The sequence below is a fragment of the Modestobacter sp. Leaf380 genome, assembly GCF_001424485.1.
GTDB lineage: Bacteria > Actinomycetota > Actinomycetes > Mycobacteriales > Geodermatophilaceae > Klenkia.
Genome location: NZ_LMQC01000012.1, coordinates 736,382 through 794,052, shown reverse-complemented (window position 1 = coordinate 794,052; position 57,671 = coordinate 736,382). Strand labels below are relative to the sequence as shown.

General features: G+C 73.9%; 51 protein-coding genes (2 of these 51 running past the window's edge). 34 read left to right on the top strand and 17 right to left on the bottom strand.

Annotated elements, in window-relative coordinates:
- A protein-coding gene (locus tag ASG41_RS11830; protein WP_157519304.1) for a hypothetical protein crosses the window boundary here: on the top strand, positions 1–640 show its 3' portion. 107 nt of this gene lie to the left of the window's left edge; 640 of the gene's 747 nt are visible here — the last part of the coding sequence; the start codon falls outside the window, past its left edge; its stop codon occupies positions 638–640.
- Positions 641–714: 74 nt separating this feature from the next.
- Here ASG41_RS11830 and ASG41_RS11825 read toward each other — a convergent pair whose 3' ends face one another.
- Genes ASG41_RS11825 through ASG41_RS11815 form a run of 3 tightly spaced genes read right to left on the bottom strand, consistent with a single transcriptional unit; the run spans position 715 to position 4,572 of the window.
- The gene (locus ASG41_RS11825; RefSeq protein WP_082556812.1) at positions 715–1,980 is read right to left on the bottom strand and encodes a polysaccharide pyruvyl transferase family protein; all 1,266 of its coding nucleotides are present in this window, start codon (positions 1,978–1,980) and stop codon (positions 715–717) included.
- Between the two features lies 1 nt (position 1,981).
- Complete coding sequence (locus ASG41_RS11820) at positions 1,982–3,172, bottom strand: glycosyltransferase (RefSeq protein WP_157519302.1); 1,191 nt, start codon at positions 3,170–3,172, stop codon at positions 1,982–1,984.
- Positions 3,169–4,572: a lipopolysaccharide biosynthesis protein gene (locus tag ASG41_RS11815; protein WP_056294340.1), complete on the bottom strand. Its 1,404-nt coding sequence runs from the start codon at positions 4,570–4,572 to the stop codon at positions 3,169–3,171. The genes ASG41_RS11820 and ASG41_RS11815 overlap by 4 nt, the downstream gene beginning before the upstream one ends.
- Before the next feature lie 487 nt (positions 4,573–5,059).
- On the opposite strand from ASG41_RS11815, the gene ASG41_RS11810 reads away from it, so the two are divergent.
- The 8 genes from ASG41_RS11810 (at position 5,060) to ASG41_RS11775 (ending at position 12,915) form a co-directional block, all read left to right on the top strand.
- Positions 5,060–5,950, top strand: coding sequence for a hypothetical protein (locus ASG41_RS11810; protein WP_056294330.1), 891 nt, complete (start codon positions 5,060–5,062; stop codon positions 5,948–5,950).
- Between the two features lie 211 nt (positions 5,951–6,161).
- Positions 6,162–7,664, top strand: coding sequence for a sugar transferase (locus ASG41_RS11805; protein ID WP_056294327.1), 1,503 nt, complete (start codon positions 6,162–6,164; stop codon positions 7,662–7,664).
- A 56-nt stretch (positions 7,665–7,720) separates the two neighbouring features.
- Complete coding sequence (locus ASG41_RS11800) at positions 7,721–9,040, top strand: UDP-glucose/GDP-mannose dehydrogenase family protein (RefSeq protein WP_056294324.1); 1,320 nt, start codon at positions 7,721–7,723, stop codon at positions 9,038–9,040.
- 109 nt (positions 9,041–9,149) lie between these two features.
- Positions 9,150–10,244: a nucleotidyltransferase family protein gene (locus ASG41_RS11795; protein WP_162245554.1), complete on the top strand. Its 1,095-nt coding sequence runs from the start codon at positions 9,150–9,152 to the stop codon at positions 10,242–10,244.
- On the top strand, positions 10,241–11,044 hold the full coding sequence (locus ASG41_RS11790; RefSeq protein ID WP_056294318.1) for a hypothetical protein: 804 nt from the start codon (positions 10,241–10,243) through the stop codon (positions 11,042–11,044). Before ASG41_RS11795 ends, ASG41_RS11790 begins: the two co-directional genes overlap by 4 nt.
- Before the next feature lies 1 nt (position 11,045).
- Positions 11,046–11,327, top strand: coding sequence for a PqqD family protein (locus ASG41_RS11785; RefSeq protein ID WP_056294316.1), 282 nt, complete (start codon positions 11,046–11,048; stop codon positions 11,325–11,327).
- Positions 11,324–11,749 carry a lasso peptide biosynthesis B2 protein gene (locus ASG41_RS11780; RefSeq protein WP_056294314.1) on the top strand — a complete coding sequence of 142 codons (426 nt, stop codon included), beginning with the start codon at positions 11,324–11,326 and terminating at the stop codon, positions 11,747–11,749. The genes ASG41_RS11785 and ASG41_RS11780 overlap by 4 nt, the downstream gene beginning before the upstream one ends.
- Complete coding sequence (locus ASG41_RS11775) at positions 11,746–12,915, top strand: asparagine synthase-related protein (RefSeq protein WP_056294310.1); 1,170 nt, start codon at positions 11,746–11,748, stop codon at positions 12,913–12,915. Before ASG41_RS11780 ends, ASG41_RS11775 begins: the two co-directional genes overlap by 4 nt.
- Here ASG41_RS11775 and ASG41_RS11770 read toward each other — a convergent pair.
- Entirely contained in the window at positions 12,908–13,735 is an 828-nt protein-coding gene (locus tag ASG41_RS11770) for a hypothetical protein (protein ID WP_056294305.1), read from the bottom strand. The two genes, ASG41_RS11775 and ASG41_RS11770, sit on opposite strands and share 8 nt — an antisense overlap.
- Positions 13,736–13,844: 109 nt before the next feature.
- On the opposite strand from ASG41_RS11770, the gene ASG41_RS23600 reads away from it, so the two are divergent.
- Positions 13,845–14,015, top strand: coding sequence for a hypothetical protein (locus ASG41_RS23600; RefSeq protein WP_157519298.1), 171 nt, complete (start codon positions 13,845–13,847; stop codon positions 14,013–14,015).
- Positions 14,016–14,059: 44 nt separating this feature from the next.
- Here ASG41_RS23600 and ASG41_RS11765 read toward each other — a convergent pair whose 3' ends face one another.
- Entirely contained in the window at positions 14,060–14,698 is a 639-nt protein-coding gene (locus ASG41_RS11765; protein WP_056294304.1) for a response regulator transcription factor, read from the bottom strand.
- A complete protein-coding gene (locus ASG41_RS11760; RefSeq protein WP_200938833.1) occupies positions 14,695–15,183 on the bottom strand; it encodes a helix-turn-helix transcriptional regulator in 489 nt (162 codons plus the stop codon). The genes ASG41_RS11765 and ASG41_RS11760 overlap by 4 nt, the downstream gene beginning before the upstream one ends.
- 108 nt (positions 15,184–15,291) lie before the next feature.
- Between ASG41_RS11760 and ASG41_RS11755 the strand changes: the two genes are divergently transcribed.
- The gene (locus ASG41_RS11755) at positions 15,292–17,070 is read left to right on the top strand and encodes an ABC transporter ATP-binding protein (protein WP_056294297.1); all 1,779 of its coding nucleotides are present in this window, start codon (positions 15,292–15,294) and stop codon (positions 17,068–17,070) included.
- Between the two features lie 3 nt (positions 17,071–17,073).
- Here the strand turns inward: ASG41_RS11755 and ASG41_RS11750 are convergent, their stop codons facing one another.
- The 3 genes from ASG41_RS11750 to ASG41_RS11740 form a co-directional block, all read right to left on the bottom strand.
- Positions 17,074–18,957 (bottom strand): DUF4832 domain-containing protein, encoded by a 1,884-nt coding sequence (locus ASG41_RS11750; protein WP_056294295.1) that lies wholly within the window; start codon positions 18,955–18,957, stop codon positions 17,074–17,076.
- A 123-nt stretch (positions 18,958–19,080) separates the two neighbouring features.
- Complete coding sequence (locus tag ASG41_RS24260; RefSeq protein WP_056294293.1) at positions 19,081–19,680, bottom strand: hypothetical protein; 600 nt, start codon at positions 19,678–19,680, stop codon at positions 19,081–19,083.
- A 34-nt stretch (positions 19,681–19,714) separates the two neighbouring features.
- Positions 19,715–21,097: a polysaccharide biosynthesis tyrosine autokinase gene (locus ASG41_RS11740; protein WP_082556808.1), complete on the bottom strand. Its 1,383-nt coding sequence runs from the start codon at positions 21,095–21,097 to the stop codon at positions 19,715–19,717.
- Positions 21,098–21,339: 242 nt separating this feature from the next.
- On the opposite strand from ASG41_RS11740, the gene ASG41_RS11735 reads away from it, so the two are divergent.
- Genes ASG41_RS11735 through ASG41_RS11725 form a run of 3 tightly spaced genes read left to right on the top strand, consistent with a single transcriptional unit; the run spans position 21,340 to position 24,648 of the window.
- Positions 21,340–22,329: a glycosyltransferase gene (locus ASG41_RS11735; RefSeq protein WP_157519294.1), complete on the top strand. Its 990-nt coding sequence runs from the start codon at positions 21,340–21,342 to the stop codon at positions 22,327–22,329.
- A 29-nt stretch (positions 22,330–22,358) separates the two neighbouring features.
- On the top strand, positions 22,359–23,411 hold the full coding sequence (locus tag ASG41_RS23985; protein WP_056294282.1) for a glycosyltransferase: 1,053 nt from the start codon (positions 22,359–22,361) through the stop codon (positions 23,409–23,411).
- A complete protein-coding gene (locus tag ASG41_RS11725; protein WP_056294276.1) occupies positions 23,398–24,648 on the top strand; it encodes a glycosyltransferase family 4 protein in 1,251 nt (416 codons plus the stop codon). Before ASG41_RS23985 ends, ASG41_RS11725 begins: the two co-directional genes overlap by 14 nt.
- On the opposite strand, the gene ASG41_RS23590 is transcribed toward ASG41_RS11725, so the two are convergent.
- Complete coding sequence (locus ASG41_RS23590; protein ID WP_056294274.1) at positions 24,602–25,891, bottom strand: O-antigen ligase; 1,290 nt, start codon at positions 25,889–25,891, stop codon at positions 24,602–24,604. The two genes, ASG41_RS11725 and ASG41_RS23590, sit on opposite strands and share 47 nt — an antisense overlap.
- Positions 25,888–27,177, bottom strand: a complete 1,290-nt coding sequence (locus tag ASG41_RS23585) for a hypothetical protein (RefSeq protein ID WP_157519292.1) — start codon at positions 27,175–27,177, stop codon at positions 25,888–25,890. Before ASG41_RS23585 ends, ASG41_RS23590 begins: the two co-directional genes overlap by 4 nt.
- A 201-nt stretch (positions 27,178–27,378) precedes the next feature.
- Between ASG41_RS23585 and ASG41_RS11710 the strand changes: the two genes are divergently transcribed.
- The 8 genes from ASG41_RS11710 (at position 27,379) to ASG41_RS11675 (ending at position 36,107) form a co-directional block, all read left to right on the top strand.
- Positions 27,379–27,552, top strand: coding sequence for a hypothetical protein (locus tag ASG41_RS11710; RefSeq protein ID WP_157519290.1), 174 nt, complete (start codon positions 27,379–27,381; stop codon positions 27,550–27,552).
- A gap of 94 nt (positions 27,553–27,646) precedes the next feature.
- Complete coding sequence (locus ASG41_RS11705; protein WP_056294265.1) at positions 27,647–29,275, top strand: hypothetical protein; 1,629 nt, start codon at positions 27,647–27,649, stop codon at positions 29,273–29,275.
- A gap of 396 nt (positions 29,276–29,671) precedes the next feature.
- Entirely contained in the window at positions 29,672–31,057 is a 1,386-nt protein-coding gene (locus tag ASG41_RS11700; RefSeq protein WP_235564739.1) for a sugar transferase, read from the top strand.
- A gap of 88 nt (positions 31,058–31,145) precedes the next feature.
- Entirely contained in the window at positions 31,146–32,201 is a 1,056-nt protein-coding gene (locus tag ASG41_RS11695; protein WP_056294261.1) for an alpha-hydroxy acid oxidase, read from the top strand.
- Between the two features lie 134 nt (positions 32,202–32,335).
- Positions 32,336–33,154: a sugar phosphate nucleotidyltransferase gene (locus tag ASG41_RS11690; protein WP_200938832.1), complete on the top strand. Its 819-nt coding sequence runs from the start codon at positions 32,336–32,338 to the stop codon at positions 33,152–33,154.
- 48 nt (positions 33,155–33,202) lie between these two features.
- A complete protein-coding gene (locus tag ASG41_RS11685; protein ID WP_056294252.1) occupies positions 33,203–34,228 on the top strand; it encodes an NAD(P)-dependent oxidoreductase in 1,026 nt (341 codons plus the stop codon).
- The gene (locus ASG41_RS11680) at positions 34,225–34,794 is read left to right on the top strand and encodes a dTDP-4-dehydrorhamnose 3,5-epimerase family protein (RefSeq protein WP_056294249.1); all 570 of its coding nucleotides are present in this window, start codon (positions 34,225–34,227) and stop codon (positions 34,792–34,794) included. The genes ASG41_RS11685 and ASG41_RS11680 overlap by 4 nt, the downstream gene beginning before the upstream one ends.
- The gene (locus tag ASG41_RS11675) at positions 34,791–36,107 is read left to right on the top strand and encodes an NAD(P)H-dependent oxidoreductase (RefSeq protein WP_157519288.1); all 1,317 of its coding nucleotides are present in this window, start codon (positions 34,791–34,793) and stop codon (positions 36,105–36,107) included. Before ASG41_RS11680 ends, ASG41_RS11675 begins: the two co-directional genes overlap by 4 nt.
- A gap of 42 nt (positions 36,108–36,149) precedes the next feature.
- On the opposite strand, the gene ASG41_RS11670 is transcribed toward ASG41_RS11675, so the two are convergent.
- The 4 genes from ASG41_RS11670 to ASG41_RS11655 all read right to left on the bottom strand — a co-directional run bounded on the left by ASG41_RS11670 (position 36,150) and on the right by ASG41_RS11655 (position 40,777).
- On the bottom strand, positions 36,150–37,304 hold the full coding sequence (locus ASG41_RS11670) for a glycosyltransferase (RefSeq protein WP_056294248.1): 1,155 nt from the start codon (positions 37,302–37,304) through the stop codon (positions 36,150–36,152).
- 44 nt (positions 37,305–37,348) lie between these two features.
- The gene (locus ASG41_RS11665) at positions 37,349–38,470 is read right to left on the bottom strand and encodes an acyltransferase (protein WP_056294246.1); all 1,122 of its coding nucleotides are present in this window, start codon (positions 38,468–38,470) and stop codon (positions 37,349–37,351) included.
- Positions 38,471–38,558: 88 nt separating this feature from the next.
- A complete protein-coding gene (locus ASG41_RS23580; protein ID WP_056294242.1) occupies positions 38,559–39,833 on the bottom strand; it encodes a hypothetical protein in 1,275 nt (424 codons plus the stop codon).
- Positions 39,833–40,777: a hypothetical protein gene (locus tag ASG41_RS11655; protein WP_157519286.1), complete on the bottom strand. Its 945-nt coding sequence runs from the start codon at positions 40,775–40,777 to the stop codon at positions 39,833–39,835. The genes ASG41_RS23580 and ASG41_RS11655 overlap by 1 nt, the downstream gene beginning before the upstream one ends.
- 847 nt (positions 40,778–41,624) lie before the next feature.
- Here ASG41_RS11655 and ASG41_RS11650 point away from each other — a divergent pair.
- Positions 41,625–42,704, top strand: coding sequence for a glycosyl hydrolase (locus tag ASG41_RS11650; RefSeq protein WP_056294235.1), 1,080 nt, complete (start codon positions 41,625–41,627; stop codon positions 42,702–42,704).
- A gap of 51 nt (positions 42,705–42,755) precedes the next feature.
- On the opposite strand, the gene ASG41_RS11645 is transcribed toward ASG41_RS11650, so the two are convergent.
- Complete coding sequence (locus ASG41_RS11645) at positions 42,756–43,658, bottom strand: hypothetical protein (protein ID WP_056294231.1); 903 nt, start codon at positions 43,656–43,658, stop codon at positions 42,756–42,758.
- A gap of 250 nt (positions 43,659–43,908) precedes the next feature.
- On the opposite strand from ASG41_RS11645, the gene ASG41_RS11640 reads away from it, so the two are divergent.
- The 4 genes from ASG41_RS11640 (at position 43,909) to ASG41_RS11625 (ending at position 48,976) form a co-directional block, all read left to right on the top strand.
- Positions 43,909–45,204: a hypothetical protein gene (locus ASG41_RS11640; protein WP_056294228.1), complete on the top strand. Its 1,296-nt coding sequence runs from the start codon at positions 43,909–43,911 to the stop codon at positions 45,202–45,204.
- Positions 45,205–45,272: 68 nt separating this feature from the next.
- A complete protein-coding gene (locus ASG41_RS11635) occupies positions 45,273–46,295 on the top strand; it encodes a glycosyltransferase family 2 protein (RefSeq protein WP_056294225.1) in 1,023 nt (340 codons plus the stop codon).
- Between the two features lie 63 nt (positions 46,296–46,358).
- A complete protein-coding gene (locus ASG41_RS11630; protein WP_056294221.1) occupies positions 46,359–47,237 on the top strand; it encodes a hypothetical protein in 879 nt (292 codons plus the stop codon).
- Between the two features lie 212 nt (positions 47,238–47,449).
- Positions 47,450–48,976, top strand: coding sequence for a sugar transferase (locus ASG41_RS11625; protein ID WP_056294218.1), 1,527 nt, complete (start codon positions 47,450–47,452; stop codon positions 48,974–48,976).
- A gap of 21 nt (positions 48,977–48,997) precedes the next feature.
- Here ASG41_RS11625 and ASG41_RS11620 read toward each other — a convergent pair whose 3' ends face one another.
- Positions 48,998–50,071 (bottom strand): LCP family protein, encoded by a 1,074-nt coding sequence (locus ASG41_RS11620; protein WP_056294215.1) that lies wholly within the window; start codon positions 50,069–50,071, stop codon positions 48,998–49,000.
- Between the two features lie 234 nt (positions 50,072–50,305).
- Here ASG41_RS11620 and ASG41_RS11615 point away from each other — a divergent pair, with 234 nt between their 5' ends.
- The 7 genes from ASG41_RS11615 to ASG41_RS11585 all read left to right on the top strand — a co-directional run.
- Positions 50,306–51,088: a hypothetical protein gene (locus tag ASG41_RS11615; RefSeq protein ID WP_056294212.1), complete on the top strand. Its 783-nt coding sequence runs from the start codon at positions 50,306–50,308 to the stop codon at positions 51,086–51,088.
- A gap of 119 nt (positions 51,089–51,207) precedes the next feature.
- The gene (locus ASG41_RS11610) at positions 51,208–51,633 is read left to right on the top strand and encodes a hypothetical protein (RefSeq protein ID WP_056294209.1); all 426 of its coding nucleotides are present in this window, start codon (positions 51,208–51,210) and stop codon (positions 51,631–51,633) included.
- A gap of 446 nt (positions 51,634–52,079) precedes the next feature.
- Positions 52,080–53,621, top strand: a complete 1,542-nt coding sequence (locus ASG41_RS11605; RefSeq protein WP_235564738.1) for a sugar transferase — start codon at positions 52,080–52,082, stop codon at positions 53,619–53,621.
- 174 nt (positions 53,622–53,795) lie between these two features.
- Positions 53,796–55,010, top strand: a complete 1,215-nt coding sequence (locus ASG41_RS11600; protein ID WP_200938831.1) for a DUF1972 domain-containing protein — start codon at positions 53,796–53,798, stop codon at positions 55,008–55,010.
- Positions 55,007–55,792, top strand: a complete 786-nt coding sequence (locus ASG41_RS11595; RefSeq protein ID WP_082556801.1) for a CDP-alcohol phosphatidyltransferase family protein — start codon at positions 55,007–55,009, stop codon at positions 55,790–55,792. The genes ASG41_RS11600 and ASG41_RS11595 overlap by 4 nt, the downstream gene beginning before the upstream one ends.
- Positions 55,789–56,427, top strand: a complete 639-nt coding sequence (locus ASG41_RS11590; RefSeq protein WP_056294202.1) for a DUF5067 domain-containing protein — start codon at positions 55,789–55,791, stop codon at positions 56,425–56,427. The genes ASG41_RS11595 and ASG41_RS11590 overlap by 4 nt, the downstream gene beginning before the upstream one ends.
- A gap of 242 nt (positions 56,428–56,669) precedes the next feature.
- On the top strand, positions 56,670–57,671 hold the 5' portion of the coding sequence (locus ASG41_RS11585) for a PKD domain-containing protein (protein WP_056294199.1). The gene runs 4,716 nt beyond the window's last position; only the first 1,002 of its 5,718 coding nucleotides appear in the window; it begins with the start codon at positions 56,670–56,672; its stop codon lies off the right edge, out of view.

Sequence of the window (57,671 nt, the reverse complement as noted above, 5' to 3'; positions counted from 1 at the left end):
GCCGATCTACTCGGTCTCGTCCAGCATCGTGGTGCTGCCCTCCCCGTCCCTGCTGAACGCCCGGCTTCCGACCTCGGGCACGGGAGGCTTCTCCACCAACCCCTTCGGGGCACAGTCCGGCGGGGCCACACTGGCCGCCCTGCTGGCAGACTCGCTGAACACGGCCATCGTCCAGACCCAGCTCATCCCAGGCCAGCGCGTCGCCCTGGCCGCCGTGTGGGACGAGCAGTCGTCGTTGGTGGTGCAGCTGTCGGTCACAGGGACGTCGGAGGTGGAGGCCGAGGCGGCCATGGCCACGGTCGTCGCGGGGTCTGCCGGCGTCGTCCAGCAGATCCAGGTTGCTGCGGGTGCGCCGGCTGACCAGGTGTTCACCACGGCCGTCGGTTCTCCGACGGACGTCCCGATCGAGGCCTACCCCGATCGGTTGCGGGTGGTCGTCGGACTGGCTCTCGCCGGCCTGGTCCTCGCCATGGTCGCAGCGGTGGCGGTCGACCGACTGGCACTCATGGTCGCCGGCGGTCGTGACAAGCGGCGGCGCCGGTCGCACCGTCGGGCACCCGCGCCAGAGCAGCCGGTCGACGAGGTCTCGGACGACGACTGGGCCGATCGCACGCAGTCCTGGGACCGTACGCCGGTGTGACAGACGAGCGGCGACCCACGATCCACGTGGAGTCGCCGCTCGCAACCCGGATCAGCCAGGTCCGACCTGGCTGGCTAGCTGTCTGCCCGTTTCCGCCGGGCTGAGACGACCAGGAGCCCGAGCTCGCGGGCCTCCCGGCGCCATGCGACGACCTTGCCTGCAACCACCTCGCGCACCGCGCCCTGATGGCTCAGGACGTGGTCCAGGCTCGCCGTGAGCCCCGCAGCCGACACCGTCTCGATGTCGTGCGACAGCTCCTCGAGACCGAGTCCGCGGAAGAGCTCGGTGGTCTTGAACTCGTAGGCCACGGCGACCACCGGTGTCCCCGCGTTGAGCGACAAGATCGCGGCGTGCATGCGGGTCGCCAGCACGACGTCGAACGAGGCGTACGCGTCCTGCAGTTCGGCTGGAGAACGGTGTCCTCGCTCGACAGTGACGCCCTGCCGGACGTCCTCGGGGAGGCCGGCAGCGATCATGGACGCGGTGTGGGAGTCGTCGATCCAGTACTCGTCGATGCCCTGACACGTCGAGAGGAACACGACCTCGGCCTGCCGTTCGCGGACGAGCCAGGTGACCGCCCCGCGCAAGGCGTCGACGTAAGAAGCCTGGCCGGCGGCGGCGGATGTTCCGGAGAAGTGGTTCCAGGCTCGAGCCGACACCGCTACACGAGGCCGTTGTGTCACCGGCCGTTGCGGCCGGGGATCCGCCAGGGCGAAGACGATGTCCGGCAGCACCTTGGCGCGCGACACGTCGGCACCGATCTGGCCGAGGTTGCCGAGAGATCGGTCGTCCCGGAGCAGCACCGCCGACGCCCGCGCAGTCACCCGCCTGACCTGCTCCTGGTGTGCTGGTCGCTGGAACGGTCCCAGGCTCTGGGTGCCCAGCACGAGCGGTCGGCGAGCGGTCAGCGCGACCTCGATGTGCGCGAACTTCTCCTCCAGGGGGTAGTGCTCGACGAGGCTCGTCCCGCCGGTGTAGAGAACGACGTCGGCGTCCTGGAACAAGTCGAGGACCTCGGCGCGCGGCATCCGCATCGTCAGTGGCCCCGCCGCGGGTGCTGTTGCGCGCGGACGACGCAGGCTCCTGCGTACCCGGCGGTAGGCCCGGGACGGAAGTGACCGGTCAGTGGGACGTCGGGGTGTGAGGGCGTCCGGGTCCTTCAGACCCACGACCCTGTCCAGGCCCGGGACGACGCGACGGGCAACCCCGGGGTTGCTGTCCACCACGTCCACAGTCAGCTCCTCTGAGCCCAGTGCCTCTCGAACGGTCTCGATCTCCGCATGCAGGATCGCGGCATCACCACCGTTGCCGGACACAGCTCCAATCACCAGCAGACGCACGTCAGTTCCTCTCGCCGACCATGTCGAAAACTCGCTTCATCCCCTCGGCGGTGTGCCGGAGGGTGTGGTGTTGGGAGACCCGCTCACGGGCTGCTGTGCCCCGTCGTGAGGCTTCCTGGGTGTCTTCGAGTGCTTCCAGGAGAGCGTCGGCGAGCGCAGGGACGTCCCCGCTCGGCACCACCCAGCCGACACCGTCCAGGGTCTCCGGGATCCCGGCCACGTCCGTGGAGACCACGGGCCGCCCGCGGGCCATGGCCTCTCGCAGGACCACGGGCAGGGCGTCGCTGCCGCCGTCGTCCTCCCAGGCGCAAGCGAGCGCGAAGACCGAGGCGCTCGACATGGTGTCGAGGACCTCCCCGTTCGGCCGTGATCCGCTCAGCGTGACGGCGTCCGTGAGGTGCAGTCGCTCGATGAGCTCCTCGACCTCGAGTCGGCCCGACCCGTCGCCGATGATCTCGAGGGTCGCGTCGGGCCGCTGTGCGACGACGACCGCCATCGCAGCAACCAGGTCCACGAACCCCTTCTTGGGGACCAGGCGACCGACGGAGAGCACCCGGGCACCGGTGACGGGGGCCAGAGGTTCGACCGGGACGGACACCCCGCAGGGCACGACGAAGACGTCGACGTCGTGTCCGCAGAGACCCCGGACCACGGCGACGTTGTAGTCGCAGACGGTGACCAGGCGGTCGAATCGGCGGAGCTTGCGGGGCAGGTCGTCAGTGGGCACGTAGATGTCGTTGGCGTGCAGGGTGACGGAGGACCGGGCGGCCAGGAGAAGGCCGGCGAACAGACACGGTGCGGAGGCACGCCAACCGAAGTGGGTGTGTACCGACCGGACCCCGATGTGCGGGCGGAGGACGCTGGGGAGAACTGTCAGGGCCAGGCGGGCATCGCGTCCCCGTAGCACGAGCAGCAGGTGGACGAGCTTCGACAACCGCACGGGGTGGTGGAGCGCCCACCAGACCAGCGACGAGACGACCACGCCGAGGGCGGGACGGCGAGCTACCTCGAAGGGGCCGGCCCAGCCCTCCGGCACGTCGCCGGTCGATCCCGCGCGCAGCGTCAGGACGTCGACCCGCACACCCGCCGTCCGGAGGGCCGCGATCTCGTTCCTGACGAAGGTCTCCGACAGCACCGGGTACTTGCTGAGCACGTAGAGCACCCGGTCGGGCGCACTTCCGGTCGCGCTCATCGCCGCCCCCTCAGCGTTCGCAGGTACGGGCGTTCACCGATGACTATGAGCCCGCAGAAGACGAGGGCGCCGAGAGTGACCTGGGTCAGCAGGACGGCCACCGGTGATGCGTCGCCCATGAACCACCGCGGTGACCACGCCGCGATCGCCATGAGGCCCGTCGACATGGCGGTGAAGGCGAGGGAACGACCCAAAGTGGACAGCCTCACACCGGCCAGCCGCAGAGCCGGCAGCAACGGGACCCAGACGAGCACCCAGCTCTTGACGGCGAGCGCGAAGGCGACTGCGACGATCCCGTGGGGCAGCGCCACGACGATGGCCAAGACCGTGAGGCTGCTTGTCACCAGTCCCAGTTTGAACTGCAGGCCGGTCCGACCGAGTGCCTGGAAGACGGGCCCGGTGTTGGATCCGAGCAGCTGAGCGGGAACGGAAGCGGACAAGAGCGCCAGAACGGGCGCCATGGGGAGCCAGCGCTCTCCATAGAGGACCTCGACGAGGGCTGGTGCGGTGACTGCGACCCCGACTCCGAGCGGGGCGCCGAGCAGCCATGACGCCTTCGTGCTGACGAGCCACCCCTGGCCGAACCGCTTCTGGTCACGCTGGAGCTTGCTCAGTGCTGGGAAGAGCACGGTGGACAGCACAGCACTCATCTGGGTGACCGGCATCATCATGAGGTTGTAGGCGCGGCCGTAGAAGCCCAGCGCGGTGACCCCCAGGAACTTGCCGACGAGAAGGTTGTCGGCGTTGCGCGACCAGTAGTTGACCGTGCTGAACCCCAGCAGGCCCCGGGAGAACCGCCAGAGATCTGTTGCGCTCTCCCGGCTGGGTCGACCCCGTGGCCGCCACGGCAGGTAGACCCACAGTTGGACGGTCGAGGCGATGGTCCCCGCCAGCGTGCCGAGCACCAGGGCCATGGGTCCGATCCCACTGGCAGCCGCGCTGATGGACACGAGCGCGGTGACAGCCGTGTTCACCACCGAGACGACTCCGAGGCGGCGGAAGTCGAGTTCTCGACGCAGCAGGCCCGTCTGCACGACGCCCAATGAGACGACGAAGACCAGGCTCGCGGTGGGGAGCAGGTAGGTCAGCTCAGGTGCTCCGTAGAAGACAGCGAGGAGCGGAGCCGTCAGGGTGATGGTCAGCGCCATCACCACCCCGAGCACCGCGTTCAGCCAGAAGGCGGTGGTGAGCAGCGCATCGTCGAGCTCTGGTCTCTGCACCACCGCAGCCCCCAGTCCGAGCTCGACGAAGATGCCCGCGAACCCGGTGGTCGCGATGACCAGCGCGACCAGACCGAAGTCCTCGGGCAGCAGGAGGCGGGCGAGGGCGATCGACGAGGCGAACTGAAGCCCCTGGGCGGCGAAACGGGTGGTGGCGGTCCACAGGACCCCCGTGCGCATCTTCCGTCCTAGGGAGGGGACCGCCGGGGGGACGTCGTCCCGAGGAGTCACCACGTCGGTCACCGGCCCGCCTGACTCGGGAGCAGGAAGTGTCGGGGAGGCGACGGTGGGGGGCGTCCGGGATCCGTCGCTCATGCTCATCGGAGCGTGCCTCGCCCTCGTCGTGGGTCGTCTTGCTCAGTCGGGTTGAGCTTTGTGCGGGAGTGGTGGTCGGTCGGTGCGCAGGACGACGTGGCACGGGCGGCACTGACTGCGCGCTGTCATCAGAGGACCACTGGCGGGTGACGATATCGGTCGTGCCATCGGTTGGGTGGGTCAGCGACGGACATCACTGCAGGTGCTCGGGCTCGGCGGTCATAGGGAGGGCCGCCGCTCCTGTGGGTCTGGGACAGTGTCCGGGTCCGCGGGCGGCGGGGTCGACGTCAGCGGGGCCGCCCCGCGTAACGCCACGACCGCTCTGACGGGTCGGGCACCGACAGGAGGACGCATGGCAACCACCACTGGACCTGTAGACCCCGGGCTGAGCTCCGAGGACGACGTCGTCACCTTCGTCACGACCTTGCGGCATCCCGACAACACGGACGACTACCCCCGTGTCATCGAACTCCTCGAGGCGACGCTCCGCTCTCTGGACAACCAGCAGGACCGGCGGTGCCGCGTGCTGGTGGTGGCGAACCGGGACTACACGCCGCCGCGCGACCTCTCCATCCCGGTGCACACGCTCACCGTGGACTTCCCGCCCCCTGCAGACCACCTCGAGGTGGGGGCCCGCAGGCAGGCCGGTGTCCGGTTGGACAGGGGCAGCAAGCACGCTGTCGCAATGGCGGTCATCCCCGCCGGGTACGTCGCGTACGTGGACGCTGACGACGCTTTGAGCAGCCGTTTCGTCGGGCACGTCCTCGGTAGTCCGGAGCGCGCAGGGTGGTTCGTGGACGAGGGCTACCGCTACGACGTCCGCACCGGTCTGGTGGCTGAGCAGCCGGACTTCAACACCAAGTGCGGGAGCTCCCTGGTGTTCCGCCGTGATCGGCTCGGGCGCCCTGACGTCCTGTTGGGCGCGACGCGCGAGGAGCTGCTCGAGGCATGGGGCGACGACGTGCTGCGCAACGAGCTGGGCTCTCACCGCAGTCTGCGGGAACGCCTCTCGTTGGAGGCCGTGCCCTTCCGCGCGGCCTTCTACTGCGTCAACAACGGTCAGAACGTGTCCAAGAAGGGGGCCGTGGGTGGTGGGCGTCCCCTTCCCCGATCCCTCGCAGCTGAGTTCGGGATCCAGCGGCTTCCCCTCCCGCACATGTTGAGCTGGAAGCTGCGAGTGGAGGCGGCGCGGGCCGGGAGAGTGCTCCGCCGCCGGCTCTCGACGGTCCGCGGTGGTCTTTGAAGCGGAACGTGACGGATCGACACGCCGGCGGGCCGGAACGAGGGACTGGTCTGCCAGGGCGTTTCGCTCTGTGACCAAGCGTTCACGCAAAGGTGATCGCGGAAGCCTCGGAAGAGTGACGCTTCCCGTTAGGGTCCTCAGTGCCGCACATCGAGGTCGGCGACGATGTGTGACCCGTCCGGGGTCGCTCCAGCAGTGATGAGGGAGAGCCGTGACCCAGGTCGAGTCGGATGTCGCCCGTGTCCAGGCCCCGCGGGTCTCCCGTTTCCGCTTCGCCGACCGACTGCGCGGCGAGGGCACCGTCGCCCGCCGCCGCTGGCGCAAGAACTACGTCATCCGGCTCGTCGGGTTCGACGTGCTGGCCGCCCTGCTGGGCGGTGTCGTGGGCTTCTTCGTCCGGTTCGGCCCGACGCAGCCCGGCGCCCTGCCCGAGGTGGGTGCGCCCGGTTGGACCGTGCTGGTCCTGCCCGCCGCGTGGGTCGCGGTGATGTCCCTGAACCGGGCCTACGAGCAGCGCTTCCTCTGGATCGGCGCCGAGGAGTTCCGCCGGGTCGCATCGGCCGCCATCTGCCTGCTGGCCGGCGTCGGCACCGTGTCCTGGGCGTTCCGGCTGGACCTGGCCCGCGGCTTCGTCGTCGTCGCCATCCCGCTGGCGACCCTGGTGACCTTGGTGACCCGCTACGCCCACCGGGCATGGCTGCACCGCCAGCGTGCACACGGCCGGTTCATGCAGACGACGATCGTCGTGGGTCACCGCAACGGCGTCGCTGCTCTCCACCAGCAGATCGACAGCGAGCCGTACCAGGGCTACGACGTCATCGGGTTCTGTGTCCCCGGCGGTGCCGAGGGCGGCTGGTTCGACGGGGTCCCCGTCCTGGGTGACCTCGACCAGGTGGCCGAGGTCGTCCGCCGGCACGAGGTGGACACCGTGGCCGTCCTCCCCAGCCCCGAGCTGGACGGCGCCAAGCTGCGTCGGCTCGGCTGGGAGCTGGAGAAGACCCGGGCCGAGCTCCTGCTGGCCCCGGCCGTCACCGAGGTCGTCGGCCCCCGGGTCAACATCCGCCCCGTCTGCGGGCTGCCGCTCATGCACGTGGAGCGCCCCGAGATGCGCGGCATCCGGCGCCTGACGAAGGCCGCCGTCGACAAGTGCGCCGCCGCCCTCGTCATCGTGCTGCTGCTCCCGGTCCTGGCCGCCACCGCCGCCGCCGTCAAGGCCACCAGCAGCGGCCCGGTCTTCTACCGGCAGCAGCGGGTCGGGCAGGACGGCCGCGTCTTCACCATGCTCAAGTTCCGCAGCATGGTCGTCGACGCCGAGGCCCGGCTGGCCGCCCTGCAGCCGGTGAACGAGGGCAACGGCGTCCTGTTCAAGATGAAGGGCGACCCGCGGGTCACCCGCGTGGGCCGGGTCCTGCGCCGCTACTCCCTCGACGAGCTGCCCCAGCTCCTCAACGTGCTCACCGGCCAGATGTCGCTCGTGGGCCCCCGCCCGCCGCTGCCCCGCGAGGTCGAGCGCTACGGCTTCGACATGCACCGGCGCTTCCTGGTCAAGCCCGGCATCACCGGGCTCTGGCAGATCAGCGGCCGGTCCGACCTGTCGTGGGACGACTCCGTGCGCATCGACGTGCGCTACGTGGAGAACTGGTCCCTGATGTTCGACTTCATGATCCTGTGGAAGACCGTGGGAGCCGTGTTCCGCGGCTCCGGCGCCTACTGACCCAGTCCGTACGCGGTCTGCGGACCGCGTCCCCTGCAACGACAAGGACCCACCCCGTGCGCATCTCCGTGATCGGTTGCGGCTACCTCGGTGCCGTCCACGCCGCCTCCATGGCCGAGCTCGGCCACGACGTCGTCGGCATCGAGGTCGACGTCCCCAAGGCCCAGCTGCTCTCCGCCGGCAAGGCGCCGTTCCACGAGCCCGGGTTCGAGGAACTGCTCGGCCGCTCGCTCGCCTCGGGCCGGCTGCGCTTCAGCCCCGACATGGCCGAGGCCGCCGGCAGCGCCGTCCACTTCGTCTGCGTCGGCACCCCGCAGAAGCGCGGTGAGTACGCCGCCGACCTGCGCTACGTCGAGGCGGCCACCGAGTCGCTGCTGCAGGTCCTGCAGCCCGGTGAGCTCGTCGTCGGCAAGTCCACCGTCCCGGTGGGGACGGCGGCCCGGCTCGCCGAGCTGGTCAGCGGCAAGGTCCCCGGCGCGATCCTCGCCTGGAACCCGGAGTTCCTCCGCGAGGGCTTCGCCGTCCAGGACACGCTGCACCCCGACCGGCTCGTCTACGGCATCCCCGCCGGCCCCGACGGCGACACCGCCCAGGCCACCCTCGACGAGGTCTACGCCTCCATCGTCGACGCCGGCACCCCGCAGGTGGTCACCGACTACGCGACCGCGGAGATGGTGAAGACCGCGGCCAACTCCTTCCTGGCAACCAAGATCTCCTTCATCAACGCCATGGCCGAGCTCTGCGAGGCCACCGGCGCGGACGTGAAGCAGCTGGCCGACGCCATCGGCCACGACGACCGGATCGGCCGCAAGTTCCTCAACGCCGGCCTCGGCTTCGGTGGCGGTTGCCTCCCCAAGGACATCCGCGCGTTCATGGCCCGGGCCGGCGAGCTCGGTGCCGACCAGGCGCTGACGTTCCTGCGCGAGGTCGACAACATCAACATGCGCCGCCGCATCCGGATGGTCGACCTGGCCCGCGAGGTCTGCGACGGGTCCCTGGTGGGCAAGCGCATCGCCGTCCTCGGCGCCGCCTTCAAGCCCGACTCCGACGACATCCGGGACTCCCCGGCGCTGAACGTGGCCGCCCAGCTGCAGCTGCAGGGCGCCAGCGTCCAGGTGACCGACCCGGCGGCCAACGAGAACATCAAGCGCTCGTGGCCGCAGCTGCTCGTCGTCGACTCCGCCGAGGAGGCCGCCGAGCGCGCCGACGCCGTCCTGCTGCTCACCGAGTGGAAGCAGTTCCGCGAGCTCGACCCGGTCGCCTTCGGGCAGATCGTGGCCAAGAAGCGCGTGCTCGACGGTCGGCAGGCGCTGGACCGGGACGCGTGGGAGGCGGCCGGCTGGTCCTACCGCGCACTGGGGCGCCGCGCAGGCTGACCTGGTGGTCCCACGCGTGGTGGGCGAGCATGTCCGGGTGTCGTCAACGGAGCCGTCCCCCCGGAGCACGACAGTCCCCTCTGACCTCGTCCTGTGGGCGGTGCGCCGGGTGGCCGGTCGACCGGGTGCCGCGCCGCACTGGGCGGGGGACACGGCCGAGCTGGAGGCTGCGCTCAGCCAGCACCGCGGCTGGCTGACGCTGGCCGCCCACGCCGAGGAGGTCCCCGGTCTGCCGGCCGCGGTGCGGGAGGCGGCCGAGAAGCGGCTGGGCCGGGCACGCAGGCGACAGGTGCAGGCCGATGCCGACCTGGCCGTCGCCGGAGCAGCCCTCGACGCCGCCCACATCCCGTGGGCCTGCTTCAAGGGCCCGGTGCTCAGCGCGGTGTACGCCCGGGTGGGCGTGGCCCGCAGTGCCATCGACCTCGACCTGCTGGTACCGCCGGACCGCCTGGGGGACGCGCTGCGCGCGCTCAGCGCCACCGGCGGCGGCCTGCTCAGCCGCAACTTCACGCTCCTGCGCCGGGAGGTGCCCGGCGAGGTCGCGGCCGTCGGCCGGCACGGCACCTCGATCGACCTGCACTGGACGATGATCAACCGGTCCCTGCGCCGGCAGCGGGCGACGATCTCCACCGCCGACCTGCTCCGGGACGTCGAGCGGGTGCCGCTCGGCTCGACCACCGCCCCGGTGCTGCAGCCCGACGTGGCCCTCGCGCACGTCTGCCTGCACGCCGCCCTCGCGGGGGCCTCCCGGGTCTCCTGGCTGTTGGACGTGGCCCTGTCCGTGCAGGACCGGGCCGTCGACTGGGACCAGCTGATCGCCACGGCCCGGGCGTGGGGTGTCCCGGTGCCCATCGGGCTCGTGCTCCAGCGCAGCGCCACGCTCGTGGGCACCCCGGTGCCCCCGGCGGTGCTCCGCTCGTTGCTGGGACGGGACTGGGCGCTGGCCGAGCGACTGGTGGGCCGGACCGCGGCTCGGGCGACCAGCGACACCGGCGGGTGGCCGGCCCGGCTGTCCACCGGTGCGCTGGAGGACCGGCGGGTCGTCGACCTGCTGCTGCGCCGTGCTCGCCGCCGCCTGCAGGGCCCGTCCGGTGCCGTCGCCTTCGTGCAGGGCCCCGAGCACCCGGGCTCCACGCTCTACCCCTCCGGCGACCCCACCGACCTGGCGGCCTACCTGACCGCGGTGTCGGCGGAGGCCGCGTGAGCGCCCGACCGGGGTGGCTGAGCGTCTACCTGCGGGGCGACCGGCTGCTGGAGTCGCTGGTCCAGCGGGTGCGGGGGGTGTGGGACGGGCTGTGGCTTGGGTTCCTGGACGAGGAGCAGCTGGCCCGGCTGGACCAGGCCTACTACGACGGTGAGGCCGTCTACCTGACCGAGGCGCACAACCGCCGTGGTCTCTTCCCCTGGGAGGAGCACGTGGTGCGCGAGCACCTCGCACCGGGCAGTCGCGTGCTCGTCACCGGCGCCGGTGGCGGACGGGAGGTCCTCGCCCTGCTGGCCGCGGGGTTCGACGTCCAGGGGTACGAGCCCAACGCCGCCCTCGCCTCCTTCGGGTCGACGCTGACCGAGGCCGACGGCTTCGGCGCCCGGGTGCACGTCTCCGACCGCTCGGTCGTCCCGGCCGGCGTCACCGCGGACGCCGTCGTCCTGGGGTGGGGCTCCTACATGCTGGTGCCCTCCCGCGCCCAGCGCGTCGAGCTGCTGCGGACGGCGGCTGCAGCCACCGGCGGACGGGGCGTCGTCGTCCTCTCCTACTTCCCGATGCCGGCGGACCGCCGGCAGTTCACCGCGGCCCACCGGGTGGCCCGGGTGCTGCGCCGCTGGCGTCACCGGGAGGCACCGGTCCTCGGTGACGCCCTCTCACCCAACTTCGCCCACCACTTCACCCGCGCCCAGATCCGCGACGAGGTGGCCGCGGCGGGTCTCACCCTCGTCGCCAGCGGGACCGGTGACTACGGTTGGGCCGTCGGGCAGGCAGCGGGCGGGCCCGGGGACGGGCGGTGACGTGACCACTCCTGGATCGGACACGGAGATCAGGCTGCGCCCCGGCGCGGTCTCCTGGCGCGAGGCCGACGGCGAGGTCATCGCGTTGGACCTGGCCACCTCGGACTACCTCGGGGTCAACGCCGCCGGGCGGGTCCTGTGGACCCGGATCGCCGACGGCACGACCGAGCCGGCGCTGGTCGATGCACTGCAGCAGGAGTTCGGGATCGACCGTGAGCGCGCGGCGACCGACGTCGCCGCCTTCCTGGCGGACGCGCGCACCCGGGGGCTGCTCGAGGGGTGACCGGCTACCCCTCCCGGCTGCACGGGCCCGACCAGTGGCGCGCCTACCGCCGGGCTCCGTTGGTCGGGCGGTGGAGTCTGGCCAGCGCCCGTGGCGCCTGGTGGGCGCACCGCAGCCTGCGGTCGGCGCGCGCCGCACTGGCCCGGGACGGGGTGCAGGCGACCGTCCCGCCCCCGGCCCCGGCACTCACCGCCGGGGCGCGCCGCGGCGTGGAGTTCGTGCTGCGCCGGACCGAGCCGACCTGCCTGGAGCGCAGCCTCGTGCTGCAGACCTGGCTGGCGGCCCACGACGTGCCCTGCGAGGTGGTCATCGGCGTTGCGAAGACCGGCGGTGAGGTCAAGGCCCACGCCTGGCTGGACATCGAGGCCGGCGACGCCGTGGCCCAGACGTACACCGAGCTGCACCGGTTGCCCCCGCGGTGACCGCAGCCGCTCGCGGTGCCTGGCAGATGTCGCCGCTGGAGCTGGCGGCGGGCTTCGTGCTGGGCCTGGACCCCGCCGCCTCGCTCCCACCGGCGCTCCCCGGCACCCCGACCGCCCGGGTCGCCTTCGAGCAGGTCGTCCGCGAGGCCCTGCGACACGGGCCGTGCGTCGTCTCCTTCTCCGGCGGCCGGGACTCCTCCGCTGTGCTGGCGGTCGCGGCGCGCATCGCCCGCCGGGAGGGGCTGGCCCCTCCCGTCGCGGTGAGCCTGCGCTTCACCGGCGTCCCCGCAGCCGAGGAGACCGCCTGGCAGGAGAAGGTCGTCGCCGAGGTCGGGGGCGTCGAGTGGCACCGCGTGGAGGTCGACACCGAGCTGGACCTGCTGGGCCCCGTGGCGACCCGGGAGATCGAGCGGCACGGCGTCCTCTGGCCGGCCAACACCGCCTTCCACGCCCCGATCGCCCCCTTTGCGCGCGGCGGGACGCTGCTCACGGGTTTCGGCGGTGACGAGATCATGTCGCCGGGTTGGGCGTGGGACCGGCTCAACCGGGTGCTCACCCGCCGCGCCCGCCCGGCACCCTCCGACCTCGTCGAGCTGCTCGCCAGCCGGGCGCCGCACGCCGTCCGCCGGCGGGTCCTGGACCGTCGTCCCGAGCCCAGTGCCCCCAGCCCCTGGCTGCGCCCCGAGGTCGATGCGCAGGTGCAGGAGGAGTGGAAGCGGCTGCGCGACCTCGAGCCGGTGCGGCACGACCAGGCGGTCCTGCGGCACTGGTGGTCCTCCCGCTACGTCCAGGTCACCCGGCAGAGCCTGGGGCTGCTGGCCGCCGGGCACGGCGCGGCCGTCGCGCACCCCTTCAACGACCCCCGCTTCCTGCAGGCCGTGGCCCGGGAGCGGGGGCGCGCCGGACCCCTGCACCGCTCGCGGGAGACCATCCGCCTGTTCGCCGACGTCCTCCCGCGGGAGACGCTCGTCCGGGTCGGCAAGGCCACCTTCAACGGTGCGTTCTGGGGGCCTGAGACCCGGGCGTTCGTGGCCCGGTGGGACGGCTCAGGGGTCGACCACGAGCTCGTCGACGTCGAGCGCCTGGCCGCCACCTGGGCGGGGGAGGACCCCGACGCCCGCACCTGGCCGCTGCTGCAGTCGGTGTGGGCCGCGCACGTCAGCTGACCCGGCGCAGGTGCTCCAGCAGGACGTCGGTCGCCTCGGCCATCCGGGTCCAGTCGCGGGGCCGTCGCCACACCACGATCGGGAGCGCGGCCAGGTCGAAGAACTGCGCCGGGTCCGGGGGAGGGCCCGGGAGCGCCCGGTTGACCATCAGCACCGGCAGCCGTGAGGTCAGCGGCACCGGCGTCACCGACACGTCGTCGTCCCACAGTGGCAACACCCAGCCGGCCAGCGGGGCGGCGGAGGCCGGGGGCAGGGTCACCCGCCAACGATCGCGTCGGCCGACCCTGCCCAGTGCCTCCCCGATGCCGAAGTGCTCGGCCGCCCCCTCGCGCAGGTCGATCGACGCCGGGCCGGGCAGCACCTCGCCGTCGGCGATCACCACGACGTCGTCGGTGAGCACCGGCAGGCCGAGCACGTGGGCCTGGGTGAGCAGCGAGCTCTTGCCGGAGTCCCGGGTGCCGAGGACCCCCCAGGCCCGGCCGTCGAGGTCGATGGCCCCCGCGTGCAGGGCGTCGCGGTCCAGCCATGCCGCCGCGGACGCCATCACACGGGCCAGGTACGGGTGCACCAGGTGCTCGTGGGGGATCTCGCGGTCGGTGACGTAGTGCGCGGCCATCCCGCCGCGGTCCAGCCGCACGTGCCCTCCGCCGCCGCTGAAGGGGATCGACCCGGGGTCGTCCGGCTCGGCGTCCAGCGACTGGCCCGCCGACGGCCGGCTCTGCGTCACCCGCAGGGCGGGCGCCTCCGGCGCCACCGACCGGAGCAGGTGCGCGGCCTCCGTCAGGTCCGGCAGCGCGAATCCGTAGCAGCCCAGCCTCATGTGTCACTCACTCCCCGTGCGTCCCGAGTCACCTAGGTGATGCTGCTCGGTGCCTCCCGGCCGGTCGGGACCATACGGTCTCCCTACACCTGACGAACGGGAGAACACCTTGCTCGAGAACACCTACGCTGCGCCCGCCATCACCACGATCGGCTCGCTGCACGACATGACCCTGCAGTTCAAGTCCTTCGGCGCTGCCGACGGCGTCATCCTGGTCATCCCGGGTGTCGGCAACATCGCCATCGGCGAGTCGGACGAGAACGGCAACGTCTCCAACTGACGGGCTGCTGGCGGGTGCGTGAGCACCCGCCGGCGCACCGCTGCTCACGCGAGCAGCCCCAGGTCCAGCGCTCGCTGGACCGCCTGGGCGTGGCTCTTCACGCCCAGCTTCACGTAGATCCGCGACCGGTGGGCGTCCACGGTCCGCGCCGACAACCCCAGCTCGCGGGCGATCGACTTCACCGGGTCGCCGCTGAGCATGGCCTGCAGCACCTCGGTCTCCTTCGCGGTCAGCTCCGGCCGGCTCTCCGCCCGCGCCTCCCGCCACTGCTCCAGGATCAGCGTGGCGATGCCGGGGTGCAGGGTCGCCCCGCCCGCGGCCGCGTCCTGCACCGCCGTCCACAGCTCCTGCGCCCGGCACTCCTCGAGCACCAGGTAGCCCGACGCGCCGCGCAGCAGCAGCTCGGGGACCAGTCCGGCCGAGGCACGGTTGCAGACCACGAGGACGCGCGCGGACGACGCCAGGGCCAGGGGCATCACCTCGGCCAGTGGCACCCCGGCGATCGTCGTGCCGGCCACCACGACCTGCGCACCCGCCGCGCACCGGGCCACGACCTCCTCGGGGTCCTCGGCCACCTCGACGGCGGCCAGCCCGGCGGCGGACTCCAGCAGGCTGGACCGGAGGACCGACCTGACGAGCCGGGACCCGCCCGCGACGACGACCGACAGCGGTGCCCCGCTCACCGCAGTCGCCCGCCGGTGAGGTCCACCCCGGCCGCCCGCAGCGCGTGCGCCCGGGACACCGCCTCGACCTGGGTGGTGACGTCGAGCTTCTCCATCGCCCGGCGCCGGGCGTTCTCCACGGCCTTCGTGCTGATCCCCAGGTCCTCCGCGATCTCGGTGGCGCTGCGGCCCCGGGCGATCCCCTCCAGCACGACGGCCTCCCGCGGGGAGAGCGGCCGGTGGGTGAGGTCCACGTCGTCGGCGTCCGCGGGGTCCGGCGCGGTGGCGACGCCGGGGGAGTGCAGCTGGGCGAGGACGCCGCCCGGGTCGTCGACGCCGACGTCCTCGAGGCTGACCTGCCGCGCGGAGACCAGTCGGTTGTGGGTGGGCCCCACCCACACCACGTCCTCGTCCACTGGCGCGGGCACGTCCGACCAGGCCGCGTAGACCGCCTGCACGTGCACCCCGTCCAGACCGTCGATGACGGAATGCAGTCGATCCCTCACCAAGGGTCGCGGGTCCACGACAGCGACCACCAGCGGGGCGTCCGCCCCCGACGGGTCGCCGTCCGACATGCGCCGAAGGCTAGACGAAGCCGCCTAGGATCGGCCGTCGTGCGGCTCCCCCGAACGGTCACAGCCGTCGCAGGACTCCCGTTGGCCGGTGCGGTCCGCACGGTGTGGCGGGCGGACCGGCGCGGCACCCTCACCGCCGGGTCGCTCCAGGTGGTCGGTGCGCTCAGCGGCCTCGGCCTGGTCTTCGCCAGCCACCTGGCGCTCTCCGCGATCCTCGAGGACGGCGCCGGCGCGTCGGGTCTGGTGCTGCCGCTCGTGCTGCTCGCGGTGACGACGTCGGTCTCGGCGTCGGTCGGCGTGCTGCAGGGCCTGCAGCAGCGGCTGTTGGGCGAGCGCGTCTCCCAGCACGTGTGGCGCGAGCTGCTCACCTCGTGCGCGGCCGTGGACCTGCTGACCTACGAGTCCACCGCCTTCCTCAACCGGCTCGAACGCGTCCGCGGCAACGCGGTCAGCCGGCCGCTGTCGGTGGTGTCGGCGCTGTTCAGCGTCCTGGGCAGCCTCATCGGGGTGGTGGCCATGACCGCCTCGCTGGTCGCGGTGGCCCCCCTGCTGGTCCCGGTGCTGCTGCTGGGCGCCGTCCCGGCGGTGCTCGTCTCCCGCCGGGTGGCCAAGGCCGAGTTCCGCTTCACCCGGCGGGCCACCGCCTTCACCCAGAAGCGCGCCTACCTGAAGTCCCTGCTCAGCCACCGGGTCACCGCCGCAGAGCTGCGCGCCTTCGACGCCGCCCCCGAGCTCATCCGGCGACACGACGGTCACGACGCCGAGTACCTGGCCCTCCTCGAGAGACACGTCGCCGCACGGCGCAGGCAGGCACTGGCCGGGCTCGTGTTCTCCGCCGTCGCCCTGGCCGCGGCCCTCGCCGTCATCGTCTGGTTGGCCTCCAGCGGACGGATCAGCCTGCCCGACGCCGGTGCGGCGGCGATCGCCGCCCGCTTGCTCGGTGGGCAGCTGAGCACCGCGTTCCGGTCCTTCGGCCGGCTCGTCGAGTCCGCGCCCTTCCTCGCCGACCTCGCCGCGTTCCAAGCCGACCACCCGCCGCACCCGGTCGCCGGACGGCGCCACGAGCTGCGCGGTGCCCTCACCGTCTCCGGCGTCGACTTCACCTACCCGGGGCAGGACCGGGCGGCGCTGCAGGACGTCACCTTCAGCGTGCCGCGCGGGCAGGTGGTCGCCCTGGTCGGGGAGAACGGCTCGGGCAAGACCACGCTGGCCAAGATCGTGGCCGGGCTCTACACCCCGGGGGCGGGCTCGGTGGACTGGGACGGCCGGCCCCTCGGCGAGGACGACCTGCGGGCCAGCTGCAGCGTCCTGTTCCAGGACTTCCTGCGCTACATGATGAGCGTCAGCGACAACGTGGCCATCTCCGACACCTCCGTCCCCCGGGACGACGCCCGGGTCCGCCAGACGATCGACCGGGTCGGGGTGGGCGTGGCCGTCGACCGCCTGGACAAGGGGATGGACACCGTCCTGGGCGTCGAGCTGGAGGAGGGCGCGGACTTCTCCGGCGGCCAGTGGCAGCGCCTGGCGCTGGCCCGGGCGCTGTACCGGGACTCCTCCGTGGTGGTGCTCGACGAGCCCAGCGCGGCCCTGGACCCCCGCGCCGAGCACGAGCTCTTCCGCGACGTCCGCACGGTGCTGGACGGCCGGGCGGCCGTGCTGATCTCGCACCGCTACTCCAGCGTCCGGCTCGCCGACCTCATCTACGTCATGCACGAGGGGCGGATCGTCGAGAGCGGCACCCACGAGGAGCTGGTGGCCGCCGACGGCCGGTACGCCGAGCTGTACGCGCTGCAGGCCGAGGGGTACTCGGCCGCCTGACCCTCAGACCACCGACACCGAGGAGACCGGGTACCAGCCGTCGGTGCGCGAGGTGGTCAACGGCAGCTGGATGCGGTCGCCGTCGGAGGCCTGTCGGACCCCGACCATCAGCTGGTAGCTCCCGCGGGGCAGGTCGGGCAGCACCGTCGAGGTGGTCAGCTGGTGCTGCTCGCCGGGCAGCCACTCCGACACCGCCTCGCCCTGCGCCCAGGTGTGGACGACGGTGCCGTCCGCCCGGGCCAGTGCGTACGTGACGTCGAAGACCTGGCCGGTGCGTGGGTAGGCGCGCGCCGTCCCGGAGTTGGTCCAGTCGGTGCGGACCGTCAGCGGGGTCGCGGTCGTGACGACCACCGGCGCCTCGACGGTCCGGCAGACGTACCGGTAGCCCAGGGGACGGACCAGCTCGGTCAGCGCGGCCCGGTCGAAGACGACGGCGTTCTCGTGGAAGTAGGAGGCGCCCAGGCCGCGCATCGTGGCGGCGGCCTCGGCCATCGTCCCGGCCGGCGGCGGGCCGATCGCCTCGAAGAGCACCGGGGCGCGCTTCCAGAGGTCGGTGATGCCGTAGCCGATGCGGGACAGGAGCGACAGGGTCGCGTCGGGCCCGAAGAGCGCGTCGTTGCGGAAGCCCACCTGTGGGTGGTTGATCAGCACGTACCGGGTCGAGGACCACATGCCGCCGTAGGGCATCAGCAGCTGGGTCCGCTGGAACCCGCGGTGGGAGTACGCCAGGGTCGTCTCGGTGCGGCCGTCGGGGGCCAGGACCCGGGCGGTCCCGCTGCCACCGGTGAACACCTGCACCAGGTGCCGGCGGGTCGAGGAGTCGATGCTGTCGTTCTGCCCGACGGCGTCGGCCAGGTCGGTGTATGGGTTGGCCTGCCACTCGTTGAACAGCCCGTACCCGGAGATGTCGATGAAGGCGATCCGCGGGTCGCCGTCGTACCGCGCTGCCATGGCGTCGACGAAGCGTCCCCACTCGGCCTGGTACACCCCGGAGCGGTAGTCCGGCTCCAGGTCCGCGGTCGGCCGGATGATCGCCCCGGCGGCCTCGACCCAGGCCGGGACGCGGTTCACCCCGTAGGGCGCACCGCTCATCGTGTAGACGCGGAAGGAGGCCTGCCGGCCCGCGGCGGTGGCCTGGGACAGCAGCGTGTCGACCGGGCGCCAGTCGTAGACCCCGCGGGACGGGTTCAGCGACTCCCAGTCGAAGCCGCCCTGCTGGGGGTGCTCCCCGCGCCGGTAGTCGGTGGACTGGGGGAGTGCGCCGCTGGTCGCGGTCCAGCCCTGGTAGCCCATCCCGGGGTTGGCCAGCAGCGCCGAGGTCTCCGTCAGCTGGGTCACGTGGGTGACGACGTTGGGGCCGGGCTGCTCGTCGGTGGTGGGCACCACCGGGACGGCGACGCCGGGGGACTCCTCGGCGGCCGCGGTCGGGGCAGCGGGGTCGGCGGGGTCGCCTGTCACCGGTCCGGCGGGGTCCGCCGGGGCTGCGGGATCCCGGGCGCCGGCGTCGTTCGCGGAGGGGACGTCGTCGACCTGCGTGAGGGCCCCGGCGGCGGGCGCCGGGAGGGCTGTGGCACCGGGACCCGAGGGGTCACCTGCGGAGCCCGGTCGCCCGGCGGGCACGGGCACGCCCGGCGGTTCGGCCACGGGCAGGTCCGTCGCGGTCGTGGTGTCCGTGGCTCGGGCACCGACCGAGGCGCCGTCGGCCCCTGGCCAGGAAGCCACCTGGAGCACCAGGCACAGGGAGCAGACGACGAGGACGACGCGGGGGACGACGTGGGCCGCGCGGCGGGCCAGCAGGCCGGTGAGCGGGCGGGGCCAGAGGAGGGGGGCGCCCACGGCGACCACGGCCAGCGTCACGGCGGCCGAGAGGGCAGCGACAACGGGCATGCCCCTTCCTCGGCACATCGGGTGCGCCGGTTGAGGGCATGCTGCCCGATCTCCGCCTTCCGGGTGACGCGCCACGACCTGGCATCGCGGTGCGACCGGTCACGGCGGCACCGCCGGCCCGCTTCAGCCGCGAGCGGGCGCCAGTGCCTCGAGCACCGGCAGCAGCGAGTCGGCGATCACGTCACCCACCTCGACGTGCAGGTCCAGGGGGCCCTCCACGGGGTCGGGGACGTCCGACGGCGAGCGGACCGGGCGCACCTGCCGGGCGGCATCCAGGGCTTGCGCCAGGGCGCTGCCCGGACGGTCCGCCGGCGTCCGGGGAGACGACGTCGCGCCGGGCGTGTCGGCACCCAGCAGGGTGGCAGCCTCGCGGAGCAGGAACGACCGGGCCGCGGCGCCGGGGTCCAGGTTGACCACCCAGCGCCACTGTCCGGTGGTCATGGTCAGCACCAGGTCGGCCGCGGCCACCAGCGGAGCGGTCAGCTGGCGGGCGGCGAAGCCCGAGGGTGACCCGCCCAGCCCGGCCAGGACCTGCGCGCTGAGCGGGTGCACCCCCGCGCCGACGACCGCGTGCGTCCCGGCGCTGGCGACGACGAGGTCGCCGTCACCCCGCTCGTCCAACACGGCCCGGGCCAGTCGCTCGGCCACGGGGGACCGGCAGATGTTGCCCGTGCAGACGAAGAGGACCGTCGTCCGCGCCGCACGGCGGCGTCCGGTCAGCACCGGCGTGCCCCGGACCGGTCCCCGGGGACGCCGGTCACCCGGGTGCGAGCCGGTCGGCGTCCGCGGCGTACGCGGACCCCGGGCCGTAGCCCCGGGCGACGCTGGCGGCGGCCTTGGGGGGCACGACGTTGAGCACCACCCCGAGCACCCGTCCACCGACCCGGTCGACGGTCTCGCGGGCCTGGCGCACCTGCTCCTTGTGCGTCGCCCCGTGCCGGACCACCAGGACCACGCCGTCCACCGCCACCGCGAGCCCACTGGCGTCGGCGACGGGGAGCAGCGGGGGCGCGTCGATGACCACGTAGTCGTGGTCGGCGCGCAGGGCGTTGAGCACGTCGGTCATGTGCGAGGAGGCGAGCAGGTCGCTGGGGTTGGGGGGCATGGGGCCGGCGGCGATGAGGGACAGCGAGCCGCCCTCCAGCGGCTGGAGGACGTCGACGAGACCGGCCTGCCCGGCCAGCACGTCGGTCAGGCCCACCTCCCCCGGCACGCCGAGGTAGCGGGCGGCTCGGGGACGGCGGAGGTCGGCCTCGACCAGGGCCACTCGACGGCCGGCTGTCGTGAGGGTCAGCGCCAGGTTCACCGCGACGACGGACTTCCCCTCGCCGGCGACGGCGCTGGAGATCATGATGACCTGCGGCGGGCGGTCCACGTCCAGGAACTGCAGGTTGGTGCGCAGCTGACGGAAGCCCTCCGCCGTGCTGCCCTGGTCGTCGGCGGCCAGCGTCGGCCGGGTCTGCAGCGAGTTGTCGCGCAGCACGATGCCCACCAGCGGAGCCCCGGCGAGCTCGGCGGCCGAGCCGGGGTCGCGGACCGACCGGTCCAGCTGCTGCCGCAGGACCGCCGCGGCGCAGCCCAGCAGCAGCCCGGCGAGCAGGCAGCCGGCCACGTAGACCCACGGAGCCGGGGAACTGGGCTCGTCGGGCAGGTCGGCCGCGTCGGTCACGGTGACGCGCACGGGGGAGACCCCGTCGGCGCCCGGGGTCTCCAGCTCCTGGACCAGGGCGATGAACTCCGAACCGAGGGTCGCGGCGACCCGCTGGGCCAGCTCCGGGTCCCTGTCGGTGACGTCGACGTCGATGAGCACCGTGTCCACCACGGCCTCGGCGGTGACCTGCTCGGTCAGCTCCCGCGGCGTGCTGTCCAGGCCCAGGCGGTCCACGACCCGGCCGGCGAGCTCCTCACCGGTCAGCAGCCGCGCGTAGGAGGAGACCCGCTGCTGGGAGAACTGGCTGCCCTGGAAGACGTCCGAGGCGTTGGCGCTCTCGGTCGTGGAGACGAAGAACTGGGTGTGCGAGGTGTACTCGGGAGCACGCAGCAGACCACCGGCCAGACCCACCCCGCCCAGGAGCATCGCCCCCAGCAGCGGCAGCCACCACCGGGAGCGCACCGCCCGCAGGACGTCCCTCAGATCCACGTGTCCACCCGTCCGTCGTCCTCGCCGTCACCGGTCGTCGGCGGGCGTCCTGATTAACCCACAGCCCGGAGCCCGCCACGGGTGACCTCACCCCGTCTGGTGGCTCTGCGTGGCGGCGCACCACTCCTTGGGGGGTGACCTCTGCAGGATGGTCCCGAGCCGGGCCCGCGGGCGATTACCGTCCGGATCCGGGCCGCACGGCTCTGCGCGGGTGCATCGACGGACGGGGGGTGGGAGTGGACGTGGCTGCCAGCACGCACAGCGCTCCCCGGGTGCCCCCACGGCCCGCCGGCGGCCTGCACTTCGACGGCCGCCGGGTGGTGATGGTCGCGTCCTCCGGTGGCCACCTCTTCGAGCTGGACGTGCTCAGCCGCGCCATGGACGTGCACCCCGACTCGCTGTGGGTCACCTTCGACTCGCCCCAGACCCGCTCGCTGCTGGCCGGCCGGCGCGTCCTGACGCTGCCCTACGTCGCGCCGCGCGACCACGTCGGCGTCCTGCGGGCCACCCGGGCGCTCACCCGGGTGCTGCGCGAGGAACGCGCCGAGGCCGTCGTCAGCACGGGGGCGGCGGTCGCGGTCTCCGGCTTCCTCGCCGCCCGCCGCTCCGGCATCCCGGCGCACTACGTGGAGAGCGTCTCCCGCACCCACGGCCCGTCGCTCACCGGCCGCATCGTGTCCGGCCTGCACCTGGCCACCCTCTGGTCCCAGCACCCCGGGTGGGCCGGGGGCCGCTGGCACGAGCACCCCAGCGTGATGGCGGAGTACGCCGTCGTCCCGGCCGAGGGCGTCCCGCCCGCCCGGCCCCGGCTCTTCGTCACCGTCGGCACCATCCGGCCCTACCGGTTCGACGCCCTCGTCGACGCCGTGCTGGCCACCGGCCTGGCCGACGAGCACACCGTCTGGCAGCTGGGCTCCACCACCCGCGACGACCTCCCCGGCCGGGTCGTGCCCCTGCTGGACCCGGCCGAGCTCGAGGACTGCGTCCGGGCGGCCGACGTCGTGGTCACCCACGCCGGGGTCGGCTCCGTGCTGGGGGTCCTGGAGCAGGGCGTGGTCCCGGTCGTGGTGCCCCGGCGGGCCGCCCGCGACGAGCACGTCGACGACCACCAGCGCGAGATCGCCGCCCTGGTCGCCGACCTGGGCGTGGCCGTCGTCCGGGAGGCAGGGGAGCTGGACGCGGTTGCACTCCGCGCCTCGCTCGGCCGCCGCGTCCGCCGGACCGCGCCCTGACCGCGCCCACCCCCCGGTGGTCGGTCCTGGTGGTCACCGACAGCCTGGACACCGGTGGGCTCGAGCGGGTCGTCGTCGACGTCGCCTCGGAGCTCTCGGCGCGCGGCCACGACGTCACGCTGGCCGCCGCTGCCGGCGGAGCGCTCTGGGACGACGTCCCGGCCGCCGTCCACCGCCGGCACCCGCCCGCCGGTGGCGGTCTGCCGGGCCGGCTGCGGCGGGTGCTGTGGCTGGTCCGGCTCGTCCGCGCCGGGCGCCCGGACGTCGTACACGCCCACCAGCGCGGGGTGGCGCTGGTCGCCCGTGCGGCCCGCACCGGTCGACGCACCCGGGTGGTCGAGCACGTGCACAACGTCTTCCCGGCCCGGTGGTGGACCCGCCTCCCGTCCTTCCGCGGCGACCACCTGGTGGCCTGCAGCGCCGCGGTGGCCACCATGCTGGTCCGCGACTTCGGGCGACCGGCCGAGCGGGTGACCACGGTGCTCAACGCCGTGCCCGACGTGGGCGCGGCACGGCAGCGCGTGCTGCCGGTGCTCCGCGCTGAGACCGTGCCGACGGTCCTGGTGGTGGCCCGGGTCAGCGCCCAGAAGGACCCGCTGCGCTTCGTCGCGGCCGTGGGCCTGCTGAACGCCGAGGGGCCGCAGGTGCGGGCACTGTGGGCGGGTGAGGGCGACCTGCTGGACGAGGCGCGGTCCGCGGCGCAGGCGCTCGGGCCCGACGGACCGGTCTTCCTGGGTGCGCGGACCGACGTCGCCGACCTGATGGCCGGGGCCGACGTGGTCGCCCTGACGTCCCGCTGGGAGGGTCTCCCGCTCGTCCTGCTGGAGGCCGCGGCGCTGGGCCGGCCGCTGCTCGCCCCCCGGGTCGGGGGGTGTCCCGAGGTCGTGGTCGACGGCGTGAACGGCCGGACCTTCGACGTGGACGCCGACCCCGCCGTGGTGGCTGCGACGCTGTCGGAGATGCTGCGGCCCGACCTGCTGGCCGCCATGGGCGCGGCCAGCCGCACCCGGTACGAGGAGCACTTCACCACCGAGGGCCGGGTCCTCGCGATCGAGAGGGTCTTCGCCCGTGTCCTCCGCTGAGTCCCCGACCGCCGACCCGACCGGGACCGCCCCCCGGCCCCGGGTGCTGGCGGTCAGCACGTTCTTCCCCTGGCCCGTCGACCACGGCGACGCCGTCCGGAGGTCGATGGTCCTGCAGGCCCTGGCCGAGTCCGCCGAGCTGACCGCGGTCTGCGTGGACCGGCCCGGGACGACGGCCGCCGACGAGGTCGCACTGCGGGCCGCCCTGCCCGGGGCCACGGTGCACCGGCTGCCGCTGCGCCGGGCGCGGGTCACCAGCCTGCGGGCACGGGTGGCCCGCACGGCCCGCGGCCTGGCCACGCTGACCCCGCCGTGGGTCTACCGGCAGGAGGCGCCCGGCCTGGAGGAGCTGCTGGCGCAGGAGGCCGCCACCGGGCAGTACGACGTCGTCGTCCTGGTCGGGGAGCCGGCCGGCCCCGCGGCCCCCTGGGCCCGCCGCGTGGCCCCCCGGGTCGTCTGGGACAAGTCCAACGTCCTGACGGCCTCCGACCTCGACGCGCTGCGCACCGTGTCCTCCCTGCTCGGCCGGGTGCGGGCGCTGACCACGCTGCCGCTGTCCTGGGTGTTCGAGCGCCGGGTGCTGGCCGCGGTGGACGAGGTGTGGGTGACCTCCCGGGAGGAGGACGACCGGCTGCACCGGGTCTTCGGACGGCGGTCCCGGCTGGTGCTGCCGTCCACGGTGGCGCCGCGGTCTCCTGCCGCGGGGCTGGACCCCACCAGCCGCACGCTGCTGTGGGTCAGCACCTTCGGCTACACGCCCAACTGGGACGGCCTGCTCCGGTTCCTCGACGCGGCCGGGGGGGCCCTGGTCGCCGGCGGCTGGACCCTGCGGGTCGTCGGCGCCGGTGCCACCCCGGCGCAGGAGGCCCGACTGCGGGCCACCCCGGCCGTCGACTACCGCGGTTTCGTGGCTGACCTGGCCGAGGCCTGCTCCGGTGTGGCGGCCGGCGTCGTCCCGGTGTGGGCGGGGGCCGGGGTGAAGCTGAAGACGCTGACCCTGATGAGCCTGGGCGTCCCGCTGCTGGCCACGCCCGTCGCGCTGGAGGGCATCGGCCCCGAGGCCGCGGCAGCCGTCCCGGAGACCCCGGCCGACTTCGTCGGGGCCCTGGCCGCGCTGCGCCCCGAGGACCTCATCGCCGCGGCGACCCGGGCGGCGGCCGTGCTGGAGGACCGCTTCACCAGCGAGGCCTTCACCGCCGGGGTGCGGCGCGGTCTCTCCCCGCCCCCGCGGGACTGACCTCGGCGGCTGCGGTCGGCGTCCGCCGGCGCTCGGTCATCGTCGCGGCGGTGACCAGCAGCAGCAGGCCGTAGTAGGACACGAAGGACTGCTCGGCCACCCCGTAGAGCAGCAGCAGGGTGGTCACCGCGAAGGCCCACTGCGGAGCCGCGTCCAGGTCCGGTCGCGCGATGGCCCGGGTGGCGCGGGTGAGGGCGGCCAGTGCCACCAGCAGGACGAGCACCAGCCCCACGGCGCCGATCTGGGCCAGCAGGTCCAGGTAGGAGTTGTGCGCGTGCGGGAACTCGAAGTGCGCCCGGTCCCACATCCGCTCGGTGAGGGGGACCCCGGCGACCCACAGGGCGCCCCAGCCGTGCCCCGTCCACGGCCGCATCGCGATGGTCGGTTCGACGGCGGCCCAGATGACCGTCCGCCCGGTCAGCGTGTCGTCCCGGCCCAGTGAGCCGGTCACCAGCGTCAGCAGGGCCGCGGCGTTGAGCGCGGCGGCCACGGCCGTCAGACCGGCCAGCGCGATGACCGTGCGCTTCACCGCCGCCGACCGGCGCCGCAACACCAGCAGGGCGCCCAGCAGCCCGGCCGACGCCACCGTCACGACCAGACCGGTGCCGCTGCTGGTCAGCACCAGTGCGGCGAACACCGCCGCCAACCAGGCGAGCGCCCCGCGCCGGGCCCGGCCGGCCGGTGCGGTGGCCGCCACGACCATCAACGTCAGCACCCCGACGGCCAGCACGAACGCCGCGCTGTTGCGCTGCACGAACACGCCGCGGAAGGCGCCCTGCTGGTAGGCCACCTGCTCCCGGCCGATCGTCGGCACGGCCAGGTAGACCACCCAGCTCAGCGCCGTCAGCACCTTGGTCGTCAGCGCCAGGGCCCACAGCACGTCAGGGGCCCGCAGGGACCGCACGAGCGAGGTCACCGCCAGCACCGTCGCCCCGGTGACCAGCACCCCGCGCACGGTCAGCGGCAGGCTCACCGACCACCCGGCGCTCAGCACGCACCACCCCAGGAAGGCGGTGACCAGCCACGAGGGACGGGCCAGGCGCAGCTGCCACCACGTCACGGCGAACGCCCCGACCCCGACGGCGAAGACCACCGGACCGGAGGAGGGGAAGGGCTGCGCCGCCGTCACGGTGAAGACCAGGGCGAGCAGCTGCGCGGCCCGCCGACGCCGCGGCCGGGCGGCCGCCGTCCTGGCCGGGGCCACCCGGCCGGACCACGCGGGGACGGGTGCGGGGCCGCTCACCGGTCCACCTGCTGCGCGCGCGGCGGGCGGGCGAGGACGCCGACCCACACCAGCGCGGTGACGACGGAACCGCCGGCCAGCGCCCAGGTGCCCGCGTGCGGGCCGGACAGCACGGTCGCGACACCGGTGGCGACGAGCATCCCGGGGGCCAGCACCGCCCGCCAGGCCACCTGCCGGGCGACCAGGCCGGTCGCTCGCAGGGCGATGCCCAGGCAGCCGCCGGCGACGCCGCCCACGGCCAGCAGGGTCAGCGGCGCCACGTACTCCCGCGCCGTCTCCCAGCCCTCGCCGACCACCACCTCGGCCCAGCGGACCGGCAGCAGCTGCAGCACCACCCCGTAGACCACGAAGCAGAGCGACGCCCCGACGGCGACCACCGAGGCCAGCCGGACGGTGGACCGGTGTCCGCGGTCGGCGTGCCGGGCCACCAGGACCGGTTGCAGGGCCGACAGCAACCCGGTGGTGACGACGGTCGCCACGCCCAGCCAGATCTGGGCCTTGCGGATGTGCCCGATCTCGTCGGCGCCGGCGAGCACCGCCACGAGGAGGAGGGCGCCCTGGGCGGTGGCCTGGGTGAGCAGGAAGTCCAGGAAGAGCGGACGGGAGAGCCCGCGCACGTCACGGTGCCACCGGGAGCGGCCGTGCCGCATGCCCAGGCCGTCCCGCCCCCGCCGGCGCAGGGCGACCGCGGTGCCCGGCAGCGTGGCCAGGGCCCAGACCGCGGTCGCCGCGGCGGCGTCCAGCTCGAGGACCGCCGTGGTCACGGCCAGACCGACCAGGGCGGTGACGGTCCACGTGGCGTTGTTGGCCAGCGCGAACTGGCTCTGGCCGCGGGCGTACTCGATCCACCGCAGGTGGTCCTGCAGGCAGAGCAGGGGGAGGGCCAGCGCGGCGACGACGAGCACCGGGACCACGCTCGCGGGGAGGAGGCCGGCGAGCCGGGCGGTGAGCGTGCCGGTCAGCACCAGCAGGGCCACGGAGCCCGAGACGGCGAGCACCGACCTCGTCGAGCGGCGGGGGTCCACGGCCGGGTCCTGGTCGGCCGCACCGCCCCGGCTGCGCAGCACCAGGACGTCGCCGTGGACGCTGCGGCTCGCGGTGGTCGCCAGCAGGAGCACGAGGACGACGGTGGCGAAGACGCTGAACTCCGCGAACGGCAGGGCCCGTGCGGCCACGATGCTGACCCCGAGGTTGCCGATGCTCGACACCCCGGCGTCCACCAGGCCGATGGACAACCGCCCGGCGACCCGGGCACCCGGCGTCGTGCGGCTCGTTCGCGTCAGCACGTCCCCCCGCCCTCCCGTGACCGGGCTCCGGCACGGTGGCGGCCCGGTCGGTGATGCTACGACCCGCCGGGGGCCCGGGGCAGCCTCCGTCATCCGCCCGGGGGAGGCGCTCCCGGGGTCCCGGCCCCGCCGACGTCGTCGAACTCATCCGCCCCAGGACTTCACAAGTGCCCCAGGAGTGCCGAACACCACGACGTGGTCATGACGGTGCTGCTGGTCGGGTGGGTGCTCAGCGCGGTGGTGCTGGGCCTGGTGGTCGGCGCCGTCGTCCGGGCCGCCGACGGGTGGGCCGCGGGTCCGGACTGGTCGGTGCCCACGCTGGCCGGGGCCGACCGGGGACAGGTGCCCACCCCGCACCGGGGCCACCCGAGCTGAGCTGCCGGTGGCTCACCCGGACGGGGGACCCGGCTCAAGTCCGGTCCCCGGCGGGTCGACGACCTGGACACCGTCTCCTGCCCTGAGGTCGCTGATGCCCTGGAAGACCGCCGCACCCCGGCGCCCCCGTTCCGTCGGGGTCGTGCTGCTCACGTGCGTGCTGCTCCTGTGCACCGGTGGGGCGTCCGCGGGCTCCGCCGGCGACCCCGCGGTGACGTCCGCCCCCGGCGTCTCCACCGACGTCCTCCCGGGCGGCACGGACCCGGGCGGGCGCTCCTCCACCGACGACCCCGCCGAGGAGCCCACCGGCGCGACCGGCCGGCTGCCGGGTGCGGACCCGGCGTCCACCGGTGACCCGACCACGGCGACGGCCCCCCTCCCGTCGGGCACCATCCCGACCACGACCCCGGTCGCACCTGCCGGCGGTCGCACGCCGACGCCCGACCCGGCGGCGGTCGGCTCCTGGGCCACGCCCGCCGGGGACCGGGCACCCGGCTCCGTGGACGGCACGCTCCCGGACGGCGCGCCGACGGAGGGTGCCGTCTGGTGCCAGGTCGTGCCGGTGACGTTCTCCGGCGTCCGGGCCGACGGCTCGGTGCCGGTCGGCGCGGCGACCATGACCGCCACCCCCTCGGTGACCGTCGCCGGCCGCTCGGTCGACTGGTCCGTGGTGTCGTCCGGCCGCGTGGTCGGCAGCGGCACCAGCACGTTGGGCCCGACCGGCGGCTTCAGCACGCCCGTGACGCTCCCCTCCGGCCCGGCGACGGTGACCACCGCCCTGCGGTTCTCCGCCGACTCGACCAGCACGTGCCCCCCGTCGGTCGTCACCGTCTCGGTGTCCTCGCCCCTCACGTGGGCCTCCGGGGGCTCGGGGCCGACGGCGGCGGACGGTTCGTTCGCCGCGTGGCGCGGCACCCCGACCCAGATCGCCGGGACCTGGTGCGACAACAACCAGGCCATGCTCGGGCTCTGGCAGCTGCGACCCGGCTTCGAGCTGGGCGCCTGGCAGGGCGACCTGGACATCGCCGTGGGGGCCATCGGCCCCGGCGAGTCCTGGGCGGCCGCCGCGACCGGGGCCTACGACGGGCGCTGGCGTCAGTCCCTCACCGAGCTCCGCCGGCTGTGGTCCGGGCGACCGGGTCAGCTGTACATCCGCTTCGCCCACGAGTTCAACGGCAACTGGTACGACTGGTCGGTCACCGGCGCGTCGGTGGCGGACTTCCGCGCCAGCTGGATCCGCTACCGGGCCCTGCAGCAGGAGGTCTTCCCGGAGTCCGACCTCGTCTTCTCGCCCAACAGCGAGACGAACTACTGGTCCGACCTCGACTGGCGGACCGCCTTCCCGGGGCGGCAGTACGTCGACGTCATGGCGGTCGACTACTACAACATGTGGCCCTACACCGGCACGGCCGCGCAGTTCGACGCCGCGTCGCTGGCCTACGACCGCTGGGGCGCGCCCCGGGGCCTCAAGCGGCACCAGGAGTTCGCCGCCTCGGTCGGTCTCCCGTTCGCGGTGGCGGAGTGGGGCAACAACGCCGAGTTCGGTGACTCACCGGCCTACATCGAGGGCATGAACGCCTTCTTCCGGGCGCACGCGGGCCGGGGCCCCGGTCAGCTGGTCTACGACATCTACTTCAACGTCCTGTGGGACGGCAACCCGTTCGCCCTCTACCCGAGCACCAACGCCCCGGGAGCAGCGGAGGCCTACCGGCGGGTGTTCTGAGCCCAGGAGCCGCGACGCGCCGTACCGCGTGAGTAACGTCACCGGTTCGTCTCACAGGGAGTGATCACGCTCAGCCGCATCGACGGCGGCGTGTCCTACAGATGCCCATCCGATCGGGCACACAGAGTGAGGGTTGAGACGGAGCGTTCCCCATCTGGGGGAGGCCTTCACCCGAAAGTGCAGCACGGAGAGCCTCTCAGGCCGATACCTTCCAGCTGACCACCGGGTGCAGCTGCCCGGGTCACGTCGGCCGGGATCTCCGGCCGGCTCGTCCGTGGGGGGAATCGCTTGTCTGTGCTCGACACGCCCGACCGGGCCACCGGCCGCTCTGCGTCGCCAGGCCAGCACCGTCTCGATCGCGCCAACGACGCAACCACCGCGCGACGCTCCTGGCGGGTGGCCTACGTCCGGCGGATCATCGCCCTGGACGCGGTCTGCGCGCTCCTGGCCGGGGTCATCGGCCACGTCTTCCGCTTCGGGCCCGCCGACGACGGCGTCGACGTGCCGGCCACATCGAACTGGTTCCTCGTCGTGCTGCCGGTCGTCTGGGTCGTCGCGATGTCGGTGGCCCGGACCTACGAGCCGCGCTTCCTCTGGGTCGGCCCGGAGGAGTTCCGCCGGGTCTTCTTCGCCGCCGCTCTGCTCCTGGCCGCCGTCGGCACGGTCTCCTGGGCCTTCAAGCTCGAGGTCGCCCGCGGCTACGTCGTCATCGCGATCCCGCTGGCCGCCGCCCTGACGCTGGCTCAGCGCTGGGTCCAGCGTGACCGGGTGCACCGTCAGCGTCGCGCCGGCCGCCTCGGGCAGACCGCCCTGCTGGTCGGCCACCGCAACGGCGTGGCCGCCCTGCGGGCACAGATCGCCCGCGAGTCCCAGCACGGCTACCAGATCGTGGGCTGCTGCCTGCCCGGTGGTTCCGGCGGCACCTTCGACGGGCTGCCCGTCCTGGGTGGCCTCGACGACGTGGTGGCCGTGGTCGCCCGCCACCAGGTGGACACCGTCGCCGTCCTGCCCTCCCCGGAGCTCGAGGGCGCTGCGCTCCGGCGCCTGGGCTGGGACCTGGAGCAGACCGAGGCCGAGCTGCTGCTCGCACCGGCGACCACGGACGTTGCCGGCCCGCGGGTCAACATCCGTCCCATGTTCGGCCTGCCGCTGATGCACGTCGAGCGGCCGGAGTTCTCCGGTGCCCGCCGGATCGTCAAGGACCTCTTCGACCGGACCGCGGCCCTGCTCATCGTCGCGGTGCTGCTGCCCCTGCTGATCGGCATCTCGCTGGCGGTCAAGACGACCAGCCGCGGGCCGGTCTTCTTCCGTCACGAGCGGGTCGGCCGCGACGGCCAGGCCTTCCACGTCCTGAAGTTCCGCAGCATGGTCCCCGGCGCGGACACCGGCATCGACGCCCTGCGTGAGCTCAGCGAGGGCAACGCCGTGCAGTTCAAGATGCGGTCGGACCCCCGGGTCACCCGTGTCGGTCGCGTCCTGCGTCGCTACTCGCTGGACGAGCTGCCCCAGTTGTTCAACGTGCTCACCGGCTCCATGTCGCTGGTCGGCCCCCGCCCGCACGTGACCGCCGAGGTCGAGCAGTACGGCTTCGACATGCGTCGTCGTCTGCTGGTCAAGCCCGGCATCACCGGTCTGTGGCAGGTCAGCGGCCGGTCGGACCTGTCGTGGGACGACACGGTGCGACTGGACGTCCGCTACGTGGAGAACTGGTCGCTGACGATGGACCTGATGATCCTGGCCAAGACGGTCGGTGCCGTCGTCCGCGGGTCCGGGGCGTACTGACCCACTGCTCGACCACGACGGGTGCCGTCGGGGCCCGGACCTGGGCCCCGGTCGGCGGCGCCCACCGCCGACCTCCGGGAGGCCCCCCGTGTTGACGCTCCTGCGCGAGCAGGCCGACGCCGCCCGCACCCGGCTCGACCCGGCTGTGCACGACTACTACGCCTCAGGGTCGGGTGCCGAGGTGACCGCGGGTGAGGCGCAGGCCGCCTGGTCGGCCTACCGGCTGCGACCCCGCGTCCTGCACGACGTCTCGACGGTGGACCTGTCCGTCCAACTGCCGGGCGCGAGGGTCGAGTCGCCGTTCGTCGTGGCCCCGATGGCCTTCCACGCCCTCGCGCACCCCGAGGGGGAGCGGGCCACCTTCGCCGGCACGGGGGCCGCCGGGTGCCTGGGCGTGCTGTCCACCCGGTCCAGCGTGGCCGTGGAGGACGTGGCTGCCGTGGCGACGGCTCCCTGGTGGTTCCAGGCCTACGGCATGCGCGACCGTTCCCTCACCCACGCCCTGGTCCGCCGCGCCGCCGCGGCCGGGGCCACCGCGGTCGTGCTCACCGTCGACACCCCGTACGTCGGCCGCAAGGGCAAGGTCAGCGGGGTGCGCATCTCGGTGCCCGACGACCAGTACCTGGTCAACCTCGCCCAGCACCTGGTGGCGGGGACGGACGGCCGCGCCCTCGCCGAGCAGGACCCCTCGATGACGCCCGACGTGATCGCCGAGCTCACCGAGGTCAGTGGTCTGCCGGTCCTGGTCAAGGGCGTCCTGCGGGGTGACGAGGCCCGTCGGTGCGTGGACGCCGGCGCCGCGGGCGTGGTGGTCTCCAACCACGGCGGCCGCCAGCTCGACCGCGCCCTGCCCAGTGCCCTGGCCCTGCCCGACGTCGTCGCCGCGGTCGGTGACGACGTCCCGGTGCTGGTGGACGGCGGCATCCGCACCGGGCTCGACGCCCTCACGGCGCTCGCGCTCGGGGCCGACGCGGTCCTGGTCGGCAGGCCCGTCCTGTGGGCGCTGAGTGCAGGAGGCGCCGAGGGCGTCGCGGCCTGCCTGGACGCCCTGCACAGCGACCTCGCCCACGTGCTCGCCGTCGCCGGAGCTGCGTCCCTGGCCGACCTGGACGCCAGCATGGCGGTGTCCGTCACCGGTCGCTGACTCACGGTGACGCCACTGCCGAGCCCGTCACCCGTGGGTGACACCGGATCGGGTAACGCCCGGTCCGGCCGGACCCACGACCGCCCTAGGCTCGTCGAGTGACGCAGCCCGACCAACGAGAACGAGGACTGACCTTGACCCAGAGCACCGACGTGAGCCCCGCCGACATCCCCGTCGTGATCCTCTGCGGAGGCATGGGGACCCGGTTGCGCGAGGCCAGTGAGCAGCTCCCCAAGGGCCTCGTGGACATCGGCGGCCGGCCGGTGCTCTGGCACATCATGAAGACCTACAGCCACTACGGCTTCCGGCGCTTCGTGCTCTGCCTGGGCTACAAGGGCGACATGATCAAGGACTACTTCGTCGACCACCGCGCGCGGACGAACGACTTCACGCTGCGCCTGCGCGGGCCGCACGAGCTGGAGTTCCACACCGACGTGGCCGCCGAGGACTGGGAGATCACCTTCGCCGAGACCGGGCTGACCACCGCGACCGGCGCCCGCATCGCCCGCGTCGCCGCCTACCTGGACGCCCCCCGCTTCGCCCTCACCTACGGCGACGGGATCGGGGCCATGGACCTCCCGGCGACCCTGGCGGCCCACGTCGCCTCGGGCAAGCTGGGCACCCTCACCGGGGTGCACCCCAGCGGCCGGTACGGCGAGATGGTGCTCGAGGGCGATGCGGTCACCCAGTTCAACGAGAAGCAGTCCCAGACCGGGTACGTCAACGGCGGGTTCTTCTTCTTCGAGCGGTCCTTCGTGGACCGTTACCTCGACGCCGATGCCACCGACGAGATGCTCGAGCACGCCCCGCTGCAGCGCCTGGCGCGCGACGGCGAGCTCGGCGTCCACCGCCACGAGGGCTTCTGGATGGGCATGGACACCTTCCGGGACTGGAAGGAACTGAACGGGCTGTGGGACGACGGTCGAGCCGAGTGGAAGGTCTGGTCGGACTGACCGCGTCGTACCCGCCCGAGAACCGACACCACGAGCTGGAGAACTGAGATGCGAGTACTCGTCACGGGCACCGAGGGATACCTCGGCTGCCTCACCGCGCAGGAGCTGCTGCGCGCCGGACACGCCGTCGTCGGCGTGGACACCGGTTACTACAAGAACGGCTGGCTGTACCCGGGGCTGGACCTGGTCCCCGAGACCCTGGCGCTGGACATCCGCAACCTGGGGCCCGAGCACCTCGAGGGCGTCGACGCGGTCGTGCACATGGCCGAGCTGTCCAACGACCCGATCGGTGACCTGATCGGCGACGTCACCTACGACATCAACCACCACGGGTCGGTGAAGCTGGCCGAGGCGGCCCGGGCCGCCGGCGTGCAGCGCTTCGTCTACATGTCCTCCTGCAGCGTCTACGGCGTCGCCGAGGGCACCGTCGACGAGTCGAGCGCCGTGGACCCGCAGACGTCCTACGCGCGCTGCAAGGCCCTGGTCGAGCGGGACGTGTCCGCGCTGCTCACCGACGAGTTCTCCCCGACCTTCCTGCGCAACGCCACCGCCTTCGGCGCGAGCCCGCGGATGCGCTTCGACATCGTGCTGAACAACCTGTCCGGCCTGGCCTGGACGACGAACAAGATCGCCATGACCAGCGACGGGTCCCCGTGGCGCCCGCTGGTGCACGCCCTGGACATCGCCAAGGCGATCGTCATGACCGTGCAGAGCCCCCGCGAGGCCGTGCACGGCGCGGTGTTCAACGTGGGCAGCGACGACAACAACTACCGGGTCCGCGACATCGCCGAGATCGTCGCGGCGGAGTTCCCCGGCTGCGAGCTGACCTTCGGCGACCCCAGTGCGGACAACCGGAGCTACCGGGTGGCCTTCGACAAGATCGGGCAGGTCCTGCCCGGCTACGCGACCGACTGGAACGCCGCCGCCGGCGCCGCCCAGCTGCACCGGGTGTTCCAGTCCATCGACATGGACGACGCCACCTTCACCGGCCGCGGCCACACCCGGCTCAAGCAGATCGAGCACCTGATGCGCACCTCGCAGGTCGACTCGCAGCTGTACTGGGCGACCGCGTGAAGTTCACCGAGACGGCGATCGCCGGCTGCATGGTGGTGGACATGGAGCTGCGCGAGGACGAGCGCGGCTTCTTCGCCCGCAGCTTCGCGGCCGAGGAGTTCACCGCGCACGGGCTGGACCCGGCGGTCGTGCACGGCAACGTGTCCTTCAACCACCGCGCCGGCACCGTCCGCGGGCTGCACCTGTCCCTGCCCGGCCACCCCGAGTCCAAGTTCGTCCGCTGCACCCGCGGCGCCATCGTGGACATCGCGGTCGACGTGCGACCGGACTCTCCCACGTTCATGGAGAAGGTCGCCGTCGAGCTGACCGCGGACAACCACCGGGCGCTCTACCTCCCCGCGCACCTGGCGCACGCCTACCAGACCCTCACCGACGACACCGAGGTGCAGTACCTGGTCTCGGTCGCCTACGCCGCCGGCGCCGAGGTCGGGTACCGCCACGACGACCCGGCCTTCGGCCTGGAGCTGCCGCTGCCGGTGTCGCTCGTGTCGGACAAGGACGTCAGCTGGCCCGACTTCGACGTCGAGGCCAACCGCCGGCTGTTCGAGGCCGGGGTCCCCTCGTGATCCCGGTCGACACCCTGCTGGCCCGCCGGCAGACCGAGGACCGCCCGGTCCGCCTCGGCCTGGTCGGTGCCGGCTTCATGGCCAAGGGCCTGGTCAACCAGGTGGTCAACTCCACCCCCGGCATGCAGCTGACCGTCGTGTGCAACCGGACGCCGGCCAAGGCGTTCGACATCCTCACGCAGGCCGGTGCCCAGCCGGCTGCGGCTGAGTCCCCGGCCGACGTCGACCGGATCGCCGCCGCCGGGGGGGTGGCGGTCACCGACGACGTCGCCGTCCTCACCGGTGCCGGCGCGGTGGACGTCGTCGTCGACGCCACCGGTGCCGTGGCCTTCGGTGCCGAGCTCGCGCTCGCCGTCATCGCGGCCGGCAAGCACCTGGTGCTGCTCAACGCCGAGGTGGACGCCACCCTGGGGCCGCTGCTGGTCACCAAGGCCGATGCCGCGGGCGTGGTCTACAGCGGTGCCGACGGCGACCAGCCCGGCGTCCAGATGAACCTGATCCGCTTCGTCCGCCAGATCGGGCTCACCCCGCTGGTGGCCGGGAACATCAAGGGCCTGCAGGACCCCTACCGGACACCCACCACGCAGCAGGGGTTCGCCGAGCGTTGGGGCCAGGACCCGTGGATGGTGACGAGCTTCGCCGACGGCACCAAGGTCAGCGTGGAGCAGGCCCTGGTCGCCAACGCCGCCGGCTTCAGCGTGCACCGTCGCGGGATGCTGGGCCGGGACCACCGCGGGCACGTCGACGAGCTCACCGAGCTCTACGACGTGGACGAGCTGCGGTCTCTCGGTGGGGCCGTCGACTACGTCGTCGGCTCCCAGCCGGGCCCCGGCGTGTACGTGCTGGGCACCCACGATGACCCGGCCCAGCGCCACTACCTGGAGCTGTACAAGCTGGGGACGGGGCCGCTCTACAGCTTCTACACGCCCTACCACCTGTGCCACTTCGAGGTGCCCGTCACCGTCGCGCGGGCAGCTCTGCTCGGCGAGGCCACCATCCGCCCCGACGGCGCGCCCCGCGTCGACGTGGTCACCGTGGCCAAGACCGACCTGCCGGCCGGCACGGTGCTGGACGCACCGGGCGGGTACCACTACTACGGCGAGGCGGAGAAGGCCGAGGTCACGCACGCCGACCGGGTGCTGCCGCTGGGCATCGCCGAGGGGGCGCGACTGCTGCGTGCGGTCGTCAAGGACGAGCTGATCGGCTACGCCGACGTCGAGCTCCCAGCCGGTCGCCTGGTGGACCGGCTGCGCGCGGAGCAGGACACGATGTTCTTCGGCAGCGCGGCGGCGACGGGGCCGGCCGCCTCCTGACCCTCCCGGTGGGCCGTGTCCGCACGGCCCACCGGGGTGTCCTCAGTCCTCCGCGCCCAGGGTGTGGAGCCGGGCCAGCAGCGGTCGGACAGCCGCCTCCCAGGAGTGGTCCGCCCCGACGGCCTCGGCGCCGGCCAGGCCCAGAGCCGCAGCGGCCTCGACGTCGGTGAGCAGCTCGACGAGGGCCGCGGCCATGGCCGCAGGGGCGTCGGCGACGACGACGCCACGGCCGACCAGGTCCTCGAGGCCCTCGACCCCGATCGCGGTCGAGACCACCGGACGGCCGGCGGCGAGGGACTCCAGGATCTTCAACCGGGAGCCCCCACCGGTCAGCAGCGGTGCCACGCTCACCCGGGTCGCCTGGTACCAGGGCGTCAGGTCCTCCACCGTCCCGGTCACGACGACCGAGGGACCGGCCAGGGCGCGGACCTCGGCCGTCGGCTCGCGGCCCACGACCTGCAGCCGTGCGCCGGGGACGGCCTCGACGACCCGCGGCCACACCTCCCGGGCGAACCACAGCGCTGCCTCGACGTTGGGCGCCCACGACTGCAGGGCGACGAAGCTGACCACCGGGTCGGCCGCCGGCGGCAGCGGGTCGGGTTCGCCCCAGGCGTTGGGGACCACCACGGGGGTGTGCCGGCTGCCCAGGGCGACCAGGCCGTCCCGGTCGCCCTCGCTGACCACGGCGACCACGTCCACGTCGTCCACGGTGCGCTCGATGCGGCGCAGGGCCCGGGCCTCGGCGGCGTAGACCAGCTTCGCGGGCCCCGCCGCCGACGCCGCCATCCGGGCGGTCAGTGAGGACTCCACGTTGTGCATGTCCAGCACCCGGACCCGGGCCCGGAGCCCGCGCGCGACCGGCAGCAGCTGCACGTGCTCGACCACCAGGACGTCGGTGTCGGGCGTGCACGCCTGCGCCAGCACCCGGGCCAGCTCGGCGTCCCAGAAGCGGGCCGTGGTGATCGACCGCCCACGGACCAGGCCCTCGACCAGGTCGCGGGGACGGCGCCGCAGGGGGACCGACCGCACCTCGATGCCCTCGGCCCGCAGGGGCTCGGCGTCCTCGTGCTCCCCGGCGTAGGCGACCAGGACCACCTCGCCCTGCTCGCGCAGCGCCCGGACGATCCCGAGGGTGCGGCGCTTGTCCCCGCTGTTGGGGGGCCACGGGACGAACTTGCCGACGACGACGCTGCGCACGGTGGGGCTCCTGCTCGATGACGGGTGGGACGGCGGACGGGCCGTCAGGACGGGTCGGCGGTCTCGTCCCGCGCCGCTCGGGGACCGGTCGGCAGGCTCACGCGGGAGAACCTGTTCTTCAGCCGTAGGAAGGGCTGCTCGACCAGGTGGTAGCTCATGGTGGCGGCCACGAGAGCCGCGGCGATGCCCAGGAGCGCCGTCCACGGGCCGGAGCTGCCCGCCAGGGACGGGGTGAGACCGAACTCGGGCAGGAAGACCTGCTGGTACAGGTACAGGCTGTAGGAGATCAGGCCCACCGCGGCCAGCGGCCGCCAGGACAGTACGCGGGTGGTGCGCGTCGTGCGGGCCCCGGCGGTGGTGATCGACACGACGACGACCGCGGTGGCCAGGTTCGTGACTGTGTAGCCGGCCGGGAAGGACCAGACACCGCCGAGGGTGACCTCCAGGGCACTGCTCACCAGGACGGCGACGACGGCGAGCGGCACGGCGGCACGGAGCCCCGCCCACCGCCGCACCCGCGCCCACACGCCCGGGTACGCCACGGGCAGCAGCGCGATGAGGCAGCCGGTGAGCAGCGAGTCCGCCCGGGTGTGGAACATCTCCCAGACCTGGTCCTGGCTGTCGGGGACGAACACGTAGGAGGCCACCCGGACCACGGGGGCCGCCAGCAGGTACGCGACGCCGAACTGGCAGGCGCGGCGCGGGCGCAGCCACAGCAGCAGCAGCGGCCAGACCAGGTAGAACTGCTCCTCGACCGCGAGGGACCAGGTGTGCCCGAGCCACCAGGTGTCCCCGGCCGACCAGTAGTTGTGCACCATCAGCCCGGAGGCGAGCAGGTCGCTGCCGCCGACCCGGATCGCACCGACGGCCGCCAGCACGGCGACGACGGCGAGGAACACGTAGAACGCCGGCAGGATGCGGAAGGTCCGGCGGAGGTAGAAGTCCCGCAGGCTGACCCGCCCGGTGCGCTCCCGTTCGCGGACCAGGATCGAGGTGATCAGGTAGCCGCTGAGGACGAAGAAGACGGTGACCCCGACCCCGCCGTTGAACGGCACCTCGAACAGCCGGGCCACCGGGGTGTCCTCGAGCTGCCACGCGGCGCCCAGCCCGTGGCCCAGGACGACGAGCAGCACGGCGATGCCGCGCAGACCGTCGAGGGCGGCCACCCGTCCGTGCCCTGCGGTGGGGGGCAGGCCCTCCGGGGCCTCACCCGGGAGGGGACTGCGGTGCTGACCGGTGCGTGTCACGTCGGCCTCACCCCACCCGTGCCGGTGTCGGTTCGCGTCCGGGCACGTGCACGAGGTCCTCCGGCTGCACGTCCCCCGGCTCGTCCGTCGGGGGCATCAGCGAGATCCAGAACAGCGTGATGAACACGAGGGTGCTCTGCAGGAACGACGCGTTCACGTAGAGGAAGAGCAGGAAGATGCCCACCGTCCAGGGGCGGCGGCGGACCTCGACGGCGAGGAAGACCACCAACAGGGCCAGGATGCCGACCGCCCCGACCAGCCCGTACTCGTAGAGCACCTTGGGCACCAGGGGAGCAGTGACGTCGATGAGCCCGACGTCGATCAGGTAGTCGTCTGCGGTGCCGGCGCCGTGCCCGATCAGCGTCGTCGTGTAGTCCTCGAAGGTGGGCGGCAGCAGTGCCCCGTAGGGCTGCACGAGCCGGGCGCTGCTGCTGGTGTTGGGGTTGGAGGCCTCGAAGGACCGTTCCAGGTACAGGTCGCCCAGCGGGGTCGCCAGCGCGAGCAGCACCGCCAGCACGACGGCGGGGACTGCCGCGAACAGCCGCGCCCGGTCGCGTCCCAGGGCCAGCACGACCAGGGCTGGGGCCAGGACCACGAACCCGCTGCCGGCCAGGGGCGGGATCATCCCGGCCAGCAGCACGGTCACCATCAGCCAGGACCGACGGCGGAAGAGCGCGAGCGCCACGGCGATGCCCAGGAAGAGCGAGATGAAGGACGGCTCGAGGAAGAGGACGGCGTTGGACCGGTAGAGCGGGTCGCCGTAGGTGATGGGGTCACCGGTGTTGTAGCCGACGAGCAGCAGCGACTCGGGCACGACCCGGAGCAGGTGGTCCTCGTAGGGGACACCGGCGTACTGGACCGCCAGCTGCCCGACGGAGACGAGGGCGGCGACCGTCATCAGGCGGAGGAAGACCTCCTCGACCGCGGCCACACCGGCCCGGCCGATGTCGGCGGTGAGGGCGACGAGGGGGTAGATGCAGAAGAGCAGGCCCAGCGACAGCAGGGACGGCGTCGACCCCGTGGCGACCTGCAGCAGGGTGCAGACGGTCGCGGTGCCGATGAAGACGACGAGGGCGCGCAGCTTCCGGTCGGTCACCCGGAACTCTCCGGTCCACACGCCGAGGGCCGTGATGCCCAGCAGCAGCGGGATGCCCAGCGGCACCTGGTCGGACCCCAGCGGCAGGGCGATGCGCTGCAGCAGGGTGCCGACCAGCACCAGGGCGATGGAGCAGGGCGCGAGGCGTGCCCGGCGGGCCGGGACCTCGACGCCGACGGCGTGCACTACGGGGCCGTGCGGGCGGTCCTGTGGCCGCGACCGCCCGATCGGGACCGGGAGGTCGTGAAGGCGACCACGCACGCCCCGACCACCACGCCCAGCGCGGCACCGACCAGGGCGGCCTTGGCCGGGGACAGCGACGACGGTCCCTCGGGGACCTCCGCCTGCTGGAGCACGAACGCCTCGCCCGGGAATATCGCCGCGTTGGCCCGCAGGGTCTCCTGCTCGTCGACCAGGTCGGCGCTGCGGGTGGTCAGGTCCGAGATCTGGGTGGCGAGCCGGTCGATGCGGCCCTGGACGGCACCGTAGGCGGCCGTCGTGGGGTTCAGGCCGCCGAGCTGGTCGTTGAGCGCGGTCAGCTGGCCGTCCAGCTCGGCCAGCTGGGCGGTCTGGCGCTCGATCGTGCCCTGCAGGACGTCGGCGCGCTGGTTGAGCACCGCGCGGCCGTTGTCCCGGAGGTAGCCCACGTAGGCGTCGGTGACGGCGGTGGTGGCGTCGGCTGCGGCCGTGGCACTGTCGCCGGAGCCGGTGACCACCATCAGGCTGCTGCCGGTGGCGACCCCGACGCTGATCTCCTCGCGGAGGTCCTCGACGTCGGTACCCAGGGTGTCCGCGGCGGTGCCCATCACCGCGTCGCTCATGATGACGTCGACCTGGTCGGTGACCTGGCGCTCCACGAGGTTCGGGTCGGCGTTCACCGTCTCGTCGGCGTACTGCACCCCGGCCGGGTTCCACAGCACGTGGGACTCGGTGGAGTAGGAGGGCCCGGCGAGCAGGCTGCCCAGCCCGCCGAGCACGGCACCGACCACCGCTGCGACGAGGACCACGGCCACGGCCCGGCGGGACCGGGGGGTCCGGGTCTTCTGTGTGCGTGCGCTGATGACTGCTCCTCCACGGGACTCCTCGTCGATCCCCGGGGAGGAGGGTGCCACGGGGGCCTCGGTGGGCACCGCGGCCTCCGCGGCCTCCGCGGCCTCCGCGGCCTCCGCGCTGTGTGCGGGCGTCCGGTCCGGTGCGGGAGTCCCGGTGACAGGGCTCGCGACCGGGTCGGTCGCCGGCCCACCGGCGCGGGCCGGGGTGGCGGCAGGGGCTGCGGCTGCGGCAGGGGTGGCTGCGGGGGCCGCGTCGTCCGGTGCCGACGGGGGTCCGGTGGGGACTCGCATCGCCTGGGTCTGCTGCCCGGCAGTCGTCAGCGGGGCCAGCCAAGGGCCCGGGGGGCGGGTGCCGGTGGCCTCGCGGGACTCCGCCGAGGGCGTCGACCCGGTCGGGCCGGCCGTCTCGTGCTGGGCCGTCTCACCCTGTGCCGTGTCGGGCGCACCCGGTCCGGCCGGCGGCTCCGATGCCCGGGGGGACTCGTCGAGCGGCGGGACGTGCGGGGACGTCGCGTTCGGGGACACGGTCTCTCCAGTGGTCGGCTGCGGGTGTGCAGGGGATCCGGGAGCGTCGTCGTCGTCGACTGCTGCGGGTGTCCGATCGGTCGTCAGGTCGCGGCCCTCGCGCAGGAGCACTCAGCGGGCCGGGCCCCGGGGGGCACGACTCCCTGACGGCCCCCCACACAGTTGAGGTTATCGCAAGACCCGTAACCGACGGGGTCGCTCGATCGGGGGTCCTGTGCGCGAACGGGTGACGATGCGCACCTCCTCGCCCGCGTGCTGGTCACCAGGCGTGCAGACCCGGCCTAGAGTGGGCGTTGCGGGTTCCCCGGCACCCCCGGTGCCCGCCACGGGGTGCCGCCGCTGGTCCGCCCGTCCGCGTCCCGGGTCGGAACACCGCCCGGGCCAGACCCCTGGAGTAACCGTGGCCGTCAGCCAGCCCACCGACGACCAGGACCCCCGCCCCGGTCGCCGCCCCGCTCGACGGGTCGTGCTCCTGGGCGCAGCCGCTCTCGCCCTCGTCGTCGTCCTGGTGGTCACGGTCGTGGTCCTCGTGCAGCGTCAGGACGACGAGGCGCCGGGCTACTCCGAGGCGATCGGCACCGCGACCGGCACCTGGCTGTCCGGGGCCTCCGGTCCCGGCATCGTCACCGGCGAGTTCGGCGAGTGGCGCGGCCGCGACGTCGAGATCGCCGGGACCTGGTCGGACAACGTCGAGGCCATGACCGAGCTCTGGCAGCTGCAGCCCGGCGCCGAGTACGAGGACTGGCAGGGCCCGATGGACCTGGCCGTCGGCGCGATCGGTGAGGACGAGTCCTGGGCCGAGGCGGCCCAGGGCGCCTACGACGACCGGTGGCGCGAGACCCTGACCGAGGCCCGCGACGTGTGGGCAGACCGGGCCGGGACGCTCTACATCCGGTTCGCGCACGAGAGCAACGGCAACTGGTACCCCTGGTCGGTCGACGCCTCGGAGAAGGACGACTTCATCGCCGGCTGGAAGCGCTTCCGGGAGCTGCAGCAGGAGGTCTACCCGGAGTCGCAGCTGGTCTTCAACCTCAACCGTGAGTCGGTGGACACCGGCTTCGACTGGCGCGAGTCGTTCCCGGGTGCCGAGTACGTCGACGTGCTGAGCGTCGACTACTACAACCAGTACCCCTACGTGCAGACGCCGGTCGAGTGGAGCCGGTCGATGGACCTCACCGACCAGTGGGGCGCCCCCAAGGGCCTGGAGGGGTACCGCGAGTTCGCGGAGAGCGTGGGCCTGCCGATGGCGGTGTCGGAGTGGTCGGGGGTCGCCGACCAGGGCGACTCCCCGCTCTTCGTCCAGGAGATGCACGACTTCTTCGCCGAACACGGCGGCACCGGTCCCGGTGAGCTGCTCTACGAGATCCTCTTCGACGTCGACGCCGAGGTCTACGACGGCAACTTCCTGCTCTACGGGGACACTCGCATGCCGGAGTCGGCGGCCGCGTACCGGGAGTCCTGGGGCCGCGGCGGCGCCTGACCCCGGCGCCCGACCCCCGGCGCCCGACCCCCGGCTCTCGACTCCCGGCGCTCAGCCCGCGGCGTCCCCGTCGCGGGCCCGCTGCCAGGCGTCCGCCTCCGCGGCGATACCGGCCCAGTCCTGCCCCGGGTAGGCGTAGCCGGACTCGCCGTGGGTGGCCAGGTCCGGCCGGGGCGCGACCAGCAGCCGGCGGCGGTCGCGGCGACGGTGCGAGCGCAGGTTGGTCGCGGCGTAGAAGGGCGACATCGCCACCTCGCGCAGGCGCTCCCGGGGCGTGCCCTCGGACCGGCCCACGGCCGCCCGGGCCACGGTCGACCAGGGGTAGGTCTCGAAGCCCTGGTAGAGCATCGAGGTGTCGTGGTCGCGGAACATGTTCTTGTGCGGCACCGTCGCGAAGCGGAACAGCGACAGGTCCTCCCGAAGCGCACCGACGCGGGCCCCGAAGGTCGCGGTGGTGCTGTAGATGCGCTCCCAGCGCTCCCCGTCGACGTCCCAGGGAGGCAGGTCCACCCAGCCGCGGGGGCGGTGGACCGGCGGGGCCGGCCGGGGCTGGGGCTCCACCGGGTTGTTGGCGTAGAGCGCGAAGTAGTCGGCGGTGGTGATGGTCTCGGCGGCCCGCTCGAGCCGGCGCAGTGCCTCGGGGTGGTACAGGTAGTCGTCCTCGCTGATCCAGACGAGCTGGTCGTCGGCCCACCGGCCGGAGGTGGCGAGCCGCAGCGCCGACAGGTAGGACTCGTGCACCCCGACCCCGGGCAGCGTGACCACGGTCCCGGCGGACTCCATCACCCGCAGCCGGTCCTCGGGGATGGGCCCGTTGTTCACGAAGACCAGCTCGGCCCCGGCCACCTCGGCGGCCCGGACGACCGAGGCCAGAGCGGTCGCCTTGCTGAACCACTCGGGTCGGCCCTTGCGGTTGTCTCCGCCGTAGGAACGGAACAGGACCGGGAACGACATCGGGCACCTCTCTCGCGCGGACGGCGCCGGACTGGGCTCGTCGCGCCGCGTGCGAAGGCACCCTAGACCCGCGCGCGTCCTCACCCGGGAGGACCGACCCGGTCACAGACCCGTGACGCTCCCGCAGCCGGCGGCTACGGTGCCCACTGTGTCGGGGACCAGTGGACCGTCCGCGTCCACGGACCCGGCGAGCGGTGACGCCGTCCTGACGCCGGGGCCGGCGCCGGGACCCGAGGTCCCCGTCCCCCCGGTGGCGCCCGCGGCCCAGCCCGGCGGCCGCCGCCGGGTGGCCGCCCTGCTGGCCCGGCGGGCCGGGTGGACGGTCGTCGACCAGGCCCTGTCCAGCCTGGGCAGCCTCGTGCTGTCCGTCGCCGTCGCCCGTCAGGTGGACGCCGAGGCGTTCGGTGCCTTCACGGTCGCCTTCTCGGTCTACTCGGTGGCCGTCCTGGTCTCCCGTGCGCTGGTCAGCCAGCCGATGGCGATCCGCTTCGCCTCCGCGGAGCCGCGGGAGTTCCGCACGGCGGCCGGGAGCTCGACCGGGTCTGCGGCGGTGGTGAGCTCGGCCGCCGGCCTCCTGGTGCTGGCCGCCGGCCTGCTCATCGGCGGCACCGTGGGCCACGTGCTGTCCGCGGTGGCCCTGCTGCTGCCCGCCCTGCTCGTGCAGGACGCCTGGCGGATGGCCTTCCTGGCCGAGGGGCGCCCGCACTGGGCCGCGGCGATCGACGCCGTGTGGATGGGCCTGCTGGTCGTCGGGGTCGTCGTGCTGTCCGTCGTGGACGTCGACACCCCCGTCTGGTTCGTGGTGGCCTGGGGGCTCGCCGCCGCGGCTGGTGCCCTGCTGGGCGTCCGCGGCGCCCGCACCTGGCCCCGCCCGGCGCGCACCCGGTCCTGGTTGGTCACGCACTGGGACCTCACCCGGTACCTGGTGGTCGAGTCGCTGATCGTGCAGGGCGCCTTCCAGGGCAGCCTGCTGCTGGTCGGGGCACTGGCCACCCTCAGCGACATCGCCGCCCTGCGGGGCGCCCAGGTCGTCCTGGGGCCGGTCTCGCTGCTGGGCATGAGCGCCACCGCCTTCGTGGTCCCCGAGCTGGCCCGCCGGTCGCACTTCTCCGGCAGCCGCCGGCTGCGCGTCGCCCTGGCCGCCGGTGCGCTGATGACCACGATCGGCCTGGTCTGGGGCACGGTCCTGCTGCTGCTCCCGGACGCCGTCGGCGAGGCGCTGCTCGGCGAGTCGTGGGTCGAGGTGCGGGTCGTCCTGCTGGCCTCGGTGGTCGGGCAGCTGTGCAACCTGTTCTCCTCCGGCGCCACCTTCGTCGTCTACTCGATGGGGGAGACCCGCGCCGCCCTGCAGGTCAACTCGGTCGTCGCCGTCCTGCTGCTCACGCTGGGCCTGGGCGGGCTGGCCGTCGGCGGGGCCGAGGGGGTGGCGTGGGGCTACACGCTGGCCTACCTGTCCGTCGTCCCGCTCTGGTACTGGCAGGTGGTCCGGCTGGGCCGCCGCCACGACGAGCGCACCCGGGCGGAGCAGTCGGCCGTCTCACCCTGAGCGGCGGGCGGGCTGTGGCAAGCTCACAGACCGGCCGGTCGGGCCCTCCGACCACCGGGGAGGGGACCATGAGCCAGCGCCAGGACGACGGCGGACCGGGCGTCCGGCTGTCGGTGATCATCCCGTCGCGGGACGAGGCCCACAACGTCGACCGCGTGCTGCGGGTGCTGGCCGGGCAGACCCGCCGACCCGACGAGGTCGTCGTCGCCGACGGGCGGTCCACCGACGGCAGCCGGCAGGCCTGGGAGGCCGCGGGCACCCCCGAGCTGCCCATCGTCGTCGTCGACAACCCGGAGCGGATCGTCCCGACGGGCCTGAACCACGCGCTGGCCGCGGCCAGCGGGGACGTGGTGGCCCGGATGGACACCCACGCCGAGTACGCCCCCGACTACCTCGAGCGGGTCGCGGGCCTGCTGGACCAGCGTCCCGACGTCGTCGCCGTCGGCGGGGCGATGGACACCCAGGGGCGCGGTGCGTGGGGCCGGGCGATCGCCAGCACGCTGCGCCGCTCCTTCGGCCTGGGCGGTGCCCGGCACCGGGTCGGTGGTGAGGCCGGCCCCATCCAGCACGTCTTCTCCGGCTGCTACCGCCGCGAGGCCCTGCTGCGGGCCGGCGGCTGGGACGAGCGGTTCCACGCCAACGAGGACTTCGAGGCCGACCTCCGGGTGGCCGACCAGGGCACCATCTGGCTGGAGCCCGCGGCCACGACGGTCTGGTACGTCCGTGAGACGCCGCGGGCGCTGGCGGTCCAGATGTGGCGGTACGGGTTCTTCAAGGGCCTCACGCTGCACGTGCACCCGGAGTCGTTGCGCGTCCGGCAGCTGGTCCCGCCCGCGGTCGTGCTCGGGTTGACCGCGGCGCTGCTGCTGCGGCCCCGGTGGGGTGCGGCAGCGGCTGCCGGGTACTTGGCCGCCGCCGGTTCGCTCGGGGCCAGGGCCGCCCTCGCCGACGGCGCCGACCCGCTGAAGGGCGCCGTCGTCCCCCCGATCGTCCACCTGGCCTGGGGGAGCGGCCTGGTGGCGGGCTGGACGCGTTTCCTCGGCGCGGCCGGCGCGAAGGCCCCGGTGACCACGGTCTCAGCCGGTCGGTGACCACCGGCACACGCCCAGGACCGGGACCCGTCGGGCCGGGGACGGGCCGGTAACCTCACCGCGATGTCGTTCGCCGTGGTCTACCGCACCCGCTCTGGAGACAACGACAAGGACCGGCCGGCCTGGTACGACCGGCGCACGGCCTGGGACTCCCTCGTGGCCTCCCTCGACGGGGTCCCCGGCGCGCGGGTGACGGTCGTCGCCGACGGCGGGGTGCCGGCGGACCTCCGCGTCGTGGTCGAGGGCCGGGCCGAGGTCGTGGCGGTGTCCGCCGGGATGACCGCACGCAGCTTCCGCCGGGCGGTGGAGGTCGGCTGTCGGCTCGCCCGTGACCTGCCGCCGGACGCCGTGGTCTGGTTCGCCGAGGACGACTACCTCTACACCCCGGAGGCGCTGGCGGCCGTGGTCCGCGCGGCGTCCGAGGTGCCCGCGGCCGACTACTTCTCCGTCTTCACCCCGGACGACACCGCCTGGCACGACACCCACCCGAGCCAGCCCGACCGCCGGGTCGACGGCCTCCCCGGCGGCCCGGTGACCGTCGGGGACCACGTGTGGGACAGGTCGGCGAAGACGACGTCCACCTTCGGTGTCCGGGCCGGGGTCCTGCTGGCCGACCGGTGGCTGCTCGAGCTGGGCAGCCGGGTCGGCGCGCCCTTCGACACCGCCACCTGGCACGCCCTGCAGGGGCTGCGCCCGTTCCCGGTCCGGCACCTGTTGTCCGACCTGGCTCCGGCGCCCAGCGTGCGCGGGGTGGTCAAGGTCGTGGGCAAGCCCCTCATGCGGGCCGTCCTGGACGTGGTGGTCGCCGTCCGCCGTCCGCGGCGGGTGCTCCTCGCGACGCAGCGGCAGCTCGCGGTGCACATGGAGACCGCGCAGCTGCCGGCGGACCCCTGCTGGCCCGAGCTCGCCGCCCGCGTCGCCGACACCCGCGCGCCCCGCTGACCCTCCGTCCCGGTCGTCGGGGCCCCGGCCGCGTGCGTTCCGTCGTCGGGTGCTCACCGCTCGTGTAGCGCCACGCGGGTCACTCTCCGTGGCGGGCGACAGGGCCCTGACCAGCGGTTGCCCGCACGCCTGGTCTCGGTACGGTCCGGTCCGGTAACGGATCGTGCCGGGGGAGGTGCCCCCGGAGCGGTCCTGGACGGGCAGGGGGCAGGGTGGCAGGGCAGCAGCTGTGGACCGCGGCGACACGGACGCCCCGGACGGTCCGACGACGACAGCGCGTCGTCCCGGCCCGGTTGCGCGGTGACGGCACCGAGGCCAGGCGTGCTTGGCGCGCCGGCTACGTGCGGCTCCTGGTGGTGACCGACCTGCTGGCCGGTGTGCTGGCCGCCGGTGCCGGCTACCTGGTCCGCTTCTCCCCGGCGACCCCGGTCGAGCTGGACCACGCCCGGGCCTCGATCGTGGCGGCCGTCGTGCTCCCGGTGGTCTGGTCGCTGACCATGCTCTTCGCCCGCGCCTACGAGGAGCGCTTCCTGTGGGTGGGTGCCGAGGAGTTCCACCGGGTCGCGTCCGCGGCGGTGGTGCTGGTGGCCGTGGTCGGGACGCTGTCCTGGGCGCTGCGGCTGGAGGTCGCCCGCGGCTTCGTGGTCATCGCGCTGCCGCTGGCGACGGTGCTGACCCTGGCCGCGCGGTGGGCGCTGCGGCACCGGCTGCGCCGCCGGAGGCGACGCGGCCTGCACCAGCAGACCGCGCTGCTGGTCGGCCACCGCAGCGGCGTCGCCGACCTGCGGCAGCGGTTCGACGACCAGCCCGGCCTCGGCTACCGGGTCGTCGGCTGCTGCCTGCCGGACGGCCCCCGGGACCCGGTGCCCGAGACGCACGTCTTCGACGGCCTGCCGGTGCTCGGCCCCCTCGACGCGGTCGCGGAGGTGGTCCAGCGGTTCTCCATCGACACCGTCGCGATCCTGCCGTGCCCCGAGCTCGACGGGGCGGCCCTGCGCCGGCTGGGGTGGGACCTGGAGAGCACCGACGCAGAGCTGCTGCTCGCACCGGCGGTGACCGAGATCGCCGGCCCCCGGGTCCGGATCCGCCCGACCGCCGGACTGCCGTTGCTGCACATGGAGCGGCCGGAGTTCCGGGGCGTCCGCCGGCTGGCCAAGGACGCCTCCGACCGCGTGGCCGCGGCGGTACTGCTGCTGGTCCTGGCCCCTCTGCTGGTGGGCCTGGCCATCGGGGTCGCGGTCACCAGCCGGGGTCCGGTCTTCTTCCGGCACGAGCGGGTGGGCCGGGGTGGGCAGCCCTTCCACGTGCTCAAGTTCCGCACGATGGTCCCTGGCGCCGACCGGCTGCAGGAGTCGATGCTGACCACCAGCGACGGGAACGACGTGCAGTTCAAGATGCACACGGACCCACGCGTGACGCCGATCGGCCGGGTGCTGCGGCGGTGGTCGCTGGACGAGCTGCCGCAGCTGATCAACGTGCTGGGTGGGTCGATGTCCCTGGTGGGCCCGCGGCCGCACGTCCTGCGCGAGGTCGAGCAGTACGGCGACGACATGCGCCGGCGCCTGCTGGTGAAGCCGGGGATCACCGGGCTCTGGCAGGTCTCGGGGCGGTCTGACCTGTCCTGGGACGAGTCGGTCAGCCTGGACGTCCGCTACGTCGAGAACTGGTCGCTGGCCGTGGATGCGCTGATCGTGCTGAGGACGGTGCGGGCCGTGGTCCTCGGGTCCGGCGCCTACTGAGTCGCCGGCCCGGGGACGGGGTCAGTTCGGGACCTGCTGCAGGGTCTCGGTGTCGAACTCCTCGGCGTTCCCGCCCAGGGAGTCGGTGCGCAGGTAGCCCCACATCCGCTCGCCGCGGACGCTGTCCAGGTAGACGACGCTCGCCGGGCCCTCCCGGCCGGTGCCCAGCACCGGGGCGGTGAAGAAGTCGACCCCGTCGGGGGTGATGTCGCGGGCGGACAGTGCCAGGGACAGCAGGTCCCCGTTGCCCAGCGAGTCGTCGACGGCGATCGACCCGGTCACCGCGAGCAGCACGGAGTCCAGTCGGCCGGGGTCGCGCAGGGCCCCGGAGCTGAACAGCTGGGTGAAGACCGCCCGCAGGTACGCCTGTTGGCGCCGGACCCGGTCGAAGTCGCCGCCGGGGAGGTCGTAGCGCTGACCGACGTACCAGCGCGCTTGGTCGCCGTCGAGGTGGTTCATGCCCTGGGTGAACGTGTACGGCCCCCAGCTCGTGGTCTCGGCGACCTCGACGTCGACGCCGCCCAGAGCGTCGGTCAGGGAGATGAGGCCCTCGAAGGAGATGGCCGCGTAGTGGTCCACCCGGACACCGGTGAGCTGCTCGACGGTCTGCACCAGGAGGGTGGGGCCGCCGAGGGCGTACGCAGCGTTGATCTTCCTCATGCCGTGACCGGGGACGTCGACCCAGGAGTCGCGGGGGATCGACACGACCTGCACCTGCCGTCGGTCGGCCGACAGCCGGGCCAGCATGATGGCGTCGGAGCGGGCGTCCGGGAACGCGGTGCCGCCACCGGTCGCCCGGGTGTCGGAGCCGACCAGCAGGAAGGTCACCGGGGAGTCCGACGCCGCGGCCGCCGGGGCCGCCGATGCGGGCCGGGCCGCCGGGTCCAGCGCGGCGAACACGTCCTCGACCCGGTCCACGTTCTGGCCGTAGCGCTGGGTCAGGAAGAACAGCGTGCCGCCGGCCACGAGGGCCAGGCACAGCCCGAGCACGCCGACGGCGAGGAGCACCCGCCGCAGAGCGCGCGGCGAACCGCGCCGGCGGGTCGGTCCACCGACCTCGTCCGACTGCGCCTCGTCGACGGGCTCATGACTCATGGTGACGACGCTACGAGGGTCGGGCCGTTGCCGAATCACCTCGAAGGGTGGGAGGAGGGTCTGATCGGGTGTCCTGACGCACCGTAGGTGGCTGCTCACGAGCAGGTGGGCGCGGGTCTGCTGGCGCGCCGCTGTGGCGAGCCACGCCGCGGCAGACCTCTCGCGGTCCCCCGATCGAGTGACGGTCGGGGCCGCACCGTCAAGCCCACCGGACCGGGTGCCGACCGCTGAGGGGTGGACCCCGACCTCGCCGCCGCCTCCCCGACCGGGGACGCGACCCGGTCGTCGGTGTCTCCCGAGCGCCGATCAGGAACCGCGCCCGCCGGCGCGGTCGTCGGCCTGCGGCAGCTGCTGCACTCGGCCTGGTCGTCCCCGCTGCGCCGTCCCACCCGGGTGGCGGCCGTGGTCCTCGGCGTCACCGCGGTGGTGCTGGAGACCAGTGGTCTCGTCGGCCGGCTGGCGTGCCTGCGCGGTGACTGTGGCCCCACGGCGACCGCCTGGGCCCGGGTGCTCGACATGGACCACGTCGGCTCCGTACCCCGCCTCCTCGTCACCAGCGTCTTCGCCGTCGTCTGCCTGGTGGCCCTCACCGGGGCCGTCCGCTGTCACCGGGCCGGGGCCCGCCCGTGGTGGCTCGCGCTGGCCGTGGGTGCGGCTGCCCTGTCGCTGGCCAAGGCGTGGTCCTGGCACTCGCTGGTCGAGGTGGGGCTCTCCGGCCTGCTGCCGGCGGCCGACGTGCAGCTGGTCTTCGTGGCCACCGCGGTCGTGGGCATCGCCGTGGTCACCGCATCGGGCCGGCGGGTGCGCCGGGACACCCGTATCGCGGTGACGACCTGGCTCGCGCTCTACGCCGTGGCCGCCGTCGGGCTGTCCGCGCTGGCATCCGCCGTCGCCGGCGCCGGCCCGACGGCACTCGCCCTGGGCACCTGGGTCGAGGAGACCGCCGAGGCACTCGCCGCGGTAGGCCTGTTGGCCGTCGTCGTGCACGGCGTCGTCGACCTGTCGAGGCGTCGCTGACCCCTGGCTCGACGTGAGCGGGCGGTGACGCTGAGGTGGGCGGGGTCGGTGGGGCGTCGGCCTCCGCCACGGCGGCGCGGCGCGTCGCCGGCCGGGCACCCCCTCGGTAGACAGGCCCGGTGGACCGCCCCGCCCCCGCCCGTCTGTGCTCGCCCGGCCTCGTCGCGTGCCTGGTCCTGGGCTTCCTCGGGTGCCTGCTGATGGGTGCCGTCGCGGCCGACCTGCCCGGGACGTCGATCGGCCGGTGGCTGGACCCCGCGGCGCCGTTCGCGCTGCCGCGGGTCTACGCCGCCGCCCTGGCCGCAGCCGTCGTCGTGGCCCTCCGGGCGGTCGTCGACGTCGGACGCGCCCGCCACTGGTCGACCGCCGGTGCCGCGACGGTGGGCGTGCTCCTCGCCGCGCCGACCTCGGCCGTGGCGGTCACCTCGGCCACCGTCGTCGCCCTGGTGGGGCTGGTCGCCGTCCTCGTGCTGGTGGACGCCCGGGCCGACGCCGCGGGGGGCCGACCCTCCGCGACACGCACGCTCACCGTCCCGGCGAGCTGAGACGCCTGGTGCGCCCCGGTCAGAGGCCGGGGCGGTGCCGACCGCACCGGCAGCGGTAGACGCTGCCGTTGTCCTGCCACTCGGAGCCTGTCCGCACGAACCAGTGCAGGTGGGCGCGGGCCCTGGTCGGTGGTCGCACGGCACTGCCTCCAGGTCCCGGTGGGGCGGAGCGGAGAGCGCTCCCGGCTGCGGACCGGACGGTGCCGATCCTCGTTAGAGGGTACGTGCGTCAAGACGCAGCGTCACGGAACGCCGTCCATGGTCGTCGGTTGTTCACCGGACCGCAACCAGATCGGGTGGTCCACGTTGATGCCCGTTGTGCGCAGCGTGACTTTGCGTGATCGTTGCCGTCGCACCTCCATCCCTGCTCAGCGTGGGGTTCCGGGGGGACCGTCCCGTCCGCCTGCCCGGTGGAGGGGCAACGGAGAGTGAACGAGGAGGCACGCGTGTTCGACGTCATCGGTGCACCCAGCGGGACCGACGCCGGGCCCGTCCTCCGGACACCCACCGGCACCTCACCCACCCCCGTGGGGGAGTCCGTCGCCACCGCCGCGACCCCGCCGACGCCCCCGCCGGCCACCGGTGGCCCGCGGCCCGGCCCGCGCGGCACCTGGTCGCGCCACTACGTCGCCGCCCTGGTCGCGGGCGACGTCGTCCTGGGGGCGGTCGCGGCGCTGGCGCTCAGCGTCGACCTGGACACCAACCCCGGCCACGTCCTGTTCTGGACATGCCTCCTGCTCCCCGCCCTGTGGCCGGCGGTCCTCGGCCTCGCCGGGGGGTACGCCGCCCGCGTCGCGGCGCTCGGCCGCGAGGAGCTCTCCCGCGTGCTGCGCGCCGGGCTGGCGGCCCTGGCTCTCATCGGCTTCACCTCCTACGCCTTCCAGCTCCAGCTCTCCCGCCGGCTCGTGCTGGTCGTCCTCCCTGCGCTGGTGCTGTCCTCGCTGGTGGCGCGCTACGTGGCCCGGGCCCGGCTGCGGGCCCTGCGCCGAGCGGGACGCTGCACGAAGCGGGTCGTGCTGGTCGGCCGCGGGTCCTCGGTGCTGGAGCTCGCCGCCCGGCTGGCCGGCGACCCCTCGTCGGGCCTGGTCGTGGTCGCCGCGTGCGTCACCGATGCCGACCGGACCCGGGTGGCGGCCCGGACCGGGTACACCGTCGCCGGCCTGTCCGACGTCCCGGCGACCGCCCGGGCGGTCGGAGCCGACACGGTGGCCGTGACCAGTGCCAGCGAGACCGCGGCGGAGTACCTCCGCCGGTTGTCCTGGGACCTCGAGGGCTCGGGGCTGGAGCTGCTGGTGGCCCCCGGCCTGATCGAGGTCGCCGGGCCGCGGCTGCACATCCGCCCCTTCGACGGCCTCCCGCTGCTGGCCGTCGAGCAGCCCCGCTTCGAGGGCTGGCGACGGGTGGTGAAGGCGCTGGTCGACCGGGGTGCCGCCCTCGCGGCGCTGCTCCTGCTGGCCCCGGTGCTGCTCGCGGTCGCCGCCGCGGTCCGGGTCAGCAGCTCGGGGCCGGTGCTGTTCCGCCAGGAGCGCGTGGGCAAGGACGGCGCGACGTTCTCCATGGTCAAGTTCCGGAGCATGGTCGTGGACGCCGAGCAGCGGCTGGCCGAGCTGGTGCCCGACGACGCCTCGGGGGTGCTGTTCAAGATGCGCACCGACCCGCGGGTGACCCCGGTGGGCCGCTGGTTGCGCCGGTTCTCCCTCGACGAGCTGCCCCAGCTGCTCAACGTGCTGGCCGGCTCCATGTCGCTGGTGGGCCCCCGGCCCCCGCTGCCCTCGGAGGTGGCTCGCTACGACGGGCAGGCCACGCGGCGCCTGCTGGTGAAGCCGGGCCTGACCGGGTTGTGGCAGATCTCCGGCCGCAGCGACCTCTCCTGGGAGGAGTCGGTCCGCCTGGACCTCCGCTACGTGGAGAACTGGTCGCTGGCGATGGACGCCTCGATCCTCTGGCGGACCGGCCGTGCCGTCGTCCGCTCCTCCGGCGCCTACTGACCCGACACCCGCGGACCGGCGGCGAACCCGCGCCGATCCTGGGCTGACCTGCAGCTCGACCGGGCGCCGTGGTCTAGCCCGACCGGGTGACGAGCACGGCCCGACCTGGCACTCCAGCTCCAGAGCGCCCGCACGATGACCGAAGACGACCCAGACGAAACGAGGAGGTGTGCGGTGCGCATCGCACTGGTGGGGACCCGTGGTGTGCCCGCGGCGTACGGAGGATTCGAGACCTGCGTGGAAGAGGTCGGGCGCAGGCTCGTCGAGCGCGGGCACGAGGTGGTCGTCTACTGCCGGACCACCCCGGGGGCGTCCGCGCCGCCGGACACGCACCTGGGCATGCAGCTCGTGCACCTGCCCGCGGCACGCAAGCGCGCCCTGGAGACGCTCTCGCACACGGCGCTGTCGGTCGGCCACCTGGTGGCCCACCGTCCCGACGCCGCGTTCGTGTTCAACGCGGCCAATGCCCCGCTGCTGCCGGTCATCCGCGCAGCCCGGGTGCCGGTCGCGACGCACGTGGACGGCCTGGAGTGGAAGCGGACGAAGTGGAGCGGGGCCGGCCGGCGGTACTACCGCGCGGCCGAGGCGCTCGCCGTGCGCTGGTCCGACGCGCTCATCGCCGACGCCCAGGGCATCGCCGACTACTACACCCAGGAGTTCGGCGCCTCGACCGACCTGATCACCTACGGGGCGCCGGTCATCGACCCCCCGGCCGGCCGACTGGCCGAGCTCGACCTCACCGAGCGCGGCTACCACCTGGTCGTGGCCCGGTTCGAGCCGGAGAACCACGTCGCCGAGATCGTCGAGGGCTACACCGCCAGCTCGGCGACCCAGCCCCTGGTCGTGGTGGGCTCGGCCCCCTACGCCGACGAGTACACCGCGCTGGTCCACTCGCTCGGTGACGAGCGCGTCCGGTTCCTCGGGGGCGTCTGGGACCAGGACCTGCTCGACACCCTGTACCGGCACGCCACCTCCTACCTGCACGGCCACTCGGTCGGGGGCACCAACCCCTCGCTGCTGCGGGCGATCGGGGCCGGCGCCACGGTGCTGGCCCACGACGTCTCCTTCAACCGCGAGGTGCTCGGCACGGCCGGTCGCTACTTCCTCGGTGCGCAGGACGTGCCGGCCCTGGTCGAGCGGACCGAGGCCGACCCGGAGCACGCCCGTCGCCGCGGCGTCCTCGCCCGGGAGCGGGCCGCCTCCTACGACTGGGACGACGTCGCCGCCGCCTACGAGCAGCTGGCCGTCCGGCTGACCACCGCCAGCCCGGCGCGCCGCCCGCGTGGCCGTCGTCGGGGCCACCCCACGGCGCCCGGCCCCGACGTCGCGCCGACGTCGACCGCGCCCGTGACCCCGGTCGAGCGCCCGGGACTGCGGGTGGTCGCGTGACCGCGACCGCACCGGCGCCGGCCCGTCCGGCCGCCGGGGAGAGCGTGGCCGACACCGTCCGCCGCCTGGCCGGCGCCCAGAAGGGCGCCCAGGGTGCCCCGGCGTACTCCCGCTTCGTGAACCGGCCCTTCGGCCGGGTCCTGGCCGCGGTGGCCTTCCACCGGGGCCTCACCCCTGACGCCGTCACCGGGCTGAGCGCGGTCTGCACCGCTGCCGGGCTCGCCGTCGTCGCTCTGGCACCGCACGACTGGGCGACCGGTGTGCTGGTCGCCGCCCTCCTCGTCCTGGGGTACGCCCTGGACTCCGCGGACGGCCAGCTGGCCCGGCTGCGCGGCGGTGGCTCACCGGCGGGGGAGTGGCTGGACCACGCCGTCGACTCGGCCAAGGTGGTCGCCGTCCACTTGTGCGTGCTGATCGGGCTCTACCGGACCGGCTCGCTGGACCCGGCCTGGCTCCTGGTGCCGCTCGGTTTCGCCGTCGTCGCCGTCACGCACTTCTCGCTGACCCTGCTCAACGAGGCGCTGCGGGCCCAGCACGGGGCCAAGACCCGCGCTGCCCGTGCCGGTACCGGCGAGCGGCCCAGCGTGCTGCGCTCGCTGCTCGTCGCGCCCACCGACTACGGCGTGCTGTGCCTGGTGTTCGTGCTGCTCGGCGCCACCCCGCTCTTCCTGGGGGCCTACGGGCTCCTGGCACTCGGCACCACCGGGTACCTGCTGCTCGCGCTACCCCGGTGGCGCAACGAGATGGCGGCCCTCGGCCGTCGGGACAGGACGTCTACATGAGCTCGCCCGCGGCCCCGCGCCGTCCCTCCCGCCGGCTGTTGGTCCTGGGCGCGGCCGGGACGGTCGTCGTCCTGGCGGCCCTCGCCGTGCTGCTCACCTCGCTCGGTGGCGGGGACGAGACCGGGTCGGCGGCTCCGACCTCGTCGTTCTCGGTGTCCTCGAGCCCCGAGCCGCCGCCCACGAACCCGCCGACGCCGGAGCCCTCGGGCCCGACGGCCGAGGCGACCGACCTGCCCCCGGCCCTCACCGCCGTCGGGCTGGGTGACCCGGCCGCCGTCGGCGACGGGGTCACCGGCCGGTTGGTCTCGGTGGAGGCCGTGCAGGGCGACGGCGAGGGCATCGGCAACATCGACGGCCCCGCGCTGCTGGTGACCGTGGAGCTGACCAACGGGACCGCGGCGCCGGTGTCCTTCGACGCCGCCGTGGTCGAGGCCTACACCGGGTCGGACCTGGCCCCGGCCACGCTGCTGGACGACTCCCAGGCCGCCCCGCTCGCCGGCACGGTCGACCCCGGAGCGACAGTCACGGGGAGTTACGTGTTCTACGTCCCCGAGGACGACCGGGACGACGTCACGGTCCAGGTCGGCTACCAGGCGGGAGCGCCCTACCTGGTGTTCCGGGGTGCCGTCGGCTGAGGGCGTGAGAGCTGAGCGTCACCGTGTGCACAGCTCACACCAGCGAGTTCGTCACGGCGCCCTACCGTGAGAGCCACCGTGTGATCACGCTGAGCGACGGATCGTCGCTCGAACGGAACCGCTGAGGGCGGTTCACCCGATCGAGGGCCAGCTACCCCTGGTGTCGGGCTCGTACACCACGCACAGTCATGACCCGATGCCGGGCGCCCTGGGGCTTGCCGGCCAGCGAGATCGAGAGACCCATGCGCACCACTGCACTCCCCGGCGCACTCCGCGCCGCCGCCGCGGGCTTCCTGGCCGTGGCGCTCTCCGTCGGCGTCCTCGCCGGTGGTGCGCCGCCCGCCCGGGCCGACTCCGCGCCGGTCGCCGACGCGACGACGGGGAAGACCCCGCCGACGACGGTGACCGCGGACGCGCTGCCGACCGCGCAGATCAACGGCGTCGTCTGGGACCAGGCCGTGGTCGGGAACACCGTCTACGTCGCCGGCCGCTTCAGCACTGCCCGCCCGGCAGGCGCTGCCGCGGGGACCAACGAGGTCTCGCGCAACAACCTGCTGGCCTACGACCTGACGACCGGTGTGCTCATCGGCTCGTTCAACCCCAACCTGAACGCGCAGGCCTGGAGCCTGGCCACCAGCCCCGACGGCAAGACCCTCTACGTCGGCGGCGAGTTCACCCGGGTCGGCACGGCCACCCGCAACCGGATCGCCGCCTTCGACACCGCCACCGGCGCGCTGACCGCCTTCGCGCCCAGCGTCTCCGGCGTGGTCAAGGCCATCGGGGCGACGGCGTCCACGGTCTACCTCGGCGGCACCGTCTCCGCCGTGGGCGGGGTCAGCCGCAGCCGGCTGGCCGCCGTCACCACGGCGGGTGCGCTGCTGCCCTGGGCCCCCGTGCCCGGGGTCGGCCCGACGTCGGGCAACAGCCTGCCCGACAACCCGACCCGCAACGCCCAGACCAGCAACGAGGTCAAGTCCCTCGTGGTCACCAACGGTGGGAGCCAGGTCGTCGTCTCGGGCCACTTCTACACGTTGAACGGCAACCCGGCCTCGGGCGTCGGCGCCCTCGACGCGACCACCGGCGCGAGCCGGGCCTTCGCGATGGGCACCCAGATCACCAACCAGGGCGTCAACTCCGCGGTCTACAGCCTGTCCACCGACGGCACCACCGTCTACGGCACCGGCTACGACTACTACGGCCCCGGCAACCTCGAGGGCTCCTTCGCGGCCACCGCCGACGGCGGC

What these genes read in the sequence shown, in the direction of transcription:
- ASG41_RS11820 (WP_157519302.1), bottom strand. Translation starts at nt 3,172, where the DNA reads ATGAGCGCGACCGGAAGTGCGCCCGACCGGGTGCTCTACGTGCTCAGC.
- ASG41_RS11815 (WP_056294340.1), bottom strand. Translation starts at nt 4,572, where the DNA reads ATGCGCACGGGGGTCCTGTGGACCGCCACCACCCGTTTCGCCGCCCAG.
- ASG41_RS11810 (WP_056294330.1), top strand. Translation starts at nt 5,060, where the DNA reads ATGGCAACCACCACTGGACCTGTAGACCCCGGGCTGAGCTCCGAGGAC.
- ASG41_RS11770 (WP_056294305.1), bottom strand. Translation starts at nt 13,735, where the DNA reads ATGAGGCTGGGCTGCTACGGATTCGCGCTGCCGGACCTGACGGAGGCC.
- ASG41_RS11750 (WP_056294295.1), bottom strand. Translation starts at nt 18,957, where the DNA reads ATGCCCGTTGTCGCTGCCCTCTCGGCCGCCGTGACGCTGGCCGTGGTC.
- ASG41_RS11710 (WP_157519290.1), top strand. Translation starts at nt 27,379, where the DNA reads ATGACGGTGCTGCTGGTCGGGTGGGTGCTCAGCGCGGTGGTGCTGGGC.
- ASG41_RS11705 (WP_056294265.1), top strand. Translation starts at nt 27,647, where the DNA reads ATGCCCTGGAAGACCGCCGCACCCCGGCGCCCCCGTTCCGTCGGGGTC.
- ASG41_RS11685 (WP_056294252.1), top strand. Translation starts at nt 33,203, where the DNA reads ATGCGAGTACTCGTCACGGGCACCGAGGGATACCTCGGCTGCCTCACC.
- ASG41_RS11645 (WP_056294231.1), bottom strand. Translation starts at nt 43,658, where the DNA reads ATGTCGTTCCCGGTCCTGTTCCGTTCCTACGGCGGAGACAACCGCAAG.
- ASG41_RS11635 (WP_056294225.1), top strand. Translation starts at nt 45,273, where the DNA reads ATGAGCCAGCGCCAGGACGACGGCGGACCGGGCGTCCGGCTGTCGGTG.
- ASG41_RS11630 (WP_056294221.1), top strand. Translation starts at nt 46,359, where the DNA reads ATGTCGTTCGCCGTGGTCTACCGCACCCGCTCTGGAGACAACGACAAG.
- ASG41_RS11620 (WP_056294215.1), bottom strand. Translation starts at nt 50,071, where the DNA reads ATGAGTCATGAGCCCGTCGACGAGGCGCAGTCGGACGAGGTCGGTGGA.
- ASG41_RS11590 (WP_056294202.1), top strand. Translation starts at nt 55,789, where the DNA reads ATGAGCTCGCCCGCGGCCCCGCGCCGTCCCTCCCGCCGGCTGTTGGTC.